The sequence below is a fragment of the Chloracidobacterium sp. genome (assembly GCA_015075585.1).
Taxonomy (GTDB): Bacteria; Acidobacteriota; Blastocatellia; order Pyrinomonadales; family Pyrinomonadaceae; genus OLB17.
In genome coordinates this window covers 1,852,227-1,909,897 of sequence record JABTUB010000001.1, presented here as the reverse complement: position 1 = coordinate 1,909,897, position 57,671 = coordinate 1,852,227, and the positions used below count along the sequence as shown (strand labels likewise).

Here is a 57,671-nt window from a genome sequence, read left to right as displayed (position 1 = left end):
ATATCTATCAACACAACGGCGGGCAGGAACCGGCCGTTGTACTGTGACGCCTGTGCGAGCGAATAGGCTCCGCAGTTGAGCAGTGCGAGTATCTCATCCGGCCGGACATTCTCGGGAAGCAGCCTGTGATCGGGCAGTCTCATTCCGCCTTCGATATCAAAATAGACATCGCCGCCGTCACAAAGCGGGCCTGCCAGCTTGTACGGCGAATCGTGCCGCTCGCCTGCCCGCTCAGCTGAGATCAAATGGTAGTACCACTTGTAGGTTTCCATTGAAAGGAGGATGTTGAAACCTGCGTCGGTCAGCAGCCAGTGCTCATCATCGGCCGAAGCGGCATCGGCGCTGACCGGCCGTGTCTTGCGGTTGCGAACGGTCGTCAGGCAAATGCCCGCATCGGCGATGATGCTGCGGCCCGGTTCGATCAAGACCGTAAGATCATTGACAGCGTGGCTCTCAGCGGCCTCGTGCCAAGCAGATGCGATCGCTGCGTAAGGCTCGTAATCAGCGGCGAGCAAACCGCGTTGCTCGGGCTGCATTACGGGCGATGCTTCGCCAAGATGATCGACCGGGAAGCCGCCGCCGAGATTTATGTGTTCGAGGTCGATGCCTAGCTCTGTACGTATCCGGACAAGCATATTGCAGAGAACCTTGAGGGCCTCCGTATAAACGGTCGGGTCGGAATTTTGTGAGCCGACGTGCAGGTGGATGCCGCACAAGTTGAGGTTGCTCGATGATCTGTATTTTGCGAAGGCTTCTAACGCCTCGTTAGGCATCATACCGAACTTCGACGTGAGCAAGGCGGTCTGCAATCCTGAATGCGTTTTTGATTCGATCTCCGGCACAAGACGCAGGCTGACATTTGCTTTCATGTCGAGATGTTGCGCCGTTCCTTCGATCAGCGTGAGTTCGTAAAGGGAGTCGGCTTGTATTGCGTAAATGTTATTTCGGATCGCAAGTTCGAGTTCCCAAGCCTCCTTGCTTGTACCGTTAAAGATGATCTGCCGGCCTGAAAAACCGGCTTGTAAAGCCTTCCAAAGTTCTCCGCCCGAATTGACCTCTATGTCAATGCCCGCATCGCGTATCGCGCGAAGGACGCCCATCGTTGACATCGCTTTTGCGGCGTAACAGATCTTAAGCGGCGTGGGCAGCACGTCGCCTATTTGCCTCAGTCGGGCAATGTTATGTCTGATCCTTGCCTCGCTAAAGACAAAAAGAGGAGTGCCGTACTCTCGTGCAAGCTTGACCGCATCGATCCCGTCAAGGTGTAAGCGGCCGTCGATCAACGAGAGAGAAGTATTATGAGACCAGAAAGCTTTCGTACTCATCTTGCGGTAACCAAGTGGTCGTCCGAAACAAGGACCTCATGAAACGATCCGGCGGGATCCGTCTTTGGCGGTTTATCAGTAACGAAGAACCTATAGGTCAGAACGATCAGATGCGTCCGTCCGTCCGATCTGAAACGCGCTTTTTCAGCCGCTTTTTCAGCCGCCTTTCGTAATAGCGGATGTCCGGATAACACGCGAGTTGATGTTACGGCACCGCTGCCATCGATCAGAATCTGGATCGCGACATCTCCCGCAGCAGCCACAGCCCTTGCGGCCGCAGGAAATGCGGGACGCGGCAAAGAGAGAGGTTCGACAGTATCTAAACTGAGGCCTGTTCCGCGCGGATACAGCCCGGGCAATGTGATCGGCAGCTTTCCCATCGTATTTCGGCGGCCGAACAGGACTTGAGCGGTCGCGCGCTGCAGGCTCGGCATATCGCCGTACGACACGATGTATGTGCGAAGCTCGGGGAACGATGAAAGGATATAAGGGTTGCCAAAACTCACGGCGATCACATTCTTTCCGGCCGCAAGCAAACCGCGCACGATCGACGCGCCTGCTTCGGGTATGCCGACGCTGTTCTTTGCACCGCTGCGTACACGCCCGTACATTGCCACGACGATCGAATCGGCGGACATCGCTGCGTTGCGAGCGGCCGCAAATTCTTCGGCAAGAGAATTTTCCTGCAGATAAAAGGATGCCAGGTCTTTCGCCTCGGGAACGAGCCGCTTTGCGGCGGAATTGAACGGCGCCATCGTTACAGGACCATCAAAGCCATTCGAGAAACCCAAAAGGACCGTCTTTTTTGTCGCGTCGATCGGCAGGGCATCCGCATCGTTCCGCACTAGCGTTATCGCCTTGCCTGCGATCTCATCGCTAAGCTCTGTGACGTCCGGCGTCGAGATGATGCGATCGAGTCGGTTTATATTTGCGAACCTTTCCTTGAACAGCCCAAGCTCGAATTTCCATGCAAGCTGCCGACGCACCGAATCATCAAGCCTCGACCACGGAATGCGGCCGCTTGCCACCGCTTCGGACAGGCCGCGGATCATCGCATCGGGATCTGACGGTTTTTCAAGGATGTCGGTGCCCGCAAGAAAAGCCCGGACGGCGGCTTCCTCTTGAGTAAAATACAATGTCAGGCCGCTCATTGACATAGCGTCAGATACGATCAATCCCTTAAATCCAAGCTCATTGCGCAGGATGCCTGTTTGTATCTTTTCCGAAAGCGTTGCAGGTATCGTGGCCGTTTGATCGACGATCTCGGAGCCAGCTTCAGCATCGCCGCCTTTGTATTCACGCAGCGGTTTTATTTGCTCGTTGTCGATCTGCGGAAGAGCAATATGCCCGACCATTACTGAGGCGATGCCGGCTTCGATCGCCTTCTTGAAAGGGAACAGCTCCACTTTGTCGAGACGTTCACGCGGCAGATCGATGATCGGAAGCCCGCGGTGCGAATCGACCGCCGTGTCTCCGTGTCCCGGAAAGTGCTTTGCGGTCGCGAGCACTTGTTGGCTCTGCACGCCTTTGGCAAAGGCGACACCGAAGCGGGCAACATCGGCCGGATCCTCACCGAACGAGCGAACATTGATCACCGGATTTGCAGCGTTGTTGTTCACGTCGAACACCGGTGCGTAAACGTGGCGAATGCCGAGAGCCTTTGCCTCGCGTCCGGTTACGATGCCTGCTCTTCGGGCGAGTTCAGGGTCGCCGGCCGCTGCCATCGCCATAGCCCAAGGCAGATTAGTCGCATCCTCAAAACGCATTCCGATGCCGGTCTCCGCATCGAGAGAGAGCAGCAGCGGTATCGCCGCATTCTCCTGCATACGATCGCCGAGAATCGCCGTCTCGTAGATCGGGGCACCAAAAAAGATGATACCGCCGATCTTGTTATCAGCGACCTGCCGCTTTAATCCCTGAAAAAAGGCACTGTCCTGATTGGCGAACCTTGCGTTAATGCCGATATGGATCAACTGGCCCACCTTTTCGGCTACCGTCATCTTTTTAAGTAACTTATCAGCTTCTCGCCATGCCTTCTTGCTCGGCTCGAAGCGCGGTAAAGCCTGCGCCCGAACTGGATCTGCGGCAGAATTCGCGAGCAACAGCGTTACAAGTACAAGGCTAAGCAGATATCTCATTCTTTGACGGTATGATGAGCGACGCAATGAATGCAACAGCAAGTGTGATAATACTGCCGAGCAGGGCATACCACGTCCAAGCGAGTTTCGTTGCCAACAGAACGTAAAGCATAACTGCTATACTCACCAACATCCCGGCGAGCGCATGCTTTTCATTGGCCTTTTTCATAAATGTACCGACGAGAAAGACGCCAAGCACCGGCCCGTTGATAAGCGATGCGACCGATAAGGCCAGATTGAGGGCCGATTCTCCGGTGTTCATAAAGGCTATTGCGACAACTATTTGAACGATACCCACGATAACGGTCAGCCAGCCGGCGAGACGAACAAGATGCCGGTCGGAGCTTTCGGGACGAAAAGGCTTGTAGAGGTCATTGACGGCAGTCGCTGCGATAGAATTAAGTGACGACGACAGCGCCGCCGCAAAGATCGCCGCTACTACCAATCCCGACAGTCCCGCAGGCATATGCTGCGTGATAAAATCCGGAAATACCTGGTCGCCTTTCAGGAACGGGAAATTTGCTGTGAACGAACTGCCCGCGACGCCGGCCTGCGCATATTCGGGCGAGTTGAAAGGAGCATAGAAAGCGAACAGCAGAACGCCGATGAAAAGAAATCCGATGAACTGCGCAAGTACGACGGCTCCGCTGGAAAGCAAAGCTGTTGCGGCGGAAAGCGGCTTGCTTGTGCACAGATAACGTTGAACGAGGTATTGATCGGTGCCATGCGTTGACATCGTCAGAAAGCAGCCGCCGAACAGGCCCGCCCAAAACGTGAACGCCTTTGTCATATCCAGCCCGAAATCAAAAACACTGAACTTGTGGAACTGTTCACCAAGCGAGATCGCACCCGAGAATCCGCCGTCAATGTGTTGTATGAGCACAACGCCCGCAGCCACAGCACCTCCGATATAGATAACGAGCTGAACGACCTCGACCCAAATGACCGCTTCCATGCCGCCATAGAATGTGAAAACGATCATCACTACGCCCAGCAGTATCACCGAGGCGATTATTATCGTGTTCGCGTCGGCAGCAGGGTCGAACGACTTGTAAACGGCAGCAAGCACTATCGCGGTCAGCAAGAGCCGAACGCCGTCGGCGACATTCCGCATAATGACGAAGAGCGCCGAAGCGAGCATCTTTACCGATGAACCGAACCTGTCACCGAGCAGCTGATAGACGGTTTGAAGCTCGCCCTTAAAGTACAGCGGTATGAAGATGACCGAGATGACAATGCGGCCGAGCATATACCCGAAGACAAGCTGCAGGAATTGAAAGTTGCCGCTCTTCGCGAACGCGATGCCCGGAACGGAAACGAACGTGATAGTGCTTGTCTCCGTTGCGACGATCGACATTGCGATCGCCCACCACGGGACATTGCGATCGCCAACAAAATAGTCCTCGGTCGTTTCTTGCTTGCCCGAGAACAAGATGCCGAATGCCGTGATACCGATCAGGTACCCGAAAATGATGATCAGATCGAGCAGTTGCATAGTTCGGTCATCCCTTTCTCAATGATTCGATCGCGTTTCCGATCGAGTATCCGTTCTCTTCTAAGATCGCCGACGCATCAGCACGACTGAGGCCTTCGACCTCGTGCATCAGGATACGTACGGCACGGTCACGCAGTTTGTCATTGGCCGCACGCACATTTGTCATGCGGTTGCCGGTCACGTAGCCGAGTTTTATCATGGCGACGGTCGAGATCATGTTCAATACCATCTTCTGTGCGGTGCCTGCTTTCATACGGGTCGAGCCTGTGATCGCTTCAGGCCCGACATTGATCACAATGGCGATCTCGGCGGCCGTTGTGACAGGCGAATTGGGGACGCATGTGATGCACGCGGTGAAGCAGCCGAGCATTCGAGCAGATGCGACCGCTCCTATCGTATAAGGGGTGCGGCCTGAGGCCGCTATGCCTATTACTGAATCGAGTGCCGTTAGGCCGCGGCTTGCAAGGTCATGTGCTCCTGCATCCCGATCATCTTCACTCGCCTCGACCGCTTTGTAGAGAGCGTCTATGCCGCCCGCGATCACGCCCTGCACAAGTTCATACGGGACACCGAAGGTCGGAGGAAGCTCGCTTGCATCGAGTACACCGAGCCGTCCGCTCGTGCCCGTGCCGACATAAAAAAGCCTGCCGCCGAGCTTGATACGTTCGACGACACGGTCTATCACCGACGCAATATCCGGAAGGGCCTTTCGTACCGCTGCCGCGACGAGGTAATCTTCGTCATTTATCAGACGAAGGGCGTCGATCGTCGAGGCCTTATCGATATTTGCGGTCGCAGTATTCTCTTGCTCGGTTACCGGCAGCATAGTGTCTATTTCAATGCGGCAAAGTCGTTCAGAGCCATCAAAGCCGCCGCCTGTGCGGGCGGCATTTGTGGCTCAGCAAGCGCAGCTCCCGGAGCGACGGCCGAAATGATCCGCTTGATCGGATCAGTAAGGATCCTTCCTGCTTTGAATACGCTGCCGACACAGCCGATCGGGAATTCCGTTTTTTCAAGCCCAAGTTCTCTTATCACCGCGATGGCCGCTTCAGCAAGTTCGTGTGCCGCGTCATTGATTATCGCAACGGCGATATTATCACCCTCAAGCGCGGTTTTAACCACAAGTTCGGCAAATCCTGCGATTCGGCTGTTGTCCATCTGCGGCGAATAGATCGCGCCTATCAAATTCTCGGCGCTTGACGCACGAAAATACTCCGCAGCCCGCTCGCTGAGTTTCGTTGCGGGGCCGCGGCCATCTGAGGCCTTTGCGATCCGATGAAGGGCATCTCCGGCGATACCTCGGCCGCCGCCTTCGTCTCCGGCGATCGGCCCCCAGCCGCCCGCCATAGCACGGCGCCCGGAAGTATTCACTCCCATGCAAGCAGAACCTGTTCCGGCGATGATGACCAAGCCTGCTTCGCCAAGGGTCGTGCCGAAGAGGGCAATATCGGCGTCCGTAACAACGGTCAGTGTCTTGAGCCGGAAACGGGCCATAAAACTGTCCCTTACACGGGCCCGAATATCGCGGCGTCTTACGCCGGCAAGTCCGAGCGTGGCAGCAACGATATCCCCGCGAGACACATTCGCAGCGTCGCAGGCTCTGTCGAGTGCATTCGCGATATTTGCGACGGCGGTTTCAACGCCTACGCGAAGCGGATTTGAAGGGCCGCCTACTGCTTGGCCGACGATCTCCTGCTTGTGATTCATCAGCGCAACAGATGTTCGCGTGCCGCCGCCGTCAACTCCAAGATAGAGTTGAAACGCAGGATCGGATGAAAGATGTGGGGATCTTGGCATAGGCCGTTCGGTCTCGCCGGGACTTAGCCCCTTCGCACATATCCTCACGGAAACTTGACATATAATCAAATTTAACAGAGTTTATAGAGTTAATAAGTAATCCTAATCGTACCGCTATGGAGATCAGACAGCTAAAAGCGTTCCTGGCGATAGCCGAGGCAAAGACGTTCACGGCAGGAGCCCGCCGCGTTGATGTAACGCAGGCAGCGATATCAATGCAGATCAAACAACTCGAGGACGAGGTCGGGCTTCCGCTCTTTACGCGAACACCTCGACGGGTGATCTTGACCGAAGCAGGTGAGTGTCTGCTGGATCGAGCTCGAAAGATCCTTCGCGAACACGATACCGCACTTGCCGAGATCGCCGAGATCGCCGGGGCCGAACACGGGCGCCTGCGGATAGGCACGGCATCCGCCGAGTTTGCGGCTCAGCAGCTGCCGCATATTCTCCAGGATGTTCGCGGACTTTATCCGTATGCCGAACTTACGGTAACAACGGGTACGAGCCAGGCCTTGGTCGATAAGATAATGCATGGCGAGGTCGATATCGCATTCGTGTCGCTGCCGGTCGATAATTCATCTGTTACGACCGACCTGCTTTTCAGCGATGAGATCGTCGCGATCGCTCATCCGTCGCACCACTTGGCGAATGAGAGGTACATTTCCGCAGCGGCGCTGGCGGGCGAGAAACTGATTCTCGGACAGCGCGGCGGCAACACACGCAGGATGATCGATGATTTCTTTCATGCTGCGAACGTCAGGCCGAATATTGTTATGGAACTATCGCGTCAGGAAGCGGTCAACCAGATGGTCGAGAACGGCATGGGTGTCGGAACTGCAGGCGCAAAGACCATTGCCGGTGAGATCCGTGAAGGCAGGCTCGTTTCATGGCTCATCGAAGGCGCGCAGATCAATTGGGAATTAGGGCTTGCGCGATTGCGCGGCGGCTACTTTTCGCCGATCACAAAGGAGTTCGTCCGCCTCTGCAAAGAGAGTTTCGAGGCTCGTGAGAAAGAGCTTAAGGCGAAGAAGTAACGAACTGCAGGTAAAGATCGAATGTACGGGTTTTCACAAATTAAGTCGGCTCTCTTTCTGATCTGCGTTTGCCTGTGTCTGTCTGCGTTTGATATTTCGGGGCAAGGGCTGCCGACCGCAAAGCCCAAGTCCGTCGGGATGTCGGCGGAAAGGCTCGCGCAGATCGACGCGCTTGTCGAGCAGGACATAAAGGACAAAAAACTGCCGGGTGCCGTCGTGCTGATCGGGCATCGCGGCAAGATCGTTTTTCGAAAAGCCTATGGCAACCGTTCGCTCGTGCCTAATGTCGAGCCGATGACGATCGACACGATATTCGACCTCGCATCGCTGACCAAGGTCGTTGCCACCACGACATGCGTTATGAAGCTCATCGAGGACGGCAAACTGCGGCTCAATGACACCATCGGCAAATACATTTCCGACATCGACGATCCCGCCGCAAAAAGCGTCACTATCGGGCAGCTGCTCACGCACACCTCGGGCTACGCTCCTGATTTCGACCTAAAAGAAAAATGGACAGGCCGCGAAGGAATGCTCGCCGCATTGAAGAAGGAGAAACTCCGCACGCCGCCGGGAACAAAGTTCGTTTATTCGGACATCGGGTTTATCGTTCTCGGGGAGATAGTTCAAAGGATCAGCGGCGAATCGGAACATATATTTTTCTCGCGGATCTCCAAACGTTTTCTGACCAACGACACTCTATTTTTTCCATTCGATCCCGGCGACAAAATGGTTGATCAGTATAGTGCAAAGCAGACACTTGCGCTGGGGGGAAGGTTTGATCGCATTGCTCCCACGGAGGATGTCAGAGGTCAAGGAAACTATTTGGGAGCAACGTTCGATGGAACGGAGACTCAGGGCAGCGAGATCGTTCGAGGCCGCGTTCATGATCCGACGGCATTCAGGATGGGCGGTGTCGCGGGTCACGCAGGGCTTTTTTCAACGGCGGACGATCTGGCACGGTTTTGTCAGATGCTGCTGAATGGCGGTGTGGCGCCGGAGCAAGTCAGTACCGGTAGCGGCAGCGATCGTGTTCCGAGAAAGCAGCTTAGGAAAGACCGTGCCGCTATCGCTCCGGGTTCTGACGGGACTCGTATTCTTTCGGCCCAAACTGTCGCGATGATGATGCGGCCCGTGGTGGTCAGCGAAGACGGTGCGGCACGCGGACTTGGCTGGGACATTAACACCGGCTTTTCGTCAAATCGCGGCGACCTGTTCCCGCTTGGCTCGTTCGGCCATACGGGCTTTACGGGGACAAGTATCTGGATAGATCCGACCACGAAAACGTTCGTCGTATTCCTTTCAAACAGGGTTCATCCGAACGGTAAGGGCGATGTTACGCCGCTGCGTGCAAAGATCGCGACGAGCGCCGCTGCGGCCGTAGAAGACACTCCCTTCGCAGTGGTCGGTAACGCGGAAAGCAACTATGCTGCTCGTATCGGTGCACAGATACCGGCGTTTATCGAGTACAAGAGGCGTGTTGACGGCAATTCACCCGAACCGATCCGGGTTCCGATAACCGCGGCCGTTCTGAACGGCATTGATGTGCTTGCTCGCGACGGTTTTAGACAGCTTGAAGGCAAGCGTATCGGCCTCGTAACCAATCAAACGGGCAGAAGCCTCAACGGAACACCAACGATCGATATCCTTTTCGGTGCAAAGAATATAACGCTCGCGGCGCTGTTCGCCCCCGAGCACGGCATCCGCGGCGAACTCGACCAAGAAAACATCTCAGATGACAAGGATGCAAAGACCGGTTTGCCGATCTATTCGCTGTATGGTGAGACGCGAAGGCCGACGCCCGAGCAGATCGCGAACATTGATGCGTTCGTTTACGACATACAGGACGTAGGGACGCGCTTTTATACTTATACGGCGACGCTGAAGAATATCCTTGAAGAGGCCGCAAAGGCACATAAGAAGGTGTATATCCTCGATCGCCCCGACCCGATCAACGGCATCAATGCCGAAGGGCCGACGGCCGATGCCGACAAGCTTTCATTCATCGCGGCGCACACCGTACCGGTACGATACGGCCTCACTATAGGCGAACTCGGCTTGATGATGAACTCCGAGCTCAAGATCGGTGCCGATCTTGAGGTGGTTAAGATGGAGGGTTGGCGGCGCGTGATGTGGTTCGACCAAACGGGCCAGACGTGGGTAAACCCAAGCCCCAATATGCGTTCGCTTACACAAGCGACGCTTTATCCCGGCATCGGCTTGCTGGAGACGACGAATGTCAGTGTCGGCCGCGGAACCGATACGCCGTTCGAGGTCGTCGGTGCCCCTTGGATCGACGACCGGAAGCTGGCCGCGTATCTGAACAGCCGCTCGATCAAAGGCGTACGGTTCGTGCCTGTTGATTTCACGCCGAAAGCATCGGTTTTCAAGGGCGAGAAGTGCAGCGGGATAAACATCATTATCACGGATCGCTCGGCATTCAATTCGTTCATGACGGGCATCGAGGTGGCGGCTGCTCTTAGAAAGTTATTTCCGGAAACATGGCAGCCAGCGAAATTTTCGAGGCTTCTTGTAAACGATGATGCGTTCTCGGCCCTACTTTCAGGTGCAGATCCGAAGGAGATCGAAGCATTGGCTCGGTCGGGAAAAGATGAATTTAATTCACGCAAGGCACCGTATCTGCTTTACAAATGACCGCTTTGGGGTTATAAGGTTTTTAAGTTTCACATTTTCGTTACAATTAGTTCTCCCTTAACTGCTTTGTCAAAACAGTGCAAAATAACGTACTAACGGCAATAACGAAAATTTGAATACCTTGCCGAATACTTAACGTTTTCTTATGGCAAATTGGATCAACGAATAGACTTCTGACACAGGATGGAGAGTTATGAGTAAGAAAAATCTTGTATCGATCGCAGCAGCGTTAATGCTGTCGGTATGCTTTGTCGGGATGAGCTTTGCTCAGGAGATAACCGCCAGCATAGTAGGAACCGTCAAGGACAATAATGGCAGCTCCGTTGCCGGTGCGACGGTTGTTTTGTCAGACCCATCGAAAGGGAATGCAACGGTTCGAACCGTTACCACCGACGGGGCCGGTGCATTTTCGATACCCAATGTTCAGGTCAGCACCTACCGTATGACCGTCGAAGCGCCGAATTTCAAAAAGTCGGTTACCGATGGGATAAAGGTAGATGTAGGTGCGCGGCGCACAGTTGACATTCAATTGGAAGCCGGCCGTATCGATGAGACGGTGACCGTTAACGCGGACTCGGTCGGCGTAGAACTTTCGACGCCGACGACCGGAACCACGATCAACGGTGATCAGGTGCGTGAATTGTCATTGAACAACCGCAATTGGGTACAGTTGATCGCAATCGCTCCGGGTGTCTCGAATGATCTTTCCGATCAGGTCTATACCGGTACCACCAACCCCGACGGTCAGGCAAACACCATAAACATTTCCGTCAACGGCGGGCGCAGCAGTCAGAATACCTACACTGTCGATGGTGCGGACGTTACCGACCGCGGTTCGAACATCACCATTCAAGCTTATCCTAGCTTGGACTCGATAGGTGAGTTCAGAGTTCTCCGCTCGCTCTATCCCGCAGAATCGGGGCGAAGCGGCGGCGGCCAGGTCAATATCGTGACACGTTCCGGTTCATCGAAGTTCCATGGATCTGCGTACGAGTTTGTTCGTAACGATGCCTTTAACGCGAATAATTTTCTCGTAAACACTCTAGCAAGCCCGCCGTTCGGAAGGAATTCCGACGGAAAGGCTCGCCGTGCACCGTTTCGGTACAACGATTATGGCTGGACGCTGAGCGGCCCTGTCTATTTCTTGAAGTTCGGTGAACGCGACCCTGAGGACGGACATTTTGGACGTTGGAGCAAGACGTTCTTCTTCTTCTCGCAAGAGTTCAGGAAGGATCGCCGCTTCTCAGCCGCATCGACGGTAAATGTTCCGACCGCCGACATGCGCAACGGTGTTTTCCCGATCGATGTTTGTATCGCTAGGGTTTGGGTGCCGGCAGAAAATTGTACCGTTGGCAATCCGGGCCGCCTTCCCGCAGGAACACCGATCCCGGCTGCAATGTACAGCCAAGCGGCATTTGCCTATTTGAACGGTATTTACAAGCAGCTTCCTCTACCAAATGCCGCAACGGCTACGAATCCGTTCGGAATGATAACTTCGATCAGAAATGTCTCTGATTTCCAGCAAGAGATCATCAAGGTTGACCATAGTTTCAGCAGCAAGCTGTCCGGTTATTATCGCTATGAGCGTGATCAGATCCCGACGATCGATGGTAATTCGCTGTTCTCAAGCGGCGGCGGCCTTCCGGGTGTTTCAACCACCTCAACGAATTCTCCGGGAAGGACGCATACGGTTCAGTTGACCTACGTTGTGTCGCCTAACGTGATCATCGATGGTCGATATACATTCGGTTATGGAGCGATCCTTAGCAAGAATATCGGTTTGCTCGCTCTTGCGAACACGCAGGTGCCTATCACACTGCCATTCGTCAACCAACGCGACCGTGTGCCGTCGATCAGCGGCCTAGGTCTCGCAAATCTTACGAGCTTTGGCCCGTACAACAACTTTTCATGGAAGGGTAATGCGAGCGGAAGCGTTACTTGGGTGACCGGTGATCACATAATGAAATTCGGCGCTACTTACTCAAAGTATCGCAAGAATGAGAATGCTTTAGCAGGAAGCAATGAGGGCCTATTCAGCTCTTGGTCCGCAACGCTTGCATCGGGTGTTACCAGCAGTACGGCTAATCAGACATATCAACGTTGGGCGAATTTCTTGGTTGGAAATGTGCCGGCCAACGGATTCTCTCAAGCAAGTTTTGACTACACGGCCGATCTGCGCCAGATGGCGTTTGAAGGCTTCGCTCAGGACGAATGGAAATTCCGAAAGAATATGACGTTCTATATCGGTGCCCGCTACTCCTTCTTCGGGTCACCGTGGGACAAGAACGGACGCCTGTCGAACTTCGTTCCGAGTCTTTGGAGTGCAGCCAATGCACCGCAAGTTACCGGTGCCGGTGTTCGTGTACTGAATGTCACGGGTGTTGCGAACGGAAACTGGTGTAACGGCGTTATCGTTAACTCGCAGAACTATCAGGTTGGGGCGGGCGGCATTCCGTGCCAGCCGACGCAATCTCCATACGGGAAGTTCGTGATGGATGTGAGCAAGAAGGATATCGCTCCGCGTGTCGGTATTGCGTGGGATCCGTTCGGCAAAGGTATGACCTCGATCCGTGCCGGATACGGGATCTATCACGAGCAGGTGCTGAACGGTACGTTCCTGCAGAACATCGGCCTTAATCCGCCGTATCAGGTTACTGCTGTGAATCCGACAGCGACGAGCCTTGATTCACCGGCATTCGGCCTCTCAGCAACAACGACCGTACAGAGCCTTCGCGCCGTGCAGTCGAATTGGGAGACGCCGTATATGCAGCATTGGTCGCTTGATTTTCAGCAACAGCTTGGAAAAAGCACGATGTTCACGGTAGGATATTTCGGGTCAAAGGGCACAAATCTCATCGGTCTGACCGAAATGAATGATATCGTTCCCGGCAAGGCATTGAACACTATGTGTGCACGAGGCACTGCTTATTACGGCCAGTCGCCGGCACCGACGCTGGTTCCATGCCAAAATCCGGGATACGTTTTTCGAAACACCTCTTCTGCTCCGGAAAATCCGAATGGTACCACGACCGATATCCTGATCCTCGATCAGATCAGGCCCTTTAAGGGTTTCAGATCGATCGCGATGGTTCAACCGCGTTACGGCTCTAACTACCACAGCCTTCAGGTTTCTGCTCAAAAGCGGTTCAGCGGTGCCTCGCAGGTCAATCTGGCTTATACGTGGTCGAAGAACCTCACGAATAATGCCTCTGACCGGTCGAATTCTCCACAGGATCCGTACAACATCGATGCCGAGTGGGGCAGAGCAACGCTCGACCGCCGGCACATTCTGAACGTGAACTTCGTTTATGAGCTTCCGTTCTTTAGAAAGCAGAAAGGTGTCGCGGGCAAGTTCCTCGGCGGCTGGCAGATGTCGGGCATCGTCAGTTATATGACGGGATTGCCGTTCACCATCACGACGTCGAACTTTGATCCTGCGGGTACGGGCCTCATCAATGCGAATCCGGCCGCACGGCCCATCACGTTGTGTGATGTGAATTCAGGCGGTGCCGGTACGTGGCAGCAGTACATAAATACAGCATGCATCCAGAGGAACCCGACCAATACTGAAAACACACGTTTGCTCGGATTGTGGCCGAACCAAATGGGCAACACACCCCGAAGCAGTGTGAACGGGCCCGGAACGCGGCGTGTTGACCTGACCCTTGCGAAGAACATACGCTTCGGTGAGCGCTTTGCAGTGCAGTTAAGAGCGGAGTCGTTCAATATCTTCAACTGGGTCAATTTTCGATCGTTCTCGAGTCTTAACAACACCAGCACGTTGTTCGGGCGTATCAGTGCAGTTCGCGACCCGCGAACGATGCAGTTCGGCGTGAAGGTTAGCTTCTAGTTCCTTTACGCTCTCGGATCGGCCTGCGTTCGTTTATTCGGATGCAGGCCTTTTATTATGCGAATATAGTTGCATTATGGTTCCACATATCCGCGGCATTCTGGGCGAAAAAGATATTACGGTTGAGTTTATTGAAAGCTTGATCGCGCGGGTCTCAGAAACTGATGCTGACGTTCCTGCCGCTGTGCGTTTGATGCCGGGCTTTATCGATATGCACTGTCATGGTGCGGTCGGTTTCGATGTGAACACCGCCGATGCGGACGGCCTCGAACGCATCGGCAGATTTCTCGCGAGCAAAGGCGTCACCGCGTGGCTTCCGACGATCGTGCCGGATAGTGATGATGCTTACGAGCGTGTCATCGGTGCGGTTAATGAGGCCGTCGCGCGACAGCAAAATGTACCCATTGCTCAGATCGCGGGTGTGCATTATGAGGGCCTTTGGGCGAGCGAGCGGATGTGCGGTGCGCTTCATCCGCAGTATTTCCGTTCCGCTGACGACCCGTCAAACCTTCCGCGGCCTGAGCAAGGCGTCGTAATGACGACGTTGGCACCCGAGATCGGCGGCGGCATTGAACTCATCCGCAGGCTCCGCGATCTCGGCTGGATAGTTTCGATAGGCCACACACAGGCTGATGCGGATATTCTTGAACAAGCGTTTGATGCCGGTGCTCGCCACCTGACGCACTTTTTTAACGCGATGACGGGAATACATCACCGTGAACTCGGGGTTGCCGGCTGGGGCCTTGCAAAGGACGGCGTAACGTTCGACATCATCGCAGACGGCGTTCATGTTCATCCAAGCATCGTATCAATTGCGTGCAGGGCAAAAGGTGGTGCGGGAGTTTCGCTTATAAGCGATTCTGTCGCACCGACAGGCCTCGGCGACGGCGAATTCAAGCTGTGGGGCGAGACGATAACCGTCACAGACGGCAGCACCCGCAACGAACGCGGAAGTATTGCCGGTTCCGTGATAACAATGTATGATGCCGTCATAAGAATGCTTGAACTCGGGTTTGATTTCAGCGAGGCTGCTGCGATGGCGGCCTCAAACCCCGCGTCGGTCCTCGGGTTGGAAGCGGAACGAGGCGCGATCGCGGCAGGGAAGCGCGCCGATATCGTTCTGCTCAACGATGACAGGTCGATCGCGGCCGTTTACATCGGCGGGCAACTCGCGGCATGACCTCGGTATCGCTTCGTTCGTGATCGGCCCGTCACCGGCGTGTTGTGTAAAGAATTGTAAAACACGCGCATAACAAAGGTTTTTGGCGTAAAATGCAGCTAATGAACAGGATACTCTTGATCGACGATGATGAGGAGTTATGCGAACTCGTTTCGGAATATCTGACGGTCGAGGGCTTTGAGATCGACGCCGTGAACGACGGTGAAGCAGGCCTGAAAGCCGCACTTCAGAACGGGCACGACATCGTGATCCTTGACGTTATGCTGCCGAAGATGAACGGCTTCGACGTGCTGAGAAATCTTCGTTCATCCTCAAAGCTGCCGGTGCTGATGCTGACTGCCCGCGGTGATGATATGGAGCGGATCGTCGGGCTTGAGATAGGCGCGGATGATTATTTGCCGAAGCCGTTCAATCCGCGTGAGCTTTCGGCAAGGCTCAGAGCGATCTTGAGGCGAACCGCCGCCGGAGGCGATGAGGCCGGCGAACGGCTTGACGTTGATGACATCCAGCTTTCGACGGCTTCGCGTGCGGCCTTGCTTGACGGTGCGGACCTGAATCTGACGTCAGTTGAGTTCGATCTTTTAGCCGAGCTTCTTCGCGAAGCCGGCAAGATCATTCGGAAGGAGGACCTTAGCGAACGTGTCCTTGACCGCAAGTTGTCGCCCTTTGATCGAAGCCTCGATATGCATATATCGAACCTTCGCAAAAAGCTGGGGCCGCGTGCTGACGGAAGCGAGCGGATAAAGACCGTTCGAAGCGTCGGTTACATCTATACGCTGGTATGAAGTTATTCGTAAAGATCTTCCTTTGGTTCCTGATCGCGATCGCGTTGATGTTCGGCGTCATCTATTCAGTTACGAATACGTTTCAGACCGAGCCGCTCGTTAATCGCTTTGAGCGTTCAACGCGAAACCAAATGATCGTCTATGCAGAGACGGTCACACAGATAGCGAGCTATGGTGACGAGCAAGGCGTACGTGCGTTTCTTGCGAGGCTCCGCGACCGCGAACCGCCGCGGGTCGTCAACTTGGTTGGCGACGACGGGTTTGTTTGGTTCGGCGATACTGCGGCCGCGGCTGTTTCGGCACCGGTCATTGAAAAGACGCGTCAAACCGGCCTTGCAGAGACCGACTTTAGCGATGAGGAGCATTCGATCGCAGCCGCTCCGGTAAGATTTCCGGACGGGCGCCGATTCACCTTGGCGATACAATGGGAACGCAGCGCGCCGCCGCCGCTGTTCTTCGGCACAGGCATTGCACTGGCCCGCTTTATCATTTTTCTGCTCACGTCCGTATTGGTTTGTTATTTGCTTGCCCTTTACCTCACGTCGCCTATCCGCAAGCTGCGTTTTGCGGCAAGGCGTTTGGCCGGCGGCGATCTGAGTACGCGAGTTGCTTCGCAGGTCGGGCACCGTCGCGACGAGCTTGCCGATCTCGCACGTGACTTTGACCTGATGGCCGAAAGGATCGAGACGCTTGTAACTACACAGCAGCGATTGAACCGCGACATATCGCACGAGCTTCGCTCGCCGCTTGCGCGGATGAATGTCGCGTTGGAGCTTGCAAAACAAAAGCAGGGCGACAATACGCTGCTGCTCGAGCGCATCGAGGGCGAATCGGCGCGGCTTAACGAGATGATCGAGAGCATTCTGACGCTCGCCAAACTCGAAAGCGGGAGCGAGAACTACGAGAAGCGGCGCATTGACCTCGATGAACTTGTGCGCGATGTTGCGATGGATGCACAGTTCGAGGCCGAAGCGAACCGCAAGAATGTCGAGTTAAAGGGCGTCGATCCCTGCACGGTCATGGGCAGCGAGAACCTTTTGCGAAGTGCTGTCGAGAATATCATCCGCAACGCCGTCCGTTACACAAAGGAACGTACTTCGGTCGAGGTTTCGCTTCGCCGGTCGAACGGCCATGCGGTTGTCGCGATATCAGATCACGGTGGCGGCGTTCCGGATGGCGAGATCGAGAATTTGTTCAGGCCCTTTTATCGTGTCGGTGAAGATCGAACGCGAAAGACGGGCGGCATCGGGCTTGGGCTTGCTATCGCTGAGCGGGCCGTCAGCGCTCACAAGGGTACGATAAAGGCCGCGAACAAGAACGGCGGCCTTGAGGTAGAGATCACACTGGATGCTGTTTAACGCCTCACCTGCTTCGAGCCGTGATGAATGAGCGTATCGAGAGAACCAGGAAGCCCAGGCATAACAACGACATTACGATCTGAGAAACGGTCGCTGCAGTGTTCGCCGCATCTCCGAACGGATAGACGAACCGTATCAATGGGAAAAGGACTCCGATGAGTGCCAGCAATACAGCTATATGCATGATGTGCCGGCGCATATTCACTCTCCGGATCGCCGAGTGCCCCAAGACCAGGAATGCGACACCGAATGCGGCAGGTATCAGGGCAAAATAGTTCGTTGAGCCATTCGCGAGTGTGTAGCCGTATGCCAAGATGCCCGCGAATATCAAAAGCCTTCCGAACCACGTTGCTGTAACGGGCATATTCATTTCGTTTTATCGATCGAACTGAGAAGTTTCGCTGCTCGTTCAGGATCGATCTTTTTTAGTATCTCATACTCGGCACGAGTTGAGGGTGAATAATTCGATCCTATTCGGACTTGTAGGCCTGTAAAACTGATCAAAGCGAACCGGCAACCAAAGTTTACCGTGGCGGCTCCCCACCTACTTATTACCACGCATCTGGTCGATCATTTCGGCGATCCTGCATTTCAAATGCTCGGTGATCAATGCATGATCGTCGATCGATCCTCCTGAACCGGTACCGCCGGTTTTGATGACGTCCTCAGCATAGAATGGCTCACCGATCATGATCGTGACCTTTGCCGGCCTGATCCGAGCCGAGCCGCGAGGCCACACCTTATACAGGCCGTCCAATGCGACCGGCACTATCGGTACATCAAGAGCCTGTGCAAGAATGGCGGCCCCTTTTTTAAAGCTGTGGAGTTCTCCGTCGAAGGCGCGTTCGCCTTCCGGATAGATGTTGAGGATCTTTCCGTGCTTGAGGCCGACGGCACCAGCCTTCATCGCACGCATCAGTTCGGTATCCGGATTTACCGGAACGACATTCAGCAGGCGAGCGAGAAACTGCATAGCTCTGTTCTCAAAGAATTCACTTGCTCCGACGTGGAAAATACTGCTGAAAAGCCTGCGGTCATAACTCGAACAAAGGACGAACGGATCAAGAAAGCTCTGATGATTCGGACAAATAATGAATGAACTGAGACCGCCCTTCTCGACCTTACGCTCCATAGCCGCGGTCAAGTTACTTCTGCCTGTAACCTCAAGCCGCATAAAGACCTTGCAGAATAAATAGAAGCATTTATAAACGCACCATGCGAAAGTTGAAAAGAACGGCCTCGACCGCAAGATACCTCGTATTTCGGGCAGATCGACATCGGCTTCGCGTACTATTCGATCCCAATTCAGGTCGATGGTAACGCCTGCGGTGTGCTCGCCGGCGTATTTATTGACCATGCCGATAAGGCCGGCGACATCGAGCGTTGTGGCCGCTTCCTCGTTCTCAAATTCGATATCGAATGCCTGCTCAAGTGCGGCAAATGTCTCAGCCCGGGCGAGGCTGTCAAGGCCGAGGTCAAGTTCGAGGCTCATCGCCGGATGCACAATATCGGCTTCCTTAGCGTTTTGGCGTATCGCTGTGACGACTGCAGCCGCAGTAGGAGTTTCCATCAAAGCATTGTCGGCATCGGTGAACGTCCATGCCTTTACCTCTTTCGCCTGTGTAGAGATGACGCCCGATTCTATCTCTTTCTTAAGCTGAAAACGCTTGATCTTGCGGGTCGCAGTTCGCGGCAGCGGCTCGGCACGAATGATGTAGTCGCGAACACGCTGATATTCCGGAAGTTCACGGCCAAGACTGTCCAGCGCGTGGCGTATTGCTTCTTTCGAATTGGCGATCTTCTCAAGTTTGAGGTATTCAAAGTCGGGAACGACGACCGCTGTCAGTTTTTCGGCTCCGCTTCGGCCTTCAGATTCGTCGGTGATGCCAATGACGGCAAGCTCGGCGACCATCGGACACTTCAGATAATGGACCTCAAGGTCCTCCGGGTGAACATTCTTGCCCGATGAGAGGACTATTACATCCTTGCCGCGCCCGACAATATAAAGATGTCCGTCAACGAGTTTGCCGAGATCGCCGGAGCGAAGCCAGCCATCCTCGGTAAAGGTCTCTGCCGTTGCCTCAGGGTTCCGATAATAGCCCGAAAAGACCATCGGGCCTTTGATCAAGACCTCGCCGACCCCTTCTGCGTCCGGATCGGCGATCTTTATTTCGGCTCCGCGCATCGGCTTACCGACGCTGCCGACACGATTGTCGTTCTCGTGAGTGGCCGTCGCGGCGCCGCTGGTCTCCGTCAAGCCATAGGCTTGTATGATAGTGAATCCAAGTTTGTGGAAATCGATGGCCACGGCCTCATCAAAGCGAGACCCGGCCGAAGTTGCGATGCGAAGTCTGCCGCCAAACCCCTGATGCACCGCGGAGAAGAAGCGGCGTCCGAGGTTGATGCCCGCGGTGTTCCGCAATACGCCGTTGAGCGCCAGCATGAGACGAAAAAGCATTTGAGCGATCTTTGGCTTTGAAGCTGCGGCATCAAATATCTTCTTGTGAAAGAGATACCAGAGCCGAGGAACTGTCGTTAAGATCGTAGGCTTGAACTCCTTCATCGCCTTCGAAAGTTCGTCCGGCGTCAGCTCTTTAAGATAACCGACCTCACAACCGTAAGTTGTTGCGATCCAAAGGTTTACGATCTGCAAATAGTTGTGGAATAAGGGAAGCAGGCTCAGTATCTTTTCCTTGTCTGTCAGTTCAAGGACGTGGTTGACGCCTTCGAGTTCCGCAAGAATGTTCGCATGGGTCAGCGGTACACCTTTTGGCGTACCCGTCGTGCCGCTTGTGTACATCAATACGGCCATATCCGGCCCGTGAGCTTCCGGTATCTGCGAAATGAATTCCTCGGGATACCTGGTCGCTGCCCAATCTTCAAAACGATCAAAACCAGCAACGTCCGTTTCCATATCCCAGACGACCGCTTTGATATCGTGGCCGAGCCGTTCTCGGATTGATACGAATCGCTCGATCTGGTCCGGTGAAAGAAAGGCAGCCTTTGCTTCGGAGTTGTTCAAAAAGTTCGTTATGGTCTCGATCTCGCCGTGCGGGTCGAGCGGGACAATAACGGCGCCGTGATAAACAGTGCCGAGATATGAGATCGCCCATTTAGGATGATTTTCACCGATCAGGGCGATCCGTTCGCCCTTCGCGACGCCTTCGGCGCCAAGGCGCCACGCTATCGATCGCAGTTGGTCAAGCAGTTCGCCGAATGTGTAGGTCGCGGCATCGCTGCCGACGATCCGCATTGCGGTCGAAGAACTGTGCGACTCGAGTGAGTCAACCAGGCGTTCGCAAAAAGAAGCAGGCATAGACTTGCTTAGATTAGAGGCATAAGGGCATCATTGCAAGGACGTTTTATGTCAGAGAGTCAAAAGATCAGGGCTTTTAATTGAACACCTCATCGGATATGCTTTGCTAAATGTCGCCGATAGTTATCACGCTCATCCTGCTGCTCGTTGCGATCATACTGTTCGCGACGGAAAAGATCCCGGTCGATATCGTGGGGTTGCTGCTGGTGATGGCGCTTGTCGTTACGCGCGTGCTGTCGGTGCAGGATGCAGTCGCCGGTTTCGGGAATGACATAATCATTACCATCGGCGGATTGTTCGTACTTGTCGGCGGCCTTACCAAAACAGGGATCGTCGATGCTCTCGGCCGGCGTATGCACAAGGTTGCCGGCGAGAATGTCTTTGTGCTTACGGTGCTCACGATGGCAGTCGCTGCTATCAGCGCTTCGGTGCTTAAGAATACAACAACAACGGCTATGCTCCTGCCGGTCGTGCTAGGGTTATGTACAAAGGCAAAGATCGCTCCGTCAAAATTGATGATGCCTTTGGCATTCGGGGCGATACTTGGCGGAAGCTGCACTCTTATCGGCACCTCAACGAATCTGGCCGTAAGCGGCGCGATACAGCGATACGGCCAAGCGCCTTTCTCGATGTTCGAGCTTGCACCTGTCGGGTTGATCATGCTGCTCGTCGGTATGGTGTATATGCTGACGCTTGGCAGAAGGATGCTGCCCGATCGCGGAGCCGAAGGATCGCTGACCGATCAGTATCGGATGCGGGAATACATATCCGAGCTGATCGTCCTGCCCGGATCGCCTCTTGACGGCAAGACCATTGCCGGAGCGGATCTCAGCAAACATCTCGATCTTAACGTCCTCGGCATTATCCGCGAGGGTGAAAAGATCATTGCCCCGAGCTCGACCGAGCGGATAAGGCGGCGCGATTCACTCATAGTGGAAGGTGCATTGAGCGACATTCTCCGCGTCAAGGATGAGGTCGGCCTTGAGATCAAACCGGATTTCTTATTGAGCGACACAGAACTCGAAGGCGGAAGCGTCGAGCTGCTTGAAGTGCTCGTGATGCGCAATTCCCGGCTGTTGAGGCGCACACTCAAGCAGCTTGCTTTCCGTGAACGCTATCAGATGACCGTGCTTGCGATAAACCGGCATGGGCAGACATTTGTTAATAAGCTGAGCGATATCGAGATCGCATTCGGCGATGTTCTGCTCGTACAGGGAAAACGGTCCGGCATTGAACAGCTTGTGAGCGACAGCGATCTGATCATCCTTGAGGATGTTACAAGTGCAAAGCCGCGTTCAAGCAAGCGAAGGTGGGCTGTCGCGTCATTTCTGCTCTTTCTCGGGTTGTCGCTTTCGCGCGTTGCGACCGACCTTGAGATCCCTTTAGCTATCGCGGTTCTAAGCGGAGTTATGCTTCTGCTTGCGACACGAACGGTCGAGGCGCGTGATATTTACGGCCTTATAAATTTTCCGGTTCTTGTATTGATCGCTTGTATGATGAGCTTCGGTGTAGCGATGGAGAATACCGGTGCTGACAAGCTGCTTGCGGGGTTTATAAACGATAATCTGCAGCAATTCGGCCCGCTTGCGATCCTTGGCGGATTCATCATTCTCACGGTCTTGCTCACGCAGCCGATGTCCAATCAGGCGGCGGCGCTTGTCGTATTGCCCGTTGCGGTTAAATCCGCGATAGCTCTTGGAGTGAACCCGCGGACGTTCATCATTGCGGTCACTTACGCCGCGAGCTTTTCGTTTATAACTCCTTTGGAGCCGGCCTGCGTGATGGTCTATACGCCGGGCCGCTATCGTTTCTTTGATTTCGTAAAGATCGGTACCATAATGACCGCCGCGGTATTTGTGGTGGCAATGCTGCTGGTACCCGTATATTGGCCGTTCTAAAGCTTCTGTTTCGCTGGCACACGCAGTCTCAGAGCATTAGGCACGATCTCATAAACGGCCGGGAGTTTGCCGGGAAGTTCGCCGTCGGTCTCGATCAGTATTTCTGCATTCGGGTCTGCGGGCCTGATCTCAACGCGTTTCGCCTGCATACTTTTCACTTTGCTTAGTGAGGTGTGAGTGCCGCGATAAAGCGTATGTGCGTTGAGTAGTATCTCGACCGTGCCGAGGTCGCCGACGTTGATAATGTCGAGCTTGCCGTCGCATAAACTTGCATCAGGCGCTATCAGCATCCCGCCGCCGAAATAACGTGAATTTGCAACACAGAACGCCAAGGTTTCGAGAGGCCGCTCCTCTTTTTCGTCGATCTTTACATATACCGTCACAGGTTTGGGTGACAGCGCCTGGATCAATGTCGATACGGCAAAATGCAGTTTACCGCGCAGGGCATCGCCGGGCAGCCATTTGAACACCTCAGTAGATTTGACGCGGCGGATTATCTCAGCCGCAAGCCCTGCGGATGAGACGTTCAAGAAGATGCGCGTCGTCGCAACTCCATTCGTTCCGACAAAGGTTACGCGGCCGATGTCGATGCGTCTTGTTTCGCCGGTACGCAGTGCGGCCGCAGCTTCCCGGTTTGACAGCGGAATTCCCAAAGAGCGGCGCAGGTCGCCGCCGGTGCCGGACGGCAGAATGCCGAGCTCGGTATCAACACCCGACCGAATAATTCCGTTCGCGACCTCATTTATCGTGCCGTCGCCGCCGCAGGCAATGATAAATGTTCGGCCGTCGCGGGCCGCACGTTCGGCGATCTCTGCAGCGTGGCCGGGCGAGCGGGTGAATGCGACCGCGAACGGCCCGAAGTGGGCACGCAGGTCGCCGGCGGTCGCAGACCATTTCTCCCGCGTATTTCCGCCCGCTGATCGCGGATTTACGATCACGAGCGGCAGAATTGCGTCTGCTCCGTTCGAAGATTCCGATCTTTGGGTCACGTTGATTGTGTAACTTTTTTTATCCGACTAGTCAAAGCACGAAATGATCACACCGGATCGCACTTCACTTTATCGTTGTATCTCGAAAGGTGTATCCGAAGCAGCTGTGTTACCCGAATGATCCGCAACTGTCACGCGCAGTACATAGCGGCCGGCGTCAAGCCCGGAAGTGTCAAGCCAATCTTCGGCATAGTGCTGCCCTTCAACACGATTCGTAACTATGTAGTTGAATATCGTAACGCCTGTCGCTCCCGAGTGGCTTTCATCCGCATAAACGAAGGACACCGCATCATTTGACGGCATTCGGTCAAAAACAAGCGTCCATTGCTGTTCGGTCAGCGGTATGCCGTCGCTTTTTATTATCTGATATCCGGCTTTGTAAATGCCGAGGCGTCGCCGTTCAGAGTTACCGTCAACCTGGTCATATGCCCTGACAACAACACGGACACGGCCCGGAAAGACGAAACTCCGCTCATTGACAGGCTTTGTGACCGGAGTGAGTGTGCTGTCATAGAAGTTGACCGATTCGATCACGGGCGGCCTCGTGTCCGTAAAGCCCGGAAGGACTAGCGCGTCGATGGCGTTCATCTCTTGTCCGGCACGGCCCGCTATCAAGTGGACGTGGTTCATCGGATTAAGCGTCCCGATCCGTTCACCTGCAGTGAACTTCGTACCGCGCGGCACGCGGACGTTGACGATATTGTTCGCAGCGTCCCGCTGAAAAATGAACCTCTTATCGCCGAAAGGAATGCCGTTCGAGTCGCGCCCTAGCCGTATATGAATGTAACCCATCGCCGGCATGCGGAGGAGTTCGCGGAGCGTGCCGAAATTCTCCGCACCCACAGGGCGAAGCACCTTCTCTGAACGCACGAACCGTGCTGTTTCGCCATACGCTCCGGCAACGTCAAGCCCGTTGTGAAACCAAACATTCGATTTCTCGGGCGTCATCAAACCGCGGATCTCCGCGAGCGTTCCGGCAATATCTCGTTTTGCGTCGGGCGGATCGTAGGGCCACCGTGCAGGCTGCTCAATGCGGAAATCTTCAGGCTTGTCCAGCATACCGGCGCGATCGCTCTCGGTCATCGAATGGCCAGTATTTTGCGAGGTGATGCGGCGTAAAAGGCGATCATCGCTGTCAGCAACGAAGACATCGCCGTTCTCGCCTATCGCAATACCTGAGGGCCTGTTAAAGCGAGCATTCTGCAGCCGGCCATCGATCATGCCGCGTTCGCCGCCGGCGACGGTCATTACAACAGGCAGAGCGGCCGCGCCGAAAGCTCGGATGCAATTGCCGTCCGTGACGAAGAACGTGCCCGTGCTGTCAGCCGCGATGCCTGTCGGAGCGGTGAATGAAGCGGAAAGCAAAGAACCGTTCGTTGATCCCGTTTCACCGCTGCCCGCAACGGTCGTTACTGTACCGTCCCGAGCGATGGAGCGTATCCTGCGATTTCCCAGATCGGCGACCAGCAGCATGCCGTTCCGGTATGCAAGCCCTGCGGGCGTGTCGAATTGTGCCGCAACACCGATGCCGTCCGCAAAGCCCTGCGTGCCGCCTGCGAACGTAGTAACGCGCCCCGCTGAGATCATGCGAATTCGATCATTGTAAGTGTCCGCAACAAAGATCGCACCGTCGTCCGCAACCGCAATACCGATCGGCGCGTTGAATGTTGCCGACGCGGCGTCGCCGTCATCCATTCCCGCAACTCCTTCGGTGCCGCCGATCGTTTCAATAGTGCCGTTCTCATCGGCTCGTTTTATGGTATGCGAACCCGAGTCAGCGATCAGCAAACCGCCTTCCCGATCAAAGACGATCATCGAGGGAGTATCGAGTCCGCGCACAAAGATCTCCGGCCCTTTGGCCCCAAGACGCGAGATCGTTCCGGCATTACCGTCAGAAAAATAGACGACACCGTCTTTAACGGCCACACCGAACGGTTCGCCGATGCTCTTATCGAGTCCGGCATCGGTATAAACGTTTGCAAGCGGCCTTTTGTTACTTGAAAACCGCGTACACGACGTTGTACAAACGGCAAGTAAAATGAGCGATATGAGCTTGGTGATCCGAAAGAGTGTCATTATGCGGCCGGAGATGATATTGCTGAACAGCGGTGCATTTTGATACTATAACCGCGCGCTTAGCGATTATTCAAAAAAGGAGATCTATCTATGTTTTCATTACAGGACCTATTGGGACAGGCACAAGGCGACGAAGCGGTTTCGGAGATCAGCCAAAATGTCGGTGCGGAACCTTCGTTGGTAAATTCGGCTATACAAATGGCTTTGCCGGCGATCATCGGCGGATTGGCAAATAACGCTTCTACGCCATCGGGTGCCGAAAGTCTTAACAACGCACTCGATCAGGATCACAGCGACGGCGGTGTGCTCGGTAATTTGGGCGGCCTCGCCGGAATGATATTCGGCGGCGGCCAGAATACTCCGGCACCGCGTCAGGCTGATGCCGGCGGAATACTCGGGCATATTCTGGGCAATTCACAGGGGGCTGTGGCTCAGGACGTTGCTCAGCGTTCGGGAATGAATATCGGACAGGTCGCACAGATCCTGATGTTTCTTGCCCCCATCGTTATGGGATATTTGGGTAAGCAAAAGCAGCAGCAGGGAATTGGTGCGGACGGACTCGGCGGGCTACTCGGCGGATTGCTCGGAGGTTCGGCGGCAACTGCTCCGCAGTCGTCAGGCAATGCAGTTCTCGATATGGCATCGTCCGTACTTGATGGCAACCGGGACGGTTCGGCAATTGATGACATCGCTTCGATGGCGTTCAAGTATCTGACCAATCGTTAGGATGCCGACAAAAGGTCTGACCGACGGCCGTTCGCTGCATTAAGCGGACGGCCGCCTTTGCTTTTATTCGTCAGTATCGGGCAATGCTTCTTTGATCACCCACGCATAAAGCGTCGGCAATATCAGGAGTGTCAGAAGTGTCGATGTAATGAGGCCGCCGATGACAACTGTCGCAAGCGGCCTTTGTACTTCGGCGCCCGCGGAGGTCGCGATCGCCATAGGAACGAATCCTAGGCTTGCCACGAGAGCGGTCATCAATACCGGCCTCAGCCTTGTCATTGCTCCTTCGTTGACGGCGTCACGTACGGATACGCCTTTCTCGCGAAGATAATTGATAAAGCTGACCATTACCACGCCGTTAAGCACGGCAATGCCGAATAGGGCGATAAAGCCCACACCTGCAGAGATCGAGAACGGCATTCCACTGAGCGCCAACGCGAACACTCCGCCGACGATCGCGAACGGAATGCCGGTATAGATCAGCAACGCCTGTCTCGCTGATGAAAAGGTCGAGTAGAGCAAAACGAAGATCAGGAACAGAGCGATCGGCACTACGATCATAAGGGTGTCGGTTGCTCTTTGGAGATTCTCGAAAGCTCCGCCCCAGGTCAGATAGTAGCCCGGCGGGAGCTTTACCTGTTGTTCGAGTTTTTGTTTCGCTTCCTGTACAAAGCTTGAGATATCGCGATCGCGGATGTTGGTCGATACGACAATTCGGCGATGTGTGTCTTCGCGCGAGATCTGCGATGCTCCTTCGACCAGTGATATCTCAGCCACTTGCGCGAGCGGCACACGCTGGCCGTTCGAAGCCGTCAGAACAAGATCCTTTACCGATTGGATCGAGCGCGAAGCATCCTCATTGAGTCTCAGCCGGATATCGAAACGCTTTTCGCCTTCGAAAACCTGCCCCGCCGCCCGGCCCGCAAAGATCGACTCGACGAGGTCATTCACATCTTCTACGTTAAGGCCGTAGCGTGCGATCGCGGCGCGATCGGCCTTTACCTGAAGCTGCGGCAGGCCGGTGGTAACCTCGGTCTTTGTTTCGACCGCACCCGCGATCGTTCTGACGACCGCTTCGATCTGCTTCGCCTTGTCCGCAAGTACGTCAAGGTCGTCGCCAAAGAGCTTTATTGCGACGTCGCCGCGCGTTCCGGCGATCAGCTCGTTCACACGCATCTCGATAGGCTGCAGAAAGCCGAATGACGCGATATCCGGGACCTCGGCATTCAATTTGTCGGACATTTCTGCGATAAGCCGTTCTTTGGTCATTCCGGCGGTCCAGTTCTCGACCGGTTTGAGCATCACAAAAATGTCGCATTGATTGATACTCATTGAATCAGTCGCGACAGCGGGTGCGCCGCATTTCGAGACGATGGTCTTGACCTCCGGAAATGCAGTTAGCGATCTCTCCATTTTTGTCGTCGTACGCATCGCTTCGTCCAGCGACACACTGGGCAGAAGTATCGTTTCTATCAACAGATCGCCTTCGTCAAGCCGCGGAATGAACTCGCCGCCGAGATACGGAAAGACAGCGCCAGAGATCAAGACCAACACCAAAGCAACAGCAAAGACCTGCGAGCGAAACTTCATGACGAGTGCCAGCGACGGCGCGTAAATGAGCTTTGCCCAACGGATGAGCGGGCTTTCATTTTCAGAGACCTTACCCTTAAGAACAAGCGTCAGCATCGCAGGAACGTATGTAAGCGAAAGCAAAAGTGAACCGAGCAGGGCAAAGATCACCGTCATTGCCATCGGCACGAACATCTTTCCCTCGATCCCTCGGAGGCTTAAGATCGGCAGATACACTATTGCGATGATCGCAACGGCAAAGACGACCGGCCTTGCAACCTCACGGCACGCTTCGAGTATCGTGCGCTCGGACTGCGTGTTTGAGCCTGCGTGCTGAGCCTCACCTCGGCGGCGCACCGCGTTCTCGACCATTACGACGGCCCCGTCAACGATCAGGCCGAAGTCCAAAGCGCCGAGGCTCATCAGGTTACCTGATACGTTGAAGAAACGCATAAGGGTCGCCGCAAAGAGCATGGACAGCGGAATTATCGTCGCGACAAGCAGTGCACCACGCCAATTGCCGAGCAGCAACAGCAGCACAAGCACGACAAGTACCGCGCCTTCAACAAGATTCTTTTCGACCGTGGATATTGCACGCTTTACAAGCTCAGTGCGGTCATAAAAGGGAACAATCGAGACGCCTTCGGGCAGTGTCTTCTGGATCTCTGCTACCTTGTTCTTTACACGCTCGATCACCGTACGTGAGTTTTCGCCTTTGAGCATGATCGCCATGCCTGAGACGATCTCGCCTTGGCCATCCGCTGAAACAGCCCCTTGCCTGATATTTCTGCCTTCGACGATCTCACCGAGGTCGCGAATAAAGATCGGAACGCCTTCCGGACTTGCCTTGATGACAATATTGGCAATATCTTCGGGCTTTTCTACCAAGCCGATGCCGCGCAGGAGATATTGCTCCGCCCCTTTTTCGATGTAACCGCCGCCGACGGTGCCGTTATTGCGTGTAACTGCTTCGTAAATATCGTTCAGCGTCAGTCCATAGCTTTGCAGCTTTTCCGGCGAGAGCATAACGTCATACTGTTTTCCGAAGCCGCCGTGTGCATTCACCTCTGTAATGCCGGGGACGCTTAGGAGCTGGCGGCGAATATTCCAATCGTGTATCGTGCGCAGGTCGGTCGGTGAATAGTCATATCCCGGAGCGGTCCTGACTTCATATTGATAGATCTCGCCAAGCCCCGTAGCTATCGGGCCGAGTTCCGGCGATCCAATATCCGACGGTATCTGTTCGCGGGCCTGCGAGAGCCGCTCCATCACGAGTTGGCGGGCAAAATAGATATCTGTCGATTCCTCAAAGACGATCGTAACGTTTGAAATACCGAATTTTGATACCGAGCGAAGCTCTTCAACATTCGGGATGCCGCTCATCGCGACCTCGACCGGAAAAGTGATCTGCCTCTCGACCTCGAGCGGAGCGAGGCTCGGCGCTGACGTCAGCACCTGTACCTGTACGTTGGTAACGTCCGGCACTGCGTCGATCGGAAGGTTTATGAGATTGTAAACGCCGGCGCATGCCATGATAGCAACCATCATCAGAACGACGAGCTTATTCGTTACGGAGAACTCAATGATCCTGTTCAGCATCTTCCACTCCTAGTGATCGTCGCCGATCGCACCTTTTTCCAATTGCGTTTTCAGGACAAAGCTTCCGTTGGTAACAACGCTCTCGCCGAACTGAAGGCCTTTTACTATTCGCGTGTAGCCGTCGATATCTGCTCCTGCCTCAATGTTCCTGACCTCAAACACGCCGTTCTCACTCGCGCGCGGGACGAATACGATGGTTTGGTCACCCAACCGTTGCACTGCCTCACTGCGGACGAAGAGCTCTTGATCGCCGGTATCGGATATTCCGGTGTAAAAGCCAACTTCTGTGAACATTCCCGCGCGGAGCCTTCCGCCGACATTAGAGACCTCAAGCCTCACACGCGCCGTCCTTGTTTGTTCGTCGATCCTCGGATCGATAAAGCTGATCCGGCCGTTTACCGTGCCGACGGACGGCGTTCGTATCTCGGCTGCCGAGCCGATGCTCAAGCGGTTCACGCTCACTTGAGGGACGTTCGCGATCACATACACCGTTCCGAGGTTCGAGATAACGAATACGGGCGTGTTGGCCTCGATCCCCGCACCGGCATTGAATCTCCGCTCGGTTACCATTCCCGAGATCGGAGCACGCAGAGCAACGAGAGACGTGTCCTGCCCGTGGTCGGCCGGCTCGTCGATCGAAGCACTGAGATCGCCGTAAGATCGCATTTCGTCAACTATGTGTGCAAGATCTTCTCGCGAGGTCTCCACCGCTGCTTTCGCCTCTTGGATCTCCTTATTCAGCGAGATATTTGACTGGAACTCGTACTCGGCTTTGGCGGTCCTGTATGCCGCTTCGGCGGCGACGAGATCCTTGCCGGCTCCGGCCCCGAGATCAATGAGCTTCTTCGTCCGCTTAAGTGTTGCGTCCGCTTCGTCAAGTTTTGCTTTCGCCGCAAGGACATTCACACGATTCTCGGTTCTTTGAACTCTCTCCATGTTTCGCACTGCGAGTTCGAATTGTGTCCGGGCTTCGTGCATCTTGCCGTGAAGCTGTGCAAGCTGAGGGGACGAAATAGTGGCCAGGACCGTGCCGCGCTCAACATGATCGCCGACGCCGTAGCGGACACTCTGTATTCGTCCGCCCACAAGCGGTGTAGCCATTTCCGTACGCTCCGGGTTCAGCTCAACCGTGCCTGTTACATAAAGGAGCGAAACAGCGGGCCTCTGGGCAACTTGTTCGGTCGTGATATTTGCCGCCGCGGCCGCGTCAGGTTCCAAGCGCACTTCCTGTACCGGCTGAAGGCCGTCGTGATGTGCTTCCGGTTCCGAAGCCGCAGTGCGATCAGCGGTCCCTGCACCGTTCCGTTTGATGAGGATCCAAGCCGAACCGAGAAGCAATATAGCGATGATAACGCCGGCCGTTATCATCCATGCTAATGCGTTGTTTTTAGGACGTGCCTGTTCGGGGTCTTGAGACACGTCATTATCTTTTCTGATGTTCGCTTGATCCTCTACGGGATCCATACTCTCGTTTGACATATCATTGATCTTTGAATTTCAAGCCCACCGCGATGAAAAGGTCGGCCTGTGCCTTGTAAAATTCGGTTAGGGTTTCGGTTAGGTCGTTGTTCGTCTCCAATAATCTGCGCTGTTCGGCGATGAGGTCGGTTACCTTAAGTTCGCCGATCTCATAAACTTTTCGGACGGTCTCGATATTCTTGAGAGACATCGGCAGAACGGTATTCTGAAGGCCGTTCAGAGCTTTGCGCGAAGCCTCGACGCGTCGAAAAGCGGCCGCAACTTCGCTTTTTACGATCTGTTCGGCAAATACCTTTCGTTCTTGTGCTTGCCGGATCGCGATCTCAGCTTCGGCCTTTGCACCTTGGTTGCGGTCAAATACTGGGATCGAGACGCTCACACCAAAACTGAGGCTTCGGTCGCGTTGGTCAAAAGGCCCTCGCGGATCGTCAATCACCGATCTGCCATACGAAAATTTTGTGGTTGCACTCAATTCCGGTTTACCTTGCGCCTTGGCGAGTCGAAGGCCGGCTGCCGCAAGGCTCTCTTCGAGCAGTGCAAGGCGTATTTCCGGACGTTCGTTCAATGCTGAGGCGATGCCCGACTCGAGGGACGCCGGAAGATAAGGTAAACGGGCGGTCGAGATATCTTCCTTTAGGCGAATTGGCGTCGTCGGCGGAAAGCCCGCGAGAAAACTCAGGCGAGAAAGTGCCGCCTGCAATCGCCCTTCGATCAAACTGCGTCTCGCACGAAGGCGTTCGACCTCTGCCTGAAGAAGATTTAGTTCGAGCGGCGGTGTTTCGCCTTCATTTACGCGGATCTGTACAATCCGAGCGGTTTCGGTGTCAAGCTCAAGCAGTTCTTCGAGGACTTGCAGTTCCCGGAATACGGAAAGTGCGTCGGAGTACGAATCGAGGACCTTTGCGACGACCGCTCGTTGTTGAGCCGCGATCTCTGCCTCACGGATCGCAATGTCCGCTTCGGCCATCTGAATGCGGCGAACCCGAACGCCGTAGAGATCGAGCGGCAGAGCGGCACCGACGGTAAAGGCCCCTTCGCCGCTATCGCCGACGAACGAACCTACCGCTTGCTCGACGTCGAGTGTCGGATTGCGTCTCGATCCTGCCTGAAAACGGCGTGCACGCGCCTTGTCGGCCTCAAGCCGCGCGATCCTGATCTCACCGTTCGAGGCTAGTGCTTTAGCAACCAGCTCGTCGAGTGAAATGCCGTCGGCTTGGCTGTAATAGGTGTCGAAGACCGGCTTTATCAGCTTTCGGCTGCTCGCGCCGGATCGCTCATTCGCCAATTCCGCATTAGTAAATGCACCGGAAACGGTCGTTTGGCCGGCCGCCTGCTGCACAAATGCCATACCCGCAAGTACGGCTCCCGAACAAATGAGTGTTCGGGCACACTTTCTAAATTTCATTCCTGATCTGCCCGTATGCATCGCACACGCGCGGTGTGCTGCATCGTCAAAGATTTATAGCTGGTGCTCTGCCGCAGCGAGAAAAATGCTCGCGGCGGATGCACTGTTCGGCATTAAGAATCGGCCGGCAAATTGCGGCGGTTGGGTGAGAGGGCTTACGCGGGACGGTTCGTATTGGTCGTACTGCATTTCGAGGACACAGTACTCTTTTATGGTCGCGGCCGTTTCAAGATCAATGACGATCAAAGGGACAACGATATGTGAGCAGCCGCCGAAACACTCTGCATCGACGTGTTCCGGTAACTCTGACGGGAAAGGGCTAGAGGTGTCGAGAGTATCGAACTTCGTCTCCTTTTCGGAGAACGTCGTGACGTCAGCCGAAACGGAATCTGCCGTGTCGCTTAAAACGGCGATATGGTCGGCGGGCGGAATGCCTAACGCCTCATTTCCGCAATATAGCTGCAATACCGAGACATCTGCGAGAACATAAAGTACAAAGAAGACCGCCAATAGTCGCACAGCGGTCGGTCTGACTTTTCGCAATATGTTCGATCGGATCATAACCGGCTCGAAAACGCGGAAATAGATTATATCCACAGGCGGGTTACCATAGTCAAAGCGTTATGTTGACGTTTAAGCAGATATTGTTGCTCGCTTGCTCACTGCGAAATGCAGCCGATACACTTGAAACATGGCCCCGAGCAAACGGGAACAGGTGTGAAGCCGATGTCAGGAGAAAATTTCGTTCCCGCACTACGGAACCAACGATACGATCGCTTCTACGACGCCGTTGTTGCCCTAACGACGCGCGAGAAGGCGTTCAGAAGAACCCTGGCCGATCAAGTCGGCGTACGTCCGGGCGATCGAGTTCTTGACCTCGCATGCGGTACCGGAACGTTCGCGATCATGTTAAAGCGTCAGTTTCCGGATGTTGTGATCAACGGACTTGACGCGGACGCCTATATGCTTGAGATCGCTCGCGCGAAGGCCGATAAGGCCGGCTTGGCGATCGAGTTCGAGCAAGCGATGTCATACGAGATGCCTTATGAAGACGGCAGATTTGACCGTGTCGCTTCGAGCCTCTTCTTCCATCATTTGACGCCTGAGAACAAACTGCGGACACTCCGCGAGGTCGAAAGGGTTCTCGTGCCAAACGGCGAGGTTCATATCGCGGATTGGGGACTTGCAAGTAACCGCCTGATGGAGCGTATGTCAGTCCTTGTTCAGAAATTTGACGGATACGAAACGACCGCCGACAGTTTTGCGGGTGCTCTGCCGCAGTTGATGTATCAGGCAGGGTTCGAGAATATCTCAGAAACTCGTTATCTGAACACGGTTTTCGGCACTATTCGGTTTCACAGTGCAAGCAAGCCGCACTGATCATGGATATGGCTAAGTCACAAGCAGGAAACTTGGTGCATTCGTTGAATTTTATGCGTGAGCACCATTGCCGGATGTCGAATTTCCGTTCGTCGAGCGAATGAACAAGCCGGCGCGTTCGGCAATGCGGACCGCTTCCAAACGCGAGTGAGCGTTCAATTTTTTGAGAATGTGCTGAACGTGATTATCGACGGTGTTGCGGCTGATGTGCAGAGCCTTGCCCATCGCAGTGGACGTCTGGCCGGTAGCCAGCAGTTTAAGGATCTCAAGCTCGCGCTGCGTCAATTCGGTTTCGCCCACCGGCGAACGCGATGACTGAATTACGGCGGCAGCTTCCCGCTCCGGTAGATCGATCTCGCTCACAAGAAAATCCTTTACAAGCAGCTCAAGCCTTTTACGCGTATTGATCTGGCGAAGAATATGGATGGTGTACGGGTGTTTTAAGCCGGCATCATCTGCGATCAGTACCGAAACATTGCACCATTGGCGGCCTTTTGGCGTTGTAACCTGCAAGTCGAAGTTCCGTACCGGATTGTGCTTTCCGGCTGCTTCCAGAACGGAGCAGTGTTCTGAACATAGCGTTCCCGTCTCGTCGATGCCGCGGATGACCTCATGGCACGCCACTCCGATCACATCCTGCTGTCGCTTTCCGAGAAGATCTGCGGCACCGTCATTCCAATCGACTATCTGCCCCTCGGCGCTGATGATGAAGGCGGGATCGGAAGTCCCTTCGATCAGACGGCGTATGTCTCTAAGGTGCATAGTGTAATGCCACTACTAAAATGATGCCACAAGACCATTGTTTGCGAACCGTTTGTTTGGAACACTAAACAAGACAAAGATATCCGCTTTTATTGCAATTGGCAAGTGATTCTATCGAAAACCACGGGATACGGGATCAGGGCGCTGGCCTACTTGGCGGGCAGAGAAAGGGCCGCCGTTTGCGGACTGCAAGAAATCGCGGACAGTGAGAACATCCCACCGGTTTATTTGAGAAAGATACTCGGAGAACTCCGCAGGCAGAGGATATTGCGGTCGGTCAAAGGTGTACACGGCGGTTACATCCTTGCCAGGGAACCCGAAACGATCACTCTATGGGAAGTGAATACGATCCTTGCACCCGATCCGTATTTTGATGAATGCCTGTTGGGTGACGGCGACTGCGGACCGCCTCATTCCTGCGTACTCCACGAGGAATGGGACGAGATAAGAAGGATCTTCGTTGATTTTTTGAAAGCTAAGACGATCGCCGAGATCGCTCGAACGATGAATAAGGAAATTCCCGCTGCAGGCATATCAGCCGAAATTGTAGCGGAAGAGAACCATACGATGGAAGGCAAATTATGAAGCAAAGGACAGAACCGCAGTATCGGTACTATCACGTCTTCTTTAGTAAGACATCGTCGATGACGGCCGGAGGGGCACTCATTGCGATGCTTTGTGTCATTTTTCTGACAGGAGCCGTCTTTGGTCAAGACGCCGGTCAGCAGATATTCGAGACGCGCTGTTACAGCTGCCATAACATAGGTGGCGGCGATAAGCAGGGGCCCGACCTTAAGGGCGTAACCGACCGGCAGTCAGAAGAATGGCTCCAGGAATTCATCAAAGGCCCGCAGGCAATGGCTAAGAAGGATCCGGCTGCCGCAGACCTTTTTAAGAAATTCGCCCCGACCGTGATGCCGGATCAATCGCTTACGCCGGACGAGTTTCAGGCGATCATCAGCTTGATCAAGAGCATTACGGCAAATGACGGCACGTTCGTGCCGTCGGGTGCGAAGCTGTCGCGCGAGATCGAACCCGGGGACGTCGAGGCCGGACGGCTGTTGTTCACAGGTGCTACAAAACTCGCGAACGGCGGGGCGGCTTGCAACTCCTGCCATAACCTCAGCGGCGTCGGCGAATTCGGCGGCGGCACTCTCGGCCCCGATCTGACCGCGGTGAACATAAAGTACACCGACCCTGAGTTGATACTTGCGTTAGAAAATCCGAATTTTCCGACGATGAAAAGCCTGTTCGAGACGCGTAAACTCACGGATGATGAGATCGTGAAACTGTTCGCACTGTTTCAGAACTCAAAGCTAAACCATCCGACCGCGAACGTAGTGCCGACGGCGGCTTCGTCGAAGATCGAGCCGGGCTTTCTGATCATCGGTTTTGCGGTCGCGATAATAGCGTTGATCGGTATGAATTTAAGATGGCGGAAGCGTAACCACGGCGTGCGTCAGGAGCTTGTGCGGAGGGCAACAAAATGAACTGGATCAAAGACCTAATCAATCCTAAGACGCGGTCTTGGGAGGAATTTTACCGTAACCGCTGGCAGCACGATAAGGTCGTGCGCAGCACACATGGCGTGAATTGTACCGGCGGTTGCAGTTGGAACATCTACGTCAAGCAGGGGATCGTGACCTGGGAAATGCAGGCACTCGATTATCCGCTGCTCGAGGACGGCCTGCCGCCGTATGAACCTCGCGGCTGCCAACGCGGTATCTCGTTCTCGTGGTATCTTTACAGCCCTATACGCGTCAAGTATCCGTATTTCCGAGGCGCTCTTCAAGACCTTTGGCGTGAAGCGCGTAAGCAATACAGCGATCCGGTCGAGGCTTGGAATTCGATCGTTAGCAATCCCGAGTCGCGGGCCCGCTATCAGCGTGCGCGGGGCAAGGGCGGTTTTCGCCGTGCAAGCTGGGATGAAGTAACAGAGATCATTGCGGCTTCCGTGATTCATACCATCAAAAAGCACGGCGCCGACAGGATCTTCGGATTCTCGCCGATCCCGGCGATGTCGTTCCTGTCGTTTGCGGCCGGTGCCCGATTCCTGCAGCTTTTGGGCGGCGTAAAACTCAGCTTCTATGATTGGTACTCCGATCTTCCGCCGGCGTCCCCCGAAGTATGGGGTGAACAGACCGACGTTGGCGAGAGCGCCGATTGGTATAACGCAAAGTTCCTCGCGATCATGGGTTCAAATCCGAATATGACGCGAACGCCCGACTGCCACTTTGCGGCGGAGTCACGTCACAACGGCACAAAACTGGTGGTGATGGCCCCCGACTTCAGCCAAGTCTCTAAGTATGCCGACCAGTGGATCCCGGTGCTTGCGGGACAGGACGGAGCCTACTGGCAGGCGGTCAACCACGTTATTCTTAAGGAGTATCATTACGATAAGCAGACTCCGTACTTTATTGATTACGGCAAACGGTACACCGACTCACCGTTCCTTCTGGAACTCGTCAAAACAGAGAATGGCTATGAGGCCGGGCAGCTTGTCCGAGCGAACAGGCTTTCGCGTTACAAGGATGAGGAGAACGGTGAGTGGAAATTCCTTATATGGGACGAGCGTTCCGGTGAAGCACGTATGCCCGGCGGCAGCATGGGCCACCGTTGGGCCGAAACCCAAGGAAAATGGAACCTCGAATTCAACGATCCGTCAACGGGCGAGGAGATCGACCCGCAGCTGACACTTATCGATGATAAGTCGGATGTGACGCAGGTCATCTGCCGCGAGTTCGGCACCGATCAGGTCTTTACGCGCGGTGTACCGACGCGAACCCTAAAGACCGAATCGGGTGATGTTAAGGTAACGACCGTTTACGACCTGCTGATGGCTCAATTCGGCGTTGATCGCGGGCTTGGCGGCGAGTATCCGACCGGCTACGACGACGAAGAAAGGTCATATACACCTGCGTGGCAGGAGAAGTTCACGGGTGTTAGCCGCAATACTGTCATCAAGTTCGCACGCGAATGGGCAAGTACCGCTGAGAAGACCGAGGGCAAGTGCATGGTCATCATCGGCGCGGGCATAAACCATTGGTATCACAATAACTTGATGTACCGTTCGGCGATCACGGCGCTGATGCTTTGCGGCTGTGTCGGCAAGAACGGCGGCGGGCTTAATCACTACGTCGGCCAAGAAAAACTTGCACCGGTCGCCTCGTGGTCAACAATTGCGTTTGCAAAGGATTGGATCCCGACCTCGCGCATGCAAAATGCACCGTCGTGGCACTACATCATGAGCGAGCAGTGGCGCTACGAGCGTGAGTTCAAGGAATATTATTCAGTTCCCGACAACTCCGCGGTCGACCCCGAGACCGGAAAGATCGCACATCTGCATGCCGCGGATGTACAGGTAAAGGCAGTGCGTAACGGATGGCTTCCGTTCTATCCGCAATTTGAACGCACCAACGCCGATCTGCTGAAGGAAGCGGCGGAGGCCGGAGCTGTCACGGAGGCGGAGGTCGCCGATCATTTGGTCAAGCAACTAAAGGATCGCACACTCAAATTCTCGGTCGAGAATCCGAGCGCTCCTGAGAACTATCCCCGCGTTTGGTTCATCTGGCGCGGAAACGCCCTGATGTCGAGTGCAAAGGGGCACGAATATTTCCTAAAGCACTATCTCGGGACGCATACGAACACCATTTCCGAGGAGATAGTGGGAGATACCGTTAAGGATATTATGGCCGAGACGCCGACCGTTCCGGGCAAGATGGACCTCGTGGTCGATCTTAACTTCCGGATGGATACATCGGCTCTTTACTCGGACATCGTTCTGCCTGCGGCAACTTGGTACGAAAAGGCCGACTTGAACTCGACCGATCTCCATTCGTTCGTTCATCCGCTTTCGGAGGCGGTGCCGCCGGCGTGGGAGTCAAGAAGCGATTGGGAGATATTCCGCGGCCTTGCAAAGAAGGTCAGCGAATTGGCCGAAACGCATATACCGGAGCCTGTCAAGGATCTTATTACGGTCCCGCTCGGGCACGATTCGCCTGACGAGATCGCTCAGCCGAAGATCAAGGATTGGTCGAAAGGCGAGTGTGAGGCGATCCCCGGAAAGACGATGCCGCACATTAAGATCGTCGAGCGGGATTACCCGAATCTCTATAATCAGTTCATCTCGCTCGGGCCGCTCGCTAAGAAGAACGGCATGGGAGCTCACGGCGTGAAGTACGACGTTGCGGATTTTTACGATGATGTCGTTGAGTCAAAGCAGTTCCCGCTGGTCGAGTGGGGCGGTGAAAAATATCCGTCACTAAAACGGGCTGAAGAAGCCGCGAACATGGTGCTGTGGTTCGCTCCTGAGACGAACGGTGAATTCGCGTACCGAGCGTATCAGTTCATCGAAAAGAAGGTCGGCCGCCCGCTTGCGCATCTCGGCGAGAAGTCGCGAAATGCTCGTGTAACGTACAAAGACCTTCAGGCTCAACCGCGGCGGGTCATAAATAGTCCGATCTGGTCGGGCCTTGTGACGAACGGCCGTGCCTACTCGGCGTTCACTTACAACTACGAGAACTTTGTTCCGTGGAGAACGCTGACAGGGCGGCAGCAGTTCTATCTCGACCACGAAGGCTACATCGCATTCGGTGAAAGCCTGCCCACGTATAAGCCGTCACCGAAACCCGCGGATTTCGGCGACATAAGGCTCAGCACGCAAGGCCCGAAGACGCTGGCCCTGAATTACCTGACGCCGCACGGTAAATGGCATATCCATTCGACCTACTACGACAACAACCGCATGCTCACGCTTTCGCGCGGCATCGAACCGCTGTGGGTCAATGACAAGGATGCGATCAAACTCGGCATCAACGACAACGATTGGGTCGAGGTCTATAACGACAACGGCGTTGTCTGCACCCGTGCCGTTGTCAGCGCGCGCATCCCGCCGGGTGTTTGTATCCAATACCATTCACCGGAACGCACGTTGGGCATTCCGAAGTCGCCGATGCGCGGTAATCGCCGTGCCGGAGGCCACAACAGCCTGACGCGTATTCGTTTGAAACCCGTATTGATGATGGGCGGCTACGGCCAGTTCACCTTCCACCTCAATTATTGGGGTCCGACGGGAGTGAACCGCGATACGTTCATCTTGGTGAGGAAGCTTGAAGAGCTGAAATGGTAATTTTGCCCGGCCGCTGCCGGTTAGAGGGGGCGGGCGGCCGGTCGCCGAGACAAGAAGAGGGGAAATAATTATGGATGTCAGATTACAGATCTCAATGGTCTTTCACTTGGACAAATGTATCGGTTGCCATACATGCTCCATAGCCTGCAAGAATGTTTGGACCGACCGCAAGGGGGCTGAGTATATGTGGTGGAACAACGTCGAGACAAAGCCGGGAACCGGCTATCCGACGTTGTGGGAGAACCAAGAAAAATACCAAGGCGGCTGGGAGAGGAAAAACGGCAAGACCACATTGAAAATGGGTAGTAAGCCGTCGCGGCTTCTCAATTTGTTTCACAGCCCGGCATTGCCGAAATTGGATGACTATTACGAGCCGTGGACCTATAAATACGAGGATCTCTTTGATTCGCCCGAGGGGGCAGATCAGCCGACCGCCCGCCCGATCTCGATGGTTACGGGCAAGTTCATGGACATCGAAGCCGGGCCCAACTGGGACGACGACCTTAGCGGCTCGCCCGTGTATGCGGCGAATGACCCGAACCTCGGAGATCTGACGCCGGAGGAACAGGATGAGCTTTTCGATATCGAACGACTCGTGTTTTTCTACCTGCCGCGTATCTGCAATCACTGTCTGAACCCGGCTTGCGTCGCAGCATGCCCGTCCGGTGCGATCTACAAACGCGGTGAGGACGGCATCGTCCTTATCGATCAGAACGTCTGCCGCGGCTGGAGAATGTGCGTAACGGCGTGTCCGTATAAGAAGACCTTCTATAACTGGTCAACGGGCAAATCCGAGAAGTGCATCTTGTGCTTCCCGCGTCTTGAAACGGGACAGGCACCCGCATGCTTCCATTCCTGTGTCGGCCGTATCCGCTATCTCGGCGGACTGCTGTATGACGCCGATAAACTCACGGGAGCCTTGGCCGTTTCGGATGATGAACTTGTGGATGCTCATCGCGATATCATCCTCGATCCGCGCGACCCGGAAGTGCGGGAGAAGGCGAAAGCGAACGGCATTGACGAGCGGACCCTTGAAGCGGTAGAACGGTCGCCTGTTTATAAATACGTAAAGGAGTGGAAGCTTGCCCTGCCGCTGCACGCGGAGTTCCGCACGCTGCCGATGCTCTTCTACGTTCCGCCTCTACTTCCGGTGATGGCAAAGACCGAGGATGGCGTATATGACACCGCGAACGAAGAGCTCTTCAGCCCGATAGAGAAGGCTCGCCTCCCGATCAAGTATCTGGCGAGTATGTTCTCCGCCGGAAATACCGATCATGTTTCGCTGGCTCTGAAAAAACAGTACGTTGTCCGCCTCTTTAAGCGGCTCGATACTGTAGGAGATATCGATCAAGAGACAGTTGACAGGGCAATGGCCGAATGCGGTATGACGCCTGAAGAGGCTGAAGCTATCTATCGTCTGACATCGCTTCCGACAATGGACGAGCGCGTTGTAATTCCGCCGTCACATCGCGAAGAAGCAATGCAAATGCTCGATGAGGATATGTGGGAACAGAAGGGATCTGCCGGCTTTGGTTTCCGCGAGGCCCCTGCGAGAGGAGCTTAAATGTATAACGGACCTATTCAAACAAGGCGCGATCATGCCGCGAGCGATCCGGTACGGTACGCACAAGAGCATTATAGGGAAACGGCGGAGATACTTGTCTCAAAGGATGCTGCAGCGGTTCCCGCGGAAATGGCGGACATTTTGGAATACCCGCGTGCCGATTGGGCTGAAAAGCTCGAACAGGCAAAACATTCAACGTTCGCCAAGGCTGATCCGGACGGACACTTCGCCGATTTCTGCAACGGAATAGCGGAAATACCGCTTACCGAACTGCAAGAACTCTATACGCGTTCCTTTGACCTGAACCCGGCGTGTGCTCTCGAGATCGGGTATCACCTGTTCGGTGAGGACTATAAGCGGGGTGCCTTTCTCGCAAGCCTGCGCGAGACGCAGGAGGGTTTTGACCTTGGACAGGAACAGCAACTGCCGGATCATCTGCCTGTTCTGCTGAGGATGATCCGCTGTATGGATGACGACGATCTTCGCGGATCGCTTATCAATCTCTGCCTGATACCGGGATTGGAGAAGATCATCAAGAAATTCAAGGAAGTGAATCCGTATTTGGATCTCATCAAGGCCACGGCTGCCGCACTTCGCGGCACTGTTTCCGCAACGGCGATGTCGCGAATGCAGGCCGCCGTCTCAACGTCAACAGAGGTGTCATTATGATCGATTATATCCTGTACATCTTTTTGCCCTACGCGGCGTTCACACTTTTCGTAGTGGTCTCGATCTACCGCTATATCCTTGATCGTTTCTCGTATTCGAGCCTGTCATCACAGCTCCTCGAAGGCGATGAACTGTTCTATGGCTCGGTGCCGTGGCACTTCGGGATCATAGGTGCCCTAACAGGGCATCTTATCGGCTTTCTGATCCCGAAAGAGGTTCTTTGGTGGAACAGCGTTCCTGTTCGGCTGTATGTCTTAGAGATAACGGGGCTGCTTTTCGGGCTTCTGGCTCTTATCGGAATTCTGGCGTTGATCTGGCGTAGGTTCACGACGCCGCGGATCAAGTCGGTAACGACGGTCGTTGACACGGTTGTGATCCTTCTGCTTGGTCTTCAGGTCGTATATGGCGTTTATATCGCGATCTTTCTTCGTTGGGGTTCGTCATGGTACGCATTTGCGGCGGTGCCCTATCTGAGGTCGCTTTTCATGTTCCAACCGGACATCGCAACGATCCAAACGCTTCCGCACTGGATCAAAACACACATAATAGGAGCATTCCTTCTGTTGGCGATCTTTCCTTTTTCCCGCTTGGTGCACATGGTGTCGCTGCCGGTCAGCTATTTGTGGAGGCCGTATCAGGTCGTGCGTTGGAATTGGAACCGGAAAAAGATGCGCGGCCAATATCGGATGGGAAAAGGGCAGAAATCATCAGATCCCAACGCAAAGTCGGGACATGCGGCTGAGATCGCGAGGTGATCATGAGTTTACGGACGCTGATAATTATTTCTCTGTTGGTCACGTTCGTCGGAGCATTCTTCTTGCTTCGGACGAAGTCGTTCGTGATCTATGGTGACCAGTTCGGGTATGAACCTGTGCAGCCGATCAATTTTTCGCACAAGATCCACGCGGGTGATAACAAGATCAACTGTATGTACTGCCACTCGAACGCTGATAAATCGAAGGCGGCAGGCGTGCCAAGTGTTGCAACCTGTATGAACTGCCACAGCAAGATCTATCAGAATCTGACCGATCCGGCACACAAGGCGGACGTGGAAAAGATCTATGCCGCCATCAATGAGAACAAGCCGATCGAATGGGTCAAGGTCAATGACGTGCCTGATTTCGTAACATTCAATCACAGCCGGCATGTGACCGCTAACATTAGCTGCCAGACGTGCCACGGCCCGGTCGAGACGATGGAGCGTGTATCGCAGCAGAACACGTTCACGATGAGTTCGTGCGTAAATTGCCACCGGACTTACAACAACATGGTGATCGATGAGAACGGACAGCCGCAGCCGGCCGCGCCGGGCGATCCAAAGGTGCTGAAACCATCGACGGATTGTGCGGTTTGTCATCACTAATACGAAGGGTCAAAATGACGAACAAACTTTGGAAGCAGTTTATTGACGAAGATGAGTCCGGGATGCCGGATGTGTCGAAGGCCGGCGGCTTCTCGCGGCGGACCTTTTTGGAATTGCTCGGCTACACGACCGCAGGTCTGACGCTTGCGAGCTGCCGTGCTCCGGAGCAGAAGGTTATTCCGTTCGTTCATCAACCGCCCGAAATGACGCCGGGCGTCGCGAGTTGGTATGCATCGACATGCAGCGGGTGCAGCGCGGGCTGCGGCGTTCTTGTTAAGGTGCGTGACGGGCGTCCGATAAAGGTCGAAGGCAACCCCGAGAACCCGATCAACAAAGGCGGCCTTTGCCCCGTAGCCCACTCGCTCGTATTCGGGCTTTATGATTCTGAAAGGCTTCAAGGCCCGCGCATCGGTCAATCTGCGGCCGAATGGACACAGGTCGATATGCAGGTCGCCGATAAACTTGCCTCCGTAAAGGCCACGGGCGGCAAGGTCCGATTTCTGTCGCGGACGATCACCGGCCCGGCTTCAAAAGCAGCCATCGATAAGTTCCTTGCGCAGTTTCCCGGCTCTAAGCACATCGTATATGAGCCTGTCTCTTTTTCGGCTATCGCAGATGCTCATGAAAAGACGCACGGCGTACGGGCAGTTCCTAACTACGACCTCACAAAAGCGAAGATCATCGTAAATTTCGGTGCTGATTTTCTCGGTGGCTGGATATCACCGGCTCAATTTGCTCGTGACTATTCCACTGCGCGAGATCTCAAGGATGAGAAGAAGGAAATGCTGCGGCATATTCAGTTCGAGTCGCGTTATTCAATGACGGGAGCGAACGCCGATACAAGGGTCAAGATCTCGCCGAATGAGGAGGCTGAGGCGATATTGCTGCTTGCCAAGCTTACCGGGCAAGGCTCCTCTGCATTCGAGCCGTCGCACCTTTCACCGGCGACGAAAGCCGCGGTAGAGAAGTTTGCGGCTGAGTTACAAAAGGCCAAGGGCGGTTCGCTCGTGCTGTGCGGCAGCAATGATGCTGACATTCAGCAGGTAGTAAATTCGATCAACCAATCGCTGGGCAATTACGGCACCACGGTGCGTATTGATCGGCCTTCGATGCTCGGACAGAACCGTGACGACGAAATGAAGGCCCTTGTGGACGAAATGGCAGGCGGCGGTGTGGCGGCCTTGTTCATTCTGAACGCGAACCCTGCATACGATTATTTCGCGGCGTCTGAATTCAAGAATGCTCTTGCAAAGGTTCCTTTTAAGGTTACCTTCAATCCGATGCTTGACGAGACGGCATCCCTGGCCGATGTTGTTTGCCCGACACACCACTTCCTGGAAGCGTGGGATGAAGTTGAGAGCGTCAGCGGTATTTTCAGCATGAATCAGCCGGTGATCTCGCCGCTGTTCAAGACACGGGCGTATCAGGAGAGCCTTATGGCTTGGAGCGGCGACAACCGCACGTTCTATGATGCGTTGCGGGCTCGCTGGCAGACGGATCTTTTTCCGAAACAGAAGAAATACACGACATTCGACGAGTTCTGGGATCATTCAATCCAGGATGGTGTCTTTGTCCCCGAGGAAACTGCTCCTGCGCCGCCCGCATACAAAGCTGACAGTGTATCAGAGGCCTTTTCACGTATTGCCGCCCGCAAAGGCCAAGCCGGCGAGCTTACGCTGGCCCTCTACGAGAAGATAACGCTTCGCGACGGCAGGTTCGGCGGAAATCCTTGGCTGCACGAGATCCCGGACCCGATGAGCAAGACGACATGGGACAATTACGCGTGCGTTTCGCCGAAGACGGCCGAGTCCAAAGGCCTTTATGAGGGGCAGGTCGTACGGCTCAAGAAGGATTCCGCATCGGTGGAACTGCCGGTGCTTATTCAAAAAGGCCAGAGCGACGATGTTGTCGCCGTCGCTGTCGGCTACGGCCGGACGATGGCGGGTAAGGCAGGCACCGGCGTAGGCGGCAATGCTTATCCTTTCGTTAGTTTGGCGGGGGCGTCCTTTGCGTATTCGTCAAGCGGTGTAACGCTTGAGCCGACGGCCAACAGCATCGCACTTGCAAAGACGCAAACCGAAGATTCAACGCATGACAGGCCGCTCGTTGAACAATTTTCATTTGCTGAATATCTTGAAGGCAAAGCCGTAGAGCACGGCCACGAAGGGCAGCAGCTTTGGCCCCGCCATGAGTATCCCGACCATAAGTGGGGAATGGTCATCGACCTAAGTGCATGTATCGGCTGCAACGCCTGCGTACTGAGCTGTCAGGCTGAGAATAACATTCCGGTGGTCGGCAAGGATGAGGTCCGCCGCCGCCGCGAGATGCACTGGATGAGGATCGACCGTTACTACGAAGAGAAGGACGGTGAGACAAAAACGCTCTTCCAGCCGATCACTTGTCAGCAATGCGGCAACGCGTCGTGCGAGAGTGTCTGCCCTGTGCTTGCCACCGCCCACAGCAGCGAAGGCCTGAGTATGCAGGTCTATAACCGCTGTGTCGGTACGCGATATTGCAATAACAACTGTGCATTCAAGGTTCGCCGGTTCAATTGGTTCGATTACAAGCACGAGGATCGGCTCGCGAATCTTGCATTGAATCCGGACGTAACTGTGCGCACACGCGGCGTGATGGAGAAATGCTCTTTCTGCATACAGCGTATCGAAGAAGTTAAGATCCATTCCCGCAACGAGGGGCGTCCGATCAAGGATGGTGAGATACAAACGGCGTGCCAGCAGAGCTGTCCGGCGAACGCTATCTCATTCGGTGACGAGAAGGATCTGGCGAGCCGCGTCGTCAACTTGAAAAAACTCGGCAGGAATTATGTTTTACTGGAAGAACTGAACCTGAATCCTGCTCTTACATACCTTGCGAAGGTCCGAAATTCCGACACAGAGGGTGAGGCTTAATTAACGCATATGTCTGCATCTATTAGAGATATCGAACTATTTGAAGAGGACGTGACCGTTCCGGTGGGCAATGCGGGCGGGCTTCATCCCGTTTATTCGCCGCTGCGTGATCCGCTGGTTGAGGGCGACAAAACGATAGGTGACGTTACGGCCGATATCAGCGACCTCTTGGATGGCAAGCCCGGAAAAGGATGGTGGATCGCCTTTGCTTGCTCGCTGTTCTTGCTCCTGATCGGAACCGTTGCGGTCATTTACACAGTAACGGTAGGCATCGGCACTTGGGGGCTTAACCGCACCATTGGCTGGGCCTTCGATATCACGAATTTCGTCTTCTGGATCGGTATCGGGCACGCCGGCACGTTCATTTCGGCGATCCTTTTCCTTTTCAATCAAAAGTGGCGTACGTCGATCAACCGTTCAGCCGAAGCCATGACGCTCTTTGCTGTCATGTGTGCAGGATTGTTCCCGCTGATACATATGGGGCGCCCGTGGCTGTTCTTTTGGTTCGTACCGTATCCGAACACCAGAGGCCCGCTTTGGGTCAACTTCTACTCGCCGCTGCTGTGGGACTTCTTTGCCATTTCAACCTATTTTACGATCTCGGCAGTGTTTTGGTATCTCGGCCTCGTGCCTGACCTTGCAACGGTGCGCGACCGTGTGAAAACGAAATGGCGCCGTATCTTTTACGGGATCTTGAGTTTGGGCTGGACCGGATCGAACAAAGCATGGTCTCGATATGAGACCGTTTACGGCATACTTGCTGCCCTTGCGACGCCGCTCGTGCTCTCGGTCCACAGTATCGTCAGCTTCGACTTCGCAACATCGCTTATTCCGGGATGGCACTCAACGATCTTTCCGCCGTACTTTGTTGCCGGGGCCATTTTCTCCGGTTTTGCGATGGTGATGACACTGCTCATACCCGTGAGAAAGATCATGCACCTCGAGGCGTATATCACCATCAGCCATCTCGAGAATATGTGCAAGATCACGCTGCTGACCGGTTCGATCGTCGGCCTCGCCTATATCTCTGAGATATTTATCGGGTTCTACAGCGGCAATCCGAATGAGATCTTCTCGATCGTCAATCGTATGTTGGGGCCGTATGCGTGGGCATATTGGGTGATGTTCACCTGCAACGCTCTGATCCCGCAGTTGTTCTGGTTCAAGCGTGTTCGCACGACGGTGCCGATCATTTTTGCAATGACGATCTTCGTCAATATCGGAATGTGGTTCGAGCGTTTCGTGATCATTGTGCTGAGTCTGCATCGTGACTATCTGCCGTCGAGTTGGGCGATGTATGTGCCGACGCTGACCGAGATAGGCATCTTCATCGGGACGTTCGGTCTGTTCTTTACGTGTTTCCTGATCTTTATACGGGTATTTCCGGTGATCTCGATCGCTGAGATCAAGGGGGTTTTGCGATATGCGCGCCACTAGAAAGAATAAAGGCATAGTGCGTTACACAGTTGCCTATTTCGACAATGAAGATGATCTTGTCGATTGCATCCTGGAGGTTCGTAAACAGGGAGCCGAGATCTATGACGTGTTCACGCCGTATCCGGTACATGGCTTGGATCTTGCAACCGGTGAGCGGCCGACAAAACTGACCTGGGTCATATTCGCAGGCGGCGTTCTGGGGCTACTTACGGCGATCGGAATGCAGATGTATGTTTTCGATTACGATTGGCCGGTCAATCTTGCCGGCAAGCCCTTTGCAGGATATCCGCTTTTCGTGCCGATAAGTTTTGAGCTGACGGTGCTGTTCTCGGGTCTGACCGCTGTTTTTGCGTTCTTTGCCAACCGCCGGCTCTATCCGTTCAGTAAGCGGACGGCGCTGCCGGGAGTTACGGATGATAAATTCGCTCTGGTCGTAGAGCAGTCAAATGCTGCATTTGACTACACGGATACGCTGAAGATATTGCGAAGCTTCGATCCGCTTGAGATCGTTGAGGGGGCTGATCTTGTATGAAGACGAAGTTGGCTGTAGTATTTTTCATCCTGCTTCCCGTGGTGGTTCTCGGCAGTCTTTACGGCTTGAGCCGCGATTTCTCAGAGAGAAATCGCGAGGTGCCGACGCAGATGCAGTATTCACCTGCATCGCTCTCATATACTGAGAACCCGATCCTTCCGGAGGATATGACCTTGCAGACGCCTCCTTCGGGAACGGTGCGTCGAGGATTTTTGCCGCTCCATTATCAGGCAACGCCGGAGGATGAAGCCCGTGCGGGGAAAGAACTCGTCAATCCATTCCAGCCTACGCCTGAGAACATCGCGCGCGGAAAATATATCTATACGAACACTTGTGCCGTCTGTCATGGAACGACAGGGGTCGGGGACGGGCCGATCGCAGCAAAATATATGCCTCCGACGTCATATAAGGCTCCTGCATCGATCGCACTGCCGGATGGGGCCATGTTCCACATCATTACTTACGGACGCAACAACGGCAATATGCCGCCGCACGCAGCTCAAGTGCTTCCGGATGACCGCTGGAAGGTGATCCTTTATATCAGAACTTTGCAGAAACAGTGACCTATGAAAGACGTGCCATTCTTCAGTAAGCGTGATAAGGCGATCCTCATAGCCCTATTCATTGTCGGCGTAGTGGTTGCCGCTACTCTCGGCTCTCATTTTTGGCAAAGCTACCTTGTCAACGCATTGTTCGTTATGACATTTGCACTTGGGGCAGCGGTCTTTATCGCGGTGCATTATGTGTCGAACTCAGGCTGGACGAGTGTACTGCGGCGTGTGCCCGAGGCATTGATGAGCTATGTGCCGGTCGGGGCTTTAACGCTGCTTGTCGTTTTTTTCGGCAGGCATGAGATCTACAAGTGGACCAACGAAAGGTATATCGAACACGGCCCAACCTATGCTTTCAAAGATACATGGCTGACGCCGGGTTTCTTCTTTGCCCGAATGTTCATTTATCTCCTGATCTGGACGGTTTTCGTCTATATCATCCGCTATATGTCAACGCGGCAGGACGGCGACGGTTCACCCGATCACACAGCCTCGGCAAAACGTTATTCGGCGCTGTTCCTGGTGATCTTCGGCGTCACATATTCGCTCGCTTCATTTGACTGGATAATGTCGATCGAGCCGCTATTCTACAGCACGATCTTCGGGTTCTACTTGATCGCGGGCACTTTGCTTTCAGGCGTCTCTGCGATCACATTCTTCATCATTTTTCTGCAGCGTTACGGTATCCTGAAGGAAATCGGCGGGAAGCATCTGCATAAGCTTGGGGTTATCGTGCTCGGCTACGCGACCTTTTGGGCATATATCTGGATCAGCCAATACCTCCTGATCTATTATGCGAACCTGCCCGAGGAGACGATCTACTATTTCCGGCAGACCTCCGGGCGAGGTTGGTTCGCATTTTTCATCGTAAACCTGTTTTTGAACTGGATCATACCCTTCATCATGCTTCTGCCGAAGCGCGTGAAGTTCAACAAGACGTGGCTGCTGACCGCTTGCACTATCGTACTCGTCGGCCGCTGGCTGGATATGTATGTTATGGTGATGCCGCCGTTCTCAGCGACACCGGCGATCGGTATTGCTGACATCGCGTTGCTCATTGCTTTCGTTGCACTGTTCCTGTTCATGTTCGTCAGAAATCTTTCAGCCAAGAACCTCGTGCCGATCAGGGATCCGTATCTTGCTGAGAGCCTTTGGCACGAGGACCTCGGACCTGATTGGCAAGAACCTGCGGCGGAACGGGGTTGACAGCAACGCAACCCGAGGGTCTAAACAGGGCACCCTAAAGGCTTTCCCCTAGAGCCTTACCCTCCGAGCCCTGAACAGAAGCATTTGTCGGAGCAGCCTTCGCCGACAAATGCTTTCTGTTTTATAGGCGTACACGACGTTCATATTCAGGATTTCTGATATGCCGTTCTAAAAAAGATCGTTTTTGCCGTTGAAATACCTTGACTACACGAAAATAGCGCGAGCATAATATCCGTGCCCGTAAATTATTCAGTTCTTTGGAGTTATTGGCTATGAAAGAGATCATTTGTGCGACCCTCATTTTCATTTTTACTTCAATTTCAGTTCTTGCCGATTGGACGCTCTCACAAAAGATATCGCAGGGTGGTTCAAAAATGGGGATGATCACGACGATCTATCTTAAAGGCGTGAGACAGCGGACCGAGATGAAGATTGATCTTGACCCCCAGACCGCTGCGGCGATGAGCCAGATGGGCTCGATGGCGTCGCAGATGATGCCGGAGACGCCGATCGTGGTCCAGCAGTGCGATCTGAAGCAGGATCTTTACTTAAGTGACCGCAACAAGCAGTACTTCATCGATTACTACGATTGGTCGTCCGCACCGCCGGAGAAGCTTGCACGCCGCGGCAATCAAAAGATCACGTTCAAGGGAACGATGACGATCGACTCGTGGGTCGTCGATTCCGGCAAGCGGCAGAAGATGTTCGGCCTTGACGCGAAGTGGCTCAAGTGGACGCAGACGATCGAAACCTCGCCGGACGCGTGCCAACCGTCCGAACCAATGAAAATGGAGTTCGAAGGCTGGTTCGTACAGCTAACTGTTGAGACCCAATCGTGTCCGATAAATCGTCCGCCTCCCGTTAGCGGCGGCTGTATGCCGAAGACGGTCTTCAAGCGCCTTGCCAATCCGGGCTTTATGCTCACAGGCACGAGAAAATCCTATCTCAGCGGCAAACTTACTGACACTTCGACGGTCGAGACGCTCGAGCTATCGAAAGCGACACTCGCACAAGCACTCTTTGATGTGCCGATAAGCCCTTGGATCGAGGTCGAATCGATGGAGGCCCTGACGAAGCGTCAAACGAAGATCGACACGTCCGCAAAGACGGTCTTTTCCGACGGCACCAAGTCCCAAAAGACCATCGCTATCGACTACTTTTCGGGCAGTGTGAATAAGGTCGATCAGGACGATCTGCGAAACTACCTCTCAACGAAGGTCAGTTCAATTGGAATGAGCGGGCTTCTTGTCTCATCATCGTCAGATATTGCCGTCGGTAATTTTGCGAATGTTATCGGTGTCGAGATCAAAAAGATCAAGGAATCAGGCGGTGCGAAGATCGGCGGGCTGTTCGGCAAAATTACCGGTTCATCGGATATGGCAAAAGCCGGGACGTCGTCCGCTGAGATCGTTGTCACGCTTTACGGCAAGGACGGCAAGACGGCCATCATTTCCTCGCCGGCAACTGCTGAGGTAAAAGGTTCGGCGAACGACGCGGTAAAGGCGGCGATCGACCAAGTGATCGGCGGTGTCTTAGCAAAGGCGAAATAGCAAGAGGGAGGAATATGAAAGGCTTATCCGCATCAATGCTTCTAATATTGGTGTTTGCCCTCGCTGTGGTCGGACAACCGCAGCGCCGCACAGGGCCGCCGATAGTCAACGGGCCGGCACCGACATCCAAAGTCAAGGTCGTGCCCTCGAATGACCCGCTTAACGATTTCGCAAAGAAAGGGTTGCCGCGAGAGTACGTTTTCGGCGGCGATCCCGACGCTGCACTTGCAAAAAAGGCTGCGGCGATGATCCTAAAGGATGACGAAAATTCGCTTTCGGCACTCATCGGCGCATTGCTCATCTCGGGATACCACATCATCGACGAGAAGCAAAAGATCCTCTACAAGCCGGAGCATCCGAACGGCACCGCATTCTTCGATTATGAAGTTGCGGGGATGCTGCGTTCGAGCAATATGGGGTTTGCGACGAGCATCGAGAAGATGGCAACGGTCATCAAGGGCAATTCGACGGTGCTGAAGAATGTCGATATCGCGGGCGGAATGGTACGCGACATCAGGGCGTCGAGAACCTCGAAATTCGTGCCGAATAAGTTCCTCGCCGAGCTGATCTTCGCACTCGGAAAGGATATTTCCACGCCGCAGTCCCCGATCAATATGATGCAGGCGTCGCTCATCGAACGCCGTTACCTCGGCGATCTCGTAACGGCGTACGAAGAAGCGTCGGGCGGAATGTCGTTCTTTGAGAAGGCCCCAAGACCGAACGATCTGGGCGTGATGTACATGAACGCGGGCTACGACCGTGTCGGGATGATCCTCGGCAGACGCAGTCCGATGTCGGATGATTCCCCGTGCCCGACGATAGATACGGCCGCCGAAGCTCAGGGGTATAAGAAAAAAGGGGAGAAGATCCTGAAGATGTTCGGCATCGAGCATCCGGGAAAGGCTGCTCTCGATGAGTATTTCAAGGATGCCGCGAGCGGAGTCGAGAAGGCGAACATGATCATGTCGTATTTGAAGCTGATCGCCGCAAATCTTTTTATCGAGATCGAGGTCGATGTCCCGAACGCACCGATCGTGCGAACGAAGAGCAACCAGTATATAGACCGCGGAGAAGAGCGCACGGTGACCGCGACCTTCAAGCGATACTTTCCGAATTCAGCTCAGATCAACTGCGTCGCAAAGGTCATCAAGATGGCTACGGGTGCTGAACTGGACGTACCGGAAGAAGGTGTCCTTAAGGACGTTCCCGTAAAGTGGGTACCACGCGACCGCGCGGAGAATTCGCCCTTGTATATGGATTCGACGGATCGAAATAACCTGGATCTGTCGAAACAAATGACCGATAGCCAAGGTCAAAATAAGGTCAAGGCGACCGGCAAAGAGCAGCGGAAGGATCTGCGCAAGATCGCCGTTACGCCCGTGCCGAAGAAAGATCGTTGGTCGCTCTCGGTCGCGACCGAAAAAATGGACGCCGAGAAAGATATACCGAAGATCCTTTGGGGGTCACTCGACCTAAAGAATGGCGGCATCGTGGGATATTTGATCGGCGTCATCCCCGACATACTTGCGAAAATGGCGTTGAAGACGGTCAGCGTCAACATTCCCGTGAAGGATTGGGAACCGTGCAGCGAAGATTGGGGCGGCACTGTCAGTTATACGCGCGATCTGCGAAAAACGGTGGTCGTAAAATCCGCCAGAACGCCCGGTATGAACTCGGCGGGCGACGGCGTCAAAACGACCGATATTCATGAGGACGTTCAGGTCACGCTCAACCCGCGAACTCCCGAAGAGGTGGCCGCAAAAGTGCCGAAAAAACAGGCCACGTTCGACGTTTACGGCTACTACACGACGAAATTCGAGGGCAGACGCGAGAACGATCCATGTTGCGGCAAGGAGGAAGGCAACTTTACAACGGCGTTCGTCTCGGGGACGGACGTAACGTTTCAGAAGGCGAGCTATCCATACGCATTCGGAATGTCGTTCTCCGGCGGTGATTCTGACTATCAGCTCGGCTTTATGCTTGACACCGGGCCGATCCCGTCGAAGGTACACGATTACGAACGCGTGGATCAGACGACCTGCGACCTTGAAAAAGGACACGACGATAATCGCGAGAGTACCGTTTGGATACATTCGGCGCTTTCTGCGGGCCGCTACCCGACCATGTATCTGAACGACGGTGTCGAACTCGTCGGCAGCAAGACACTTCAGGACGCGGACGGCTCGACGATCACGTGGGAATGGGAACTTTCGCGTTGTAAACAGCCGCGGCGATGAATTCATTCGAAGGCCTGCCGGCATAGATGCGGAGCGGGACGCTCCGTATCAGCCGCTCCCGATCAATACTGCGCCCAATTGTCTCTAAATATCATTACTGAGGTAAATGTTTTATGAAGCGATCATACTTTGTGCTTGCACTCCTTCTATTACTTACAACATTTGGTTCCGGACAAACAGGAACCCTTGCACCGGCCCCTGTACCCTTTATCTATCAGGGGAAGTTAACACTTGCGAACGGAGACCCGGCAACGGGCAACTTCGATATGATCATCCAGATCTACGGTGTCGCTTCGGGCGGAACCCCGCTCGCGGAAGTTGACCTTACAGACGTTACATTGGCTAACGGCGTCTTTTCGGCACCTATCAACTTACCCGGCGATCTCTTCAGCACGACGCCTACGACATATCTTGACCTGCAGGTGAGTCCCGCAGGAGCGAACACCTATACGCAGCTCTCACCGAGGCTGCTGATCGGTGCGACGCCGTATGCACAGGCTCTGAGCTGCGTAGCCTGCGTCAACAGTGACCAGATCATCTCGATAGATGGATCGAAGGTTACGGGCACTGTCGCGAACGCTTCGAATGCGGCGACCGCCACATCCGCGACATCCGCATATTCCGTTACCGGCGTCGTCGGTATCGCGAACGGCGGAACGGGCAGCAATGTTAAGAATTTTGTCGATCTCTCTACTACGCAGTCGATCGCGGGCGATAAGACGTTTACCGGTGTTTTGAGCGGCAACGGTTCGGGGCTAGTGAATGTGCCGGGAACGGTCAAGTGGAATGTGAGTTCGTCGGGGCCGGTTCAGGCACTGCCGAACAACGGATACATTCTCACGAATACTGCCGCCTCAACGGTCACGCTTCCTGCTTCACCTGCGGTCGGTGATGTCGTTCGCGTTGTCGAAAAAGGCACTGGCGGCTTCACGCTCGCGATGAACTCGGGGCAGTCGATTCTGGATTGGGCAACAACACACCAAGAGACGATCTGGACGCGTCAGTACAGCGTCACTGCTTCGACCGACACGAACGTGTGGACCGCAATTGCATCATCCGCAGACGGCACAAAGCTCGCTGCCGTAGAATATCCCGGATATATTGCGATCTCTCAAAATGCCGGGCAAACCTGGAGCCTACCGCTGCCGGATGACATCCGCAACTACACTTCTATCGCTTCGTCGAGCGACGGAACCAAATTGATCGCAAGCGTTGAGGACGGTTTTCTATACACCTCGGCAGATTCAGGAGCGACCTGGACGGCCAGGTTTGCCGACTCGAACAAGTATTGGAATTCAGTTGCCTCATCCGCCGACGGTACCAAGCTGGTCGCCGCCGACAATCACGACATTTATACATCGTCAAACTCCGGCGTTTCTTGGACGTCCCGAATGAGCCCTAATTCGTACTCCCGCGTCGCTTCATCGGCTGACGGAACCAAGCTGATCGCCGCTGTGCTTAACGGACACGTCCATACATCGACTGATTCCGGCGTAACGTGGGTTGACAGGCTCAGCTCAACTGGTAGTAACCAGTGGCAGTCCGTCGCCTCTAGTGCGGACGGCTCAAAGCTCGTAGCGGTCGAAAATCCGGGCAAGGTTTGGGTGTCGTCCAATTCCGGCGCAACTTGGACGGCGAATACACTGGGACCGTCGGGGAACAATACAGCGTGGAACGGCGTCTCGATGTCGTCGGATGGAATGAGGATAGCGGTAACTGCGGGCGGCGTGGTCGGCGGAGCTGGCGGACTGGTTGTGATCTCGTACGACGGAGGCACGAGCTGGACACCGACCGGTGTCGGGACCGTATGGTCTGCCGTTGCCGTAGCCGGAAATGGCAGCCGAATGTCCGCTGCCATGATCGACAACAACCACAACAAGCTTTATTCGGGCCCGATCCAGACAACAACGATCGTTGATTCGATCTCAGGCGTGAAAGATTCATCGGTCGAACTGGTTTATATCGGGTCGAATCAATTCGTGATGGTAACGTCGAACAATATGACGCTCGTGCCGCATACATATCGCGGAACGCCGACATCGACGAGGTAAAAGGAGACGAAATGTTCAAAGCTCTGATAGCAACACTCTGTATTTCTGTCGCACTCGTTGCCGTGTCTAATGCTCAGTCGTCGCCGACCGCAACGACGGGTTCGCCATACGTTCTTCAAAAACAGGTGATCGCGAGCGGCGGCGGAACAATGACGTCTGCGACCTACTCGGTTTCGAGTACGATCTCTCAGCCGACAGCGGGGATCCAGGAATCGGCACCGGGCTACTCGGCTTTTGTCGGATTCTGGGTGCCTGATCCGCTGTCATCCACTGCCGGCTTGGCGACCATTAGCGGACGGGTTGTTACGCAAACAGGACAGGGAATTTCGTTGTCGAGATTGACGCTTACCGATATGGAAGGACACGGCGTAAGCATAAGGCCGAGTTCGATGGGGTATTTTCGATTTGAGAATGTTGAATCAGGACGATCATACGTTCTCAGCATTGCGTCAAAACAATATAGTTTCGCACCGCAGGCGATCCTGATAGACGTTGGCGCCGATGTGACCGACGTTATCTTTACGGCGTTGCAATAGGTTGCCGGTTAAGTTGATGATCCCAAGGTCGAAGGGCTGTTCGTTCTGAGCCGGTGTGTTTTGCCGTTCAAATTACCGCTCTGCCGTACAGTTCTGTCAGTTCTTTAAGCCGCGTTATAATCTCCGGGGTAATGGCGTCTTTTCTTAGGCGCCATTCCCAATTGCCGTTCTTTGACCCAGGAATATTCATTCGGGCCTCGTTTCCCAGCCCGAGAATATCTTGTACGGGTACGATCGCGGTGTCCGCAACCGAGGCCCACAAGGAGCGGATCATATCCCAGTGGATATCTGCGCCGTCCGAGTGCAGATATGCAAGCGTATGTTCGTATGTGCTGTCAGCACCCGAACCGCCGTCAGCCCCATCCGAGTGCGATCTGAACCAACCAACCGCCGTATCGTTATCATGTGTGCCGGTATAGGCGACACAGTTCCTTACGTAGTTGTGCGGCAAGCCAAGATCCTTTGCATCGCCGCCAAAGCCGTACTGGAGGATTCGCATACCGGGAAAGGCGAATTCGTCGCGAAGTGCCTCCACGTCCGGCGTAATGAAGCCGAGATCCTCCGCGATGAACGGCAGGGCCGGGAATATCTTCTCAAATACACTGAAGAGTTCTTTGCCGGGTGTGTGAACCCATTTACCGTTCTCGGCCGTTACATCGCCGGCGGGTATCTCCCACGCCGCCGCAAAGCCTCGGAAATGGTCTATCCGCACAATATCAACCATCTGGAGCGTTGCAAATACACGGGCCGCCCACCAACTGAAACCGCTTTTCTGCATCGCGTCCCAGTCGTAGATCGGATTGCCCCATAACTGTCCGCTGCTCGAGAAATAATCGGGCGGCACTCCGGCAACAACCTTTGGCGAACCGTCAGGTTCAAGCTTGAATTGGTCGCGATTGCACCATACGTCTGCCGAGTCGAGCGCAACAAAGATCGGCATATCACCGATGATCTTTACGCCGTGGATATGGGCGTACGCTCTGAGAGCGAACCATTGCCGAAAAAAGAGAAATTGATAGAACTTTTGGGCCTCGAGCGCTTCCTTGTTCGCATCAACAAAAGCCTGCAGGGCGGCCGGTTCGCGAAGCTTTAAGGGTTCCGGCCATTCGTTCCATGGCTTTT

The 57,671-nt window shown here is 54.5% G+C and carries 40 protein-coding genes (2 of these 40 cut by a window edge); 25 read left to right on the top strand and 15 right to left on the bottom strand.

All coding sequences use genetic code 11. From position 1 onward, the window contains the following. The 5 genes in view from lysA to HS105_08725 are tightly spaced (at most 7 nt apart) and all read right to left on the bottom strand, a layout consistent with a single transcriptional unit that may run on beyond the window. Positions 1 to 1,325 carry the 5' portion of a diaminopimelate decarboxylase gene (gene lysA / locus HS105_08745; protein MBE7516678.1) on the bottom strand. The gene continues 67 nt to the left of window position 1, outside the view, so 1,325 of the gene's 1,392 nt are visible here — the first part of the coding sequence; its start codon is at positions 1,323 to 1,325; its stop codon lies off the left edge, out of view. After that, positions 1,322 to 3,463, bottom strand: coding sequence for a glycoside hydrolase family 3 C-terminal domain-containing protein (locus tag HS105_08740; protein MBE7516677.1), 2,142 nt, complete (start codon positions 3,461 to 3,463; stop codon positions 1,322 to 1,324). Before HS105_08740 ends, lysA begins: the two co-directional genes overlap by 4 nt. Further along, a complete protein-coding gene (locus HS105_08735; GenBank protein MBE7516676.1) occupies positions 3,447 to 4,958 on the bottom strand; it encodes a sodium/solute symporter in 1,512 nt (503 codons plus the stop codon). The genes HS105_08740 and HS105_08735 overlap by 17 nt, the downstream gene beginning before the upstream one ends. A gap of 7 nt (positions 4,959 to 4,965) precedes the next feature. After that, complete coding sequence (gene murQ / locus HS105_08730) at positions 4,966 to 5,784, bottom strand: N-acetylmuramic acid 6-phosphate etherase (protein MBE7516675.1); 819 nt, start codon at positions 5,782 to 5,784, stop codon at positions 4,966 to 4,968. A gap of 5 nt (positions 5,785 to 5,789) precedes the next feature. Continuing rightward, on the bottom strand, positions 5,790 to 6,755 hold the full coding sequence (locus HS105_08725; protein ID MBE7516674.1) for a hypothetical protein: 966 nt from the start codon (positions 6,753 to 6,755) through the stop codon (positions 5,790 to 5,792). Positions 6,756 to 6,871: 116 nt separating this feature from the next. Between HS105_08725 and HS105_08720 the strand changes: the two genes are divergently transcribed. The 6 genes from HS105_08720 to HS105_08695 all read left to right on the top strand — a co-directional run bounded on the left by HS105_08720 (position 6,872) and on the right by HS105_08695 (position 17,617). Beyond that, a complete protein-coding gene (locus HS105_08720; protein ID MBE7516673.1) occupies positions 6,872 to 7,789 on the top strand; it encodes a LysR family transcriptional regulator in 918 nt (305 codons plus the stop codon). A gap of 21 nt (positions 7,790 to 7,810) precedes the next feature. Then, positions 7,811 to 10,444, top strand: a complete 2,634-nt coding sequence (locus HS105_08715) for a DUF1343 domain-containing protein (protein MBE7516672.1) — start codon at positions 7,811 to 7,813, stop codon at positions 10,442 to 10,444. Positions 10,445 to 10,637: 193 nt separating this feature from the next. Then, complete coding sequence (locus tag HS105_08710; GenBank protein MBE7516671.1) at positions 10,638 to 14,294, top strand: carboxypeptidase regulatory-like domain-containing protein; 3,657 nt, start codon at positions 10,638 to 10,640, stop codon at positions 14,292 to 14,294. Positions 14,295 to 14,370: 76 nt separating this feature from the next. Next, positions 14,371 to 15,474, top strand: a complete 1,104-nt coding sequence (gene nagA, locus HS105_08705) for an N-acetylglucosamine-6-phosphate deacetylase (protein MBE7516670.1) — start codon at positions 14,371 to 14,373, stop codon at positions 15,472 to 15,474. A gap of 101 nt (positions 15,475 to 15,575) precedes the next feature. Further along, entirely contained in the window at positions 15,576 to 16,259 is a 684-nt protein-coding gene (locus HS105_08700; GenBank protein MBE7516669.1) for a response regulator, read from the top strand. Then, positions 16,256 to 17,617 carry a HAMP domain-containing protein gene (locus tag HS105_08695; protein MBE7516668.1) on the top strand — a complete coding sequence of 454 codons (1,362 nt, stop codon included), beginning with the start codon at positions 16,256 to 16,258 and terminating at the stop codon, positions 17,615 to 17,617. Before HS105_08700 ends, HS105_08695 begins: the two co-directional genes overlap by 4 nt. Before the next feature lie 4 nt (positions 17,618 to 17,621). Here HS105_08695 and HS105_08690 read toward each other — a convergent pair whose 3' ends face one another. Together HS105_08690 and HS105_08685 are read right to left on the bottom strand one after the other, a co-directional pair. Then, positions 17,622 to 17,981, bottom strand: a complete 360-nt coding sequence (locus tag HS105_08690) for a hypothetical protein (protein MBE7516667.1) — start codon at positions 17,979 to 17,981, stop codon at positions 17,622 to 17,624. A 180-nt stretch (positions 17,982 to 18,161) separates the two neighbouring features. Next, positions 18,162 to 20,933: an AMP-binding protein gene (locus HS105_08685; protein MBE7516666.1), complete on the bottom strand. Its 2,772-nt coding sequence runs from the start codon at positions 20,931 to 20,933 to the stop codon at positions 18,162 to 18,164. A gap of 110 nt (positions 20,934 to 21,043) precedes the next feature. On the opposite strand from HS105_08685, the gene HS105_08680 reads away from it, so the two are divergent. Further along, on the top strand, positions 21,044 to 22,831 hold the full coding sequence (locus tag HS105_08680) for an SLC13 family permease (GenBank protein ID MBE7516665.1): 1,788 nt from the start codon (positions 21,044 to 21,046) through the stop codon (positions 22,829 to 22,831). Here the strand turns inward: HS105_08680 and HS105_08675 are convergent. Continuing rightward, complete coding sequence (locus HS105_08675) at positions 22,828 to 23,820, bottom strand: diacylglycerol kinase family lipid kinase (GenBank protein ID MBE7516664.1); 993 nt, start codon at positions 23,818 to 23,820, stop codon at positions 22,828 to 22,830. The genes HS105_08680 and HS105_08675 overlap by 4 nt on opposite strands. Before the next feature lie 69 nt (positions 23,821 to 23,889). Next, complete coding sequence (locus HS105_08670; protein MBE7516663.1) at positions 23,890 to 25,896, bottom strand: hypothetical protein; 2,007 nt, start codon at positions 25,894 to 25,896, stop codon at positions 23,890 to 23,892. 90 nt (positions 25,897 to 25,986) lie between these two features. Between HS105_08670 and HS105_08665 the strand changes: the two genes are divergently transcribed. Continuing rightward, positions 25,987 to 26,622 carry a DUF937 domain-containing protein gene (locus HS105_08665; GenBank protein MBE7516662.1) on the top strand — a complete coding sequence of 212 codons (636 nt, stop codon included), beginning with the start codon at positions 25,987 to 25,989 and terminating at the stop codon, positions 26,620 to 26,622. Positions 26,623 to 26,685: 63 nt separating this feature from the next. On the opposite strand, the gene HS105_08660 is transcribed toward HS105_08665, so the two are convergent. Genes HS105_08660 through HS105_08645 form a run of 4 tightly spaced genes read right to left on the bottom strand, consistent with a single transcriptional unit; the run spans position 26,686 to position 33,217 of the window. Further along, entirely contained in the window at positions 26,686 to 29,790 is a 3,105-nt protein-coding gene (locus tag HS105_08660) for an efflux RND transporter permease subunit (GenBank protein MBE7516661.1), read from the bottom strand. Between the two features lie 9 nt (positions 29,791 to 29,799). Beyond that, complete coding sequence (locus HS105_08655; GenBank protein ID MBE7516660.1) at positions 29,800 to 31,269, bottom strand: efflux RND transporter periplasmic adaptor subunit; 1,470 nt, start codon at positions 31,267 to 31,269, stop codon at positions 29,800 to 29,802. Position 31,270: 1 nt separating this feature from the next. After that, positions 31,271 to 32,674, bottom strand: a complete 1,404-nt coding sequence (locus tag HS105_08650) for a TolC family protein (protein ID MBE7516659.1) — start codon at positions 32,672 to 32,674, stop codon at positions 31,271 to 31,273. Between the two features lie 54 nt (positions 32,675 to 32,728). Next, on the bottom strand, positions 32,729 to 33,217 hold the full coding sequence (locus HS105_08645) for a hypothetical protein (GenBank protein ID MBE7516658.1): 489 nt from the start codon (positions 33,215 to 33,217) through the stop codon (positions 32,729 to 32,731). A gap of 183 nt (positions 33,218 to 33,400) precedes the next feature. Here HS105_08645 and HS105_08640 point away from each other — a divergent pair, with 183 nt between their 5' ends. Beyond that, complete coding sequence (locus HS105_08640) at positions 33,401 to 34,054, top strand: class I SAM-dependent methyltransferase (protein MBE7516657.1); 654 nt, start codon at positions 33,401 to 33,403, stop codon at positions 34,052 to 34,054. A 51-nt stretch (positions 34,055 to 34,105) separates the two neighbouring features. On the opposite strand, the gene HS105_08635 is transcribed toward HS105_08640, so the two are convergent. After that, positions 34,106 to 34,519 (bottom strand): response regulator transcription factor, encoded by a 414-nt coding sequence (locus HS105_08635; protein MBE7516656.1) that lies wholly within the window; start codon positions 34,517 to 34,519, stop codon positions 34,106 to 34,108. A gap of 402 nt (positions 34,520 to 34,921) precedes the next feature. Between HS105_08635 and HS105_08630 the strand changes: the two genes are divergently transcribed. The 16 genes from HS105_08630 (at position 34,922) to HS105_08555 (ending at position 56,549) form a co-directional block, all read left to right on the top strand. Further along, positions 34,922 to 35,401, top strand: coding sequence for an Rrf2 family transcriptional regulator (locus tag HS105_08630; GenBank protein ID MBE7516655.1), 480 nt, complete (start codon positions 34,922 to 34,924; stop codon positions 35,399 to 35,401). Further along, complete coding sequence (locus HS105_08625) at positions 35,398 to 36,306, top strand: c-type cytochrome (protein ID MBE7516654.1); 909 nt, start codon at positions 35,398 to 35,400, stop codon at positions 36,304 to 36,306. The genes HS105_08630 and HS105_08625 overlap by 4 nt, the downstream gene beginning before the upstream one ends. Further along, complete coding sequence (locus tag HS105_08620) at positions 36,303 to 39,944, top strand: nitrate reductase subunit alpha (GenBank protein MBE7516653.1); 3,642 nt, start codon at positions 36,303 to 36,305, stop codon at positions 39,942 to 39,944. The genes HS105_08625 and HS105_08620 overlap by 4 nt, the downstream gene beginning before the upstream one ends. Before the next feature lie 70 nt (positions 39,945 to 40,014). After that, entirely contained in the window at positions 40,015 to 41,508 is a 1,494-nt protein-coding gene (narH, locus tag HS105_08615) for a nitrate reductase subunit beta (protein ID MBE7516652.1), read from the top strand. Continuing rightward, positions 41,509 to 42,177 (top strand): hypothetical protein, encoded by a 669-nt coding sequence (locus HS105_08610; GenBank protein MBE7516651.1) that lies wholly within the window; start codon positions 41,509 to 41,511, stop codon positions 42,175 to 42,177. It abuts the gene before it with no gap. Further along, positions 42,174 to 42,932: a respiratory nitrate reductase subunit gamma gene (narI, locus tag HS105_08605; protein ID MBE7516650.1), complete on the top strand. Its 759-nt coding sequence runs from the start codon at positions 42,174 to 42,176 to the stop codon at positions 42,930 to 42,932. Before HS105_08610 ends, narI begins: the two co-directional genes overlap by 4 nt. Positions 42,933 to 42,934: 2 nt before the next feature. Beyond that, positions 42,935 to 43,540: a cytochrome c3 family protein gene (locus tag HS105_08600; protein ID MBE7516649.1), complete on the top strand. Its 606-nt coding sequence runs from the start codon at positions 42,935 to 42,937 to the stop codon at positions 43,538 to 43,540. Between the two features lie 14 nt (positions 43,541 to 43,554). Then, the gene (locus tag HS105_08595; GenBank protein ID MBE7516648.1) at positions 43,555 to 46,449 is read left to right on the top strand and encodes a 4Fe-4S dicluster domain-containing protein; all 2,895 of its coding nucleotides are present in this window, start codon (positions 43,555 to 43,557) and stop codon (positions 46,447 to 46,449) included. 9 nt (positions 46,450 to 46,458) lie between these two features. Continuing rightward, complete coding sequence (gene nrfD / locus HS105_08590) at positions 46,459 to 47,886, top strand: polysulfide reductase NrfD (protein MBE7516647.1); 1,428 nt, start codon at positions 46,459 to 46,461, stop codon at positions 47,884 to 47,886. Next, complete coding sequence (locus HS105_08585; GenBank protein MBE7516646.1) at positions 47,873 to 48,418, top strand: DUF3341 domain-containing protein; 546 nt, start codon at positions 47,873 to 47,875, stop codon at positions 48,416 to 48,418. Before nrfD ends, HS105_08585 begins: the two co-directional genes overlap by 14 nt. Next, complete coding sequence (locus HS105_08580) at positions 48,415 to 48,981, top strand: cytochrome c (protein ID MBE7516645.1); 567 nt, start codon at positions 48,415 to 48,417, stop codon at positions 48,979 to 48,981. Before HS105_08585 ends, HS105_08580 begins: the two co-directional genes overlap by 4 nt. A 3-nt stretch (positions 48,982 to 48,984) precedes the next feature. After that, the gene (locus tag HS105_08575) at positions 48,985 to 50,175 is read left to right on the top strand and encodes a hypothetical protein (GenBank protein ID MBE7516644.1); all 1,191 of its coding nucleotides are present in this window, start codon (positions 48,985 to 48,987) and stop codon (positions 50,173 to 50,175) included. 272 nt (positions 50,176 to 50,447) lie between these two features. Further along, complete coding sequence (locus HS105_08570; GenBank protein ID MBE7516643.1) at positions 50,448 to 51,725, top strand: hypothetical protein; 1,278 nt, start codon at positions 50,448 to 50,450, stop codon at positions 51,723 to 51,725. Positions 51,726 to 51,739: 14 nt separating this feature from the next. Beyond that, on the top strand, positions 51,740 to 53,962 hold the full coding sequence (locus tag HS105_08565; protein MBE7516642.1) for a hypothetical protein: 2,223 nt from the start codon (positions 51,740 to 51,742) through the stop codon (positions 53,960 to 53,962). A 113-nt stretch (positions 53,963 to 54,075) separates the two neighbouring features. Further along, positions 54,076 to 56,013: an exo-alpha-sialidase gene (locus HS105_08560; protein MBE7516641.1), complete on the top strand. Its 1,938-nt coding sequence runs from the start codon at positions 54,076 to 54,078 to the stop codon at positions 56,011 to 56,013. A gap of 11 nt (positions 56,014 to 56,024) precedes the next feature. Continuing rightward, a complete protein-coding gene (locus tag HS105_08555) occupies positions 56,025 to 56,549 on the top strand; it encodes a hypothetical protein (GenBank protein ID MBE7516640.1) in 525 nt (174 codons plus the stop codon). Between the two features lie 67 nt (positions 56,550 to 56,616). Here HS105_08555 and malQ read toward each other — a convergent pair whose 3' ends face one another. Further along, positions 56,617 to 57,671, bottom strand: partial view of a 4-alpha-glucanotransferase gene (gene malQ, locus HS105_08550; GenBank protein ID MBE7516639.1) — the 3' portion only. It continues 469 nt past the right edge of the window; 1,055 of the gene's 1,524 nt are visible here — the last part of the coding sequence; the start codon falls outside the window, past its right edge — the gene reads right to left on this strand; the stop codon is at positions 56,617 to 56,619.

Bases quoted from the DNA above. Each gene is read 5' to 3' on its own strand.
- HS105_08690 (MBE7516667.1), bottom strand. From the start codon at position 17,981: ATGCCCGTTACAGCAACGTGGTTCGGAAGGCTTTTGATATTCGCGGGC.
- HS105_08595 (MBE7516648.1), top strand. From the start codon at position 43,555: ATGACGAACAAACTTTGGAAGCAGTTTATTGACGAAGATGAGTCCGGG.
- HS105_08685 (MBE7516666.1), bottom strand. From the start codon at position 20,933: ATGCCTGCTTCTTTTTGCGAACGCCTGGTTGACTCACTCGAGTCGCAC.
- HS105_08650 (MBE7516659.1), bottom strand. From the start codon at position 32,674: ATGAAATTTAGAAAGTGTGCCCGAACACTCATTTGTTCGGGAGCCGTA.
- HS105_08570 (MBE7516643.1), top strand. From the start codon at position 50,448: ATGAAAGAGATCATTTGTGCGACCCTCATTTTCATTTTTACTTCAATT.
- HS105_08700 (MBE7516669.1), top strand. From the start codon at position 15,576: ATGAACAGGATACTCTTGATCGACGATGATGAGGAGTTATGCGAACTC.
- HS105_08625 (MBE7516654.1), top strand. From the start codon at position 35,398: ATGAAGCAAAGGACAGAACCGCAGTATCGGTACTATCACGTCTTCTTT.
- HS105_08600 (MBE7516649.1), top strand. From the start codon at position 42,935: ATGAGTTTACGGACGCTGATAATTATTTCTCTGTTGGTCACGTTCGTC.
- HS105_08620 (MBE7516653.1), top strand. From the start codon at position 36,303: ATGAACTGGATCAAAGACCTAATCAATCCTAAGACGCGGTCTTGGGAG.
- HS105_08740 (MBE7516677.1), bottom strand. From the start codon at position 3,463: ATGAGATATCTGCTTAGCCTTGTACTTGTAACGCTGTTGCTCGCGAAT.
- HS105_08580 (MBE7516645.1), top strand. From the start codon at position 48,415: ATGAAGACGAAGTTGGCTGTAGTATTTTTCATCCTGCTTCCCGTGGTG.
- HS105_08565 (MBE7516642.1), top strand. From the start codon at position 51,740: ATGAAAGGCTTATCCGCATCAATGCTTCTAATATTGGTGTTTGCCCTC.
- HS105_08560 (MBE7516641.1), top strand. From the start codon at position 54,076: ATGAAGCGATCATACTTTGTGCTTGCACTCCTTCTATTACTTACAACA.
- nrfD (MBE7516647.1), top strand. From the start codon at position 46,459: ATGTCTGCATCTATTAGAGATATCGAACTATTTGAAGAGGACGTGACC.
- HS105_08665 (MBE7516662.1), top strand. From the start codon at position 25,987: ATGTTTTCATTACAGGACCTATTGGGACAGGCACAAGGCGACGAAGCG.
- HS105_08725 (MBE7516674.1), bottom strand. From the start codon at position 6,755: ATGCCAAGATCCCCACATCTTTCATCCGATCCTGCGTTTCAACTCTAT.
- HS105_08610 (MBE7516651.1), top strand. From the start codon at position 41,509: ATGTATAACGGACCTATTCAAACAAGGCGCGATCATGCCGCGAGCGAT.
- HS105_08585 (MBE7516646.1), top strand. From the start codon at position 47,873: ATGCGCGCCACTAGAAAGAATAAAGGCATAGTGCGTTACACAGTTGCC.
- narI (MBE7516650.1), top strand. From the start codon at position 42,174: ATGATCGATTATATCCTGTACATCTTTTTGCCCTACGCGGCGTTCACA.
- narH (MBE7516652.1), top strand. From the start codon at position 40,015: ATGGATGTCAGATTACAGATCTCAATGGTCTTTCACTTGGACAAATGT.
- HS105_08720 (MBE7516673.1), top strand. From the start codon at position 6,872: ATGGAGATCAGACAGCTAAAAGCGTTCCTGGCGATAGCCGAGGCAAAG.
- HS105_08695 (MBE7516668.1), top strand. From the start codon at position 16,256: ATGAAGTTATTCGTAAAGATCTTCCTTTGGTTCCTGATCGCGATCGCG.
- nagA (MBE7516670.1), top strand. From the start codon at position 14,371: ATGGTTCCACATATCCGCGGCATTCTGGGCGAAAAAGATATTACGGTT.
- HS105_08670 (MBE7516663.1), bottom strand. From the start codon at position 25,896: ATGACACTCTTTCGGATCACCAAGCTCATATCGCTCATTTTACTTGCC.
- HS105_08735 (MBE7516676.1), bottom strand. From the start codon at position 4,958: ATGCAACTGCTCGATCTGATCATCATTTTCGGGTACCTGATCGGTATC.
- HS105_08655 (MBE7516660.1), bottom strand. From the start codon at position 31,269: ATGTCAAACGAGAGTATGGATCCCGTAGAGGATCAAGCGAACATCAGA.
- HS105_08640 (MBE7516657.1), top strand. From the start codon at position 33,401: ATGTCAGGAGAAAATTTCGTTCCCGCACTACGGAACCAACGATACGAT.
- HS105_08555 (MBE7516640.1), top strand. From the start codon at position 56,025: ATGTTCAAAGCTCTGATAGCAACACTCTGTATTTCTGTCGCACTCGTT.
- HS105_08680 (MBE7516665.1), top strand. From the start codon at position 21,044: ATGTCGCCGATAGTTATCACGCTCATCCTGCTGCTCGTTGCGATCATA.
- HS105_08710 (MBE7516671.1), top strand. From the start codon at position 10,638: ATGAGTAAGAAAAATCTTGTATCGATCGCAGCAGCGTTAATGCTGTCG.
- murQ (MBE7516675.1), bottom strand. From the start codon at position 5,784: ATGCTGCCGGTAACCGAGCAAGAGAATACTGCGACCGCAAATATCGAT.
- HS105_08660 (MBE7516661.1), bottom strand. From the start codon at position 29,790: ATGCTGAACAGGATCATTGAGTTCTCCGTAACGAATAAGCTCGTCGTT.
- HS105_08575 (MBE7516644.1), top strand. From the start codon at position 48,985: ATGAAAGACGTGCCATTCTTCAGTAAGCGTGATAAGGCGATCCTCATA.
- HS105_08715 (MBE7516672.1), top strand. From the start codon at position 7,811: ATGTACGGGTTTTCACAAATTAAGTCGGCTCTCTTTCTGATCTGCGTT.